Origin of the sequence: Streptomyces gottesmaniae, assembly GCF_031845845.1 — a bacterium.
Taxonomy (GTDB): domain Bacteria; phylum Actinomycetota; class Actinomycetes; order Streptomycetales; family Streptomycetaceae; genus Streptomyces; species Streptomyces akebiae.
Genome location: NZ_JAVRFJ010000007.1, coordinates 1 through 57,363, shown reverse-complemented (window position 1 = coordinate 57,363; position 57,363 = coordinate 1). Strand labels below are relative to the sequence as shown.

Below are 57,363 nucleotides of genomic sequence, written 5' to 3'. Positions count from 1 at the left end.
CGCCGGGCGCCTTCGAGCCCGGGCAGGGCTTCGCCATCCTGCACATTCCGAAGCTGGACGTCGTCGTGCCGATCGCCGAGGGCATCAGCAAGTCGAAGGTCCTGGACCGCGGAATGGTCGGCCACTACGACGAGAACAGCATCAAGACGGCGATGCCCGAGGACAAGGCGGGCAACTTCGGTATCGCGGGCCACCGCAACACCCATGGCGAACCGTTCCGGTACATCAACCGGCTCAAGCCGGGCGACCCGATCGTCGTGGAGACGCAGAACACGTACTACGTCTACGACATGGCCTCGATCCTGCCGGTGACCCCGCCGTCGAACGTCAGCGTGCTCCAACCCGTGCCCCCGGGCTCCGGCTTCACCCAGCCGGGTCGCTACATCACGCTGACCACGTGCACGCCGGAGTTCACGAGCAAGTACCGCATGATCGTGTGGGGCAAGATGGTGGAGGAACGGCCGCGCAGCGAGGGGAAGCCCGACGCGCTCGTCCAGTAGGGGCTCGACCAAGGGCGGAAGAACTGTGGCAGTGACCACCGACGACACCGAAGAGACGACGGACGCGCCCGAGGCCACGCCGCGGCGCCGCGGCATGAGCCGGATCGCCATGGCGGTCAGTGTCTTCGGTGAACTCCTCATCACGGCGGGCCTGGTGCTCGGTCTGTTCGTCGTCTACTCGCTGTGGTGGACGAACGTGCTCGCCGACCGCGAGGCGGACAAGGAAGCGAACAAGGTCCGCGACACCTGGGCCTCGGACGACGGCCCCGGTGCCCTGGACACCAAGGACGGCATCGGCTTCCTGCACGTCCCCGCCATGAACAACGGCGAGGTCCTGGTGAAGAAGGGCACCTCCACCAAGGTCCTCAACGGTGGCGTCGCCGGCTACTACACCGATCCGGTCAAGGCGACCCTCCCCAGCTCCGACAAGGACGGCAACTTCACCCTGGCCGCCCACCGTGACGGACACGGCGCGAAGTTCCACAACATCGACAAGCTCGAGAAGGGCGACTCGATCGTCTTCGAGACGCGCGACAACTGGTACGTCTACAAGGTCTACGACACCCTCACCGAGACCTCGAAGTACAACGTCAAGGTGCTCTCGAACATCCCCAAGGAGTCCGGCAAGAAGAAGGCCGGCAAGTACATCACCCTCACCACCTGCACGCCCGTCTACACGTCCCGGTACCGGTACATCGTGTGGGGCGAGCTGGAGCGGGTGGAGCGGGTGAACGCGGAACGCACGCCGCCGAAGGAACTCCGGTAGCGGCTCGGTTGGTTGCTCCCCTCTAGGGATGTTTCACGTGAAACACCCTGTTTCACGTGAAACATCGAGACGACGAAGGAGCCCCGGCCCCCCTCGGGGGCCGGGGCTCCTTCGTCGTACGGGGCGGAGGGCTAGGTCAGTCCCTCTGCCATGGGTAGGTGGCGCTAGTCGAAGAAGCCTCCGCCGTCGCCGCCGCCATTGTTGTTGTTGCCGTTGTTGCCACCGAAACCGACCGAAGCGAGGGTGATCGTCGTCTGGGCCGGGTCGGCCTTGTTGCCGCCGTCCGGGTCCTGGTCGGTGACGAGCGCGGTGTCGCTCTGGTCGCTGCCGCCCGCGAACTGGATGTTGGTGAAGCCGGCCGCCTGCAGGATCTGCTTGGCCTGGCCCACGGTCCGTCCGACGACGTTCGGGACCTCGGCCTCCTGCTCCTCCTCCTCGGCCGCCTTGCCGATCTGGATGGTGACCGTGTCGCCCTTGTTGAGCTCGGAGCCCGCCTCGGGGCTGGTCGCGACGACCTTGCCGACGAGGTTGGGGTCCTGGGTCTCGACCTCGGTGCACGTGCCGACGAGGTTGTTGGCCGCCATCTGGTTCTTGGCGGCGTCACAGCTCTGCCGGGCCACGTCCGGAACGGTTTCCTTGTCCGGAGCCTTGGCGACCGTCAGCGTGACCGTGGAGCCCTTCTCGATCTTGCCACTGGCCGGGTCCTGGTCGATCACGATGCCGGCCGTGCGATCGGACTCCTCGGTCTTCTTCTCGACCTCGAAGCCCTTGTCCTTGAGCTCGGCCTCGGCCTCGTCGAACTGAATGCCCTGGACGTCGGGGACCGTGACCTTCGGAGCTCCCGTCGAGATGACGAGGGCGATGGTGTCGCCCTTCTTGACCTCGGTGTCCGCCTTCGGGTTCTGGTCGCAGACGTTGCCGGTCTTCTGCTCTTCGCACGCGGCCTTGGTCGTCGTCACCTTCAGATCGACGTTGGTGGCGGCCTGTTTCGCCTCCGCCTCGCTCTGCCCGACGAAGTTCGGTGCCTTGAGGGTGTCGTTGCCGGTGCCGTTGCCCGAGAACATCCATTGGCCGATGAGGACCGCGCCGATCAGCACCAGGACACCCGCGACGACCAGGAGGATCGTCGAGGTGTTGTTCTTCTTCGGCTGCTGGCGGCGACGGCCCTGGCGGTCGTCGTAGCCGTAACCGTCGTCCGGACCGACCGGCGGGAGCATCGTCGTGGCGCCGGCGTCGGCCCGCAGGGCGGTGGTCGGCTGGTCGTCCGGGTAGCCGCCGTAGCCGACGGAGCCCATGGCCGCCGTGGCCGCGACGGGCTGGCCGTCGAGGCAGGCCTCGATGTCGGCACGCATCTCGTCGGCGGACTGGTAGCGGTAGTCCGGGTCCTTGACCAGGGCACGCAGGACGATGGCGTCCATCTCCGGAGTGATCTCCGGGTCGAAGACGCTCGGTGGCTGCGGCTCCTCCCGCACGTGCTGGTAGGCGACCGCCACGGGGGAGTCACCGACGAACGGCGGGCGGACCGTCAGCAGCTCGTAGAGCAGACAGCCCGTCGAGTACAGGTCGGACCGGGCGTCCACCTGCTCACCCTTGGCCTGCTCCGGAGAGAGGTACTGGGCGGTGCCGATGACCGCGGACGTCTGCGTCATGGTCATACCGGAGTCGCCCATGGCGCGGGCAATGCCGAAGTCCATCACCTTGACCTGGCCGTTGCGCGTCAGCATGACGTTGGCCGGCTTGATGTCGCGGTGGACGATCTGGTTGCGGTGGGCGTACTCCAGTCCCTGGAGGATGCCGATGGTCATCTCCATGGCCCGCTCCGGCAGCAGCTTGCGGCCGCTGTGGAGAAGCTCACGGAGGGTGGAGCCCTCGACGTACTCCATGACGATGTACGGGATCGAGACCCCGTCGATGTAGTCCTCGCCCGTGTCGTAGACCGCCACGATCGCGGGGTGGTTGAGCGAGGCGGCCGACTGGGCCTCCCGGCGGAACCGGGCCTGGAAGGTGGGGTCGCGCGCGAGGTCCGCTCGCAGCGTCTTCACCGCCACGGTGCGGCCGAGGCGGGTGTCCATCGCGAGGTAGACCTCCGCCATGCCACCACGGCCGAGCACCTGGCCCAGCTCGTACCGGCCGCCGAGGCGACGCGGCTCTTCCATAGCTTCCTACCAGCCCTCTCCGTCGGTCCCGACCGCACCCATGTGTGGTCCGGCGGCTGTGCTCCGGGCATACGGTACCCGGCTCGCCTTCCATGACCTGGCCAACCGCGTCACCCGATACAGGACCGGTATCGCAACGTGCACCGATGTGAAGGCGACGTGAGCGGCGTCACTTCTTGCTGTTGATCACTGCCTGCATCACACTCTTCGCGATCGGGGCGGCGAGACCGCCACCGGAGATCTCACCCCGGTTCGCCGAACCGTCCTCCACGACCACGGCCACGGCGACCGGCGAGCTGCCGTCGCTGAGCTGGGCGTAGGAGATGAACCAGGCGTACGGCTTCTCCTTGTTGTTCACGCCGTGCTGCGCGGTACCGGTCTTGCCGCCGACGGTGACGCCGTCGATCTGCGCGTTCTGACCGGTGCCCGTCTTGACGACGCTCTCCATCATGTCCTGGAGCTTCTGGGCGTTCTCCGGCGAGACCGCCTGTGACAGCGTCTCGGGGTCGTGCGTCTCGATGACGTCGAGGTTGGAGGCGCGCAGCTGGTCGACCATGTAGGGCTTCATCAGCTCGCCGTCGTTGGCGACGGCGGAGGCGACCATGGCCATCTGGAGCGGGGTGGCCCGGTTGGAGGCCTGCCCGATGCCGGCCATCGCGTTCTGCGGGCGGTTGTCCTCGGGGTAGACGCTCTCTGCGGCGCGGACGGGAGTGTCCAATGTGGCCTCATTGAAGCCGAACTTCTCGGATTGCTCGATCATCTTGTCGTTGCCGACGGTGTCGGAGAGCTTGCCGAAGACCGTGTTGCAGGACTGCTCGAGCGCGTAGCGGAGGGTGGCGTTCTTGCACACGCCGTGCTGGTTGGTGAGGTTGCTGGACGACTCCGGCAGTTTGTACGGGTCAGGAGTGTCCGTCTTGTCGTCGATGTCCGAGACGGCGCCGTTCTCCAGGGCCGCGGCGGCCGTGACCACCTTGAACGTGGAGCCCGGCGGGTAGGTCTCGCGCAGCGCGCGGTTCAGCATCGGCTTGTCGGCGTCCTTCTCCAGCTTCGAGAAGGTCTCGCCGTCCTTGGTGCTGATCCCGGCGAACGTCGACGGGTCGTAGGACGGCGTGGAGGCCAGAGCGAGGATCGCGCCGGTCTTGGGGTCGAGTGCGACGACGGCACCCTTCTTGTTGCCGAGGCCGTTGAAAGCGGCCTTCTGCGCGGCGGCGTTGAGGGTGGTGACGACGCTGCCGCCCTCCTTCTTCTTGCCGGTGAGCATGTCCAGCGTGTTCCGGAAGAAGAGCCGGTCGTCGTTGCCGGTGAGGATGCCGTCCTCGAGGCTCTCCAGCTGGGTGGCGCCGACGATCTGGGAGGAGTAGCCGGTGACCGGCGCCCACATCTCGCCGTTCTTCCAGGTGCGCTTGTACTTGTAGTCGGCGCCTTCGGACGCGACGGAGCCGGTGATGGCCTTGCCGTCGACGATGATGTCCCCGCGCGGCGTGGCATAGCGCTCGATGGAGACGCGCCGGTTCTCCTTGTCGGTGGCGAGGGAATCCGCCTTGACGTACTGGAGCCAGTTGTTGCGGACGAGCAGGGCGAGGACCAGGAGCCCGCAGAAGATCGCGATGCGGCGAAGGGGCTTGTTCATGACGGTCGGACCACCTGGGTCATCTCGGCGTCGGGGTTGGGTGCGGGGGCGGGCGCGGGCCTGCGCGCGGTGTCGCTGATTCTGATCAGGACACCGATGAGTGCCCAGTTGGCGATGACCGACGAACCGCCGTATGCCAGGAACGGCATCGTCATACCGGTCAGGGGGATGAGGCCCATCACACCGCCGGCGACGACGAAGACCTGGAGGGCGAAGGCGCCGGACAGGCCGACGGCGAGCAGCTTGCCGAACGGGTCGCGGGCGGCGAGGGCCGTGCGGATGCCGCGCTCCACGATCAGGCCGTAGATCAGCAGGATCGCCATCACCCCGGTCAGACCCAGCTCCTCACCGAAGGTGGCGAGGATGAAGTCGGAGTTCGCGGCGAAGCGGATGAGCTCGGAATGGCCCTGGCCCCAGCCGGTGCCGAGGGTGCCGCCGGAGCCGAACGCCCACAGGGCCTGCATGGCCTGCTCGGAGTGGATGATGCCGTCGTTGGTCCCCGCACGGCTGAGCTGGTACTCGCGGTACGGGTCGAGCCAGGCCTGCACACGGGTCTGGACGTGCGGTTCGAAGCTGGCCACGCCGACGGCGCCGGCAGCGGACATCAGCAGACCGAAGACGATCCAGCTGGTCCGTTCGGTCGCCACGTACAGCATGATCACGAACATGCCGAAGAACAGCAGCGAGGTACCGAGGTCGGTCTCGAAGACCAGGATGAGGATCGAGATCGCCCAGACGACGATGATCGGGCCGAGGTCGCGACCGCGCGGCAGGTACAGACCCATGAAGCGACGGCTGGCCAGTGCGAGCGCGTCGCGCTTCACCATCAGGTAGCCGGCGAAGAAGATCGCCAGCACGATCTTGGCGAACTCGCCGGGCTGGATGGTGAAGCTGCCGACCTGGATCCAGATCTTGGCGCCGTAGGTGAGTTCCGCGCCCAGGCCCGGCACCAGGGGGAGCAGCAGCAGGACCAGCGCGCCGGCCATGGAGATGTAGGTGTAGCGCTGGAGGGTGCGGTGGTCCTTGAGGAAGATCAGTACGGCGACGAGGAGCGCGATGCCCATCGCTGTGTAGACCAGCTGATTGGTCGCCTTGCCGCCGGCCTGTCCGATCTGCTGGAGCAGTTCCGACTGGTCCAGTCGCCAGATCGCCACCAGCCCCAGCCCGTTCAGCAACGTGGCGAGCGGCAGCATCAGCGGGTCGGCGTACGGCGCGAACTTGCGGATGACGAGGTGGCCGATGCCGGCCAGTACCCCGAGGCCGATGCCGTAGGCGGCGAGTCCGGCGGGCACCTGGTCGTTCAGGGCGAGACCCACGTTGGCGTAGGCGAACACCGGGATGACGACCGCGAACGCCAGCAGCGCCAGTTCGGTGTTGCGTCGGCTCGGTGTGCCGATCGCGCCGATCGTGGACGTGTGCTGCGTCGACGTGTTGGTAGGACTGCTCATGGTGTGCGTGGGCCCCTCGCGGCTTGCCTACTGCTCACCGCACCGTGAGACCAGCTCCTGCTCCTCCTCCGAGAGGGTGGGGCCGGCCGACGGTGTGGGTGCGGTCTGGTTCGGGGTCGGGGACGTCGACGGTGTCGACGTCGGGGACGGTGTGGCCTTGGACGTGAGGGAGGTCTTCGTGGTTCCCGTGACTCCGCCGGCCTCGCCCTCGCCCGTCTTGGCATTGCTGTCCGCCGCCTCGCGGCGCTCGGCGTTCTTCTTGCACGCCGACGCCTGGGTGGACAGCTCCTCGATCTTCTTCCGGGCGTCGCCCAGACCGCCCTCGGCGATCGTGGCCTCGACCAGCTTCTGCTGGTAGGGCGGCAGGTACTTGAGTTCGATCTCGGGGTGGTCCTTCTCGACCTTCGAGAGCGAGATCCAGGCCAGGTCCTGGCTGATGCCGCGGTACAGCGCCACGTGGTCGTCCTTGGAGCCGACGTAGTACTGCGTCTGCGTCCAGCGGTAACCGCCGTACAGGCCCCCGCCGACCACGGCGAGGGCGAGGATGCCGAAGAAGGATCTCTTCAGCCACCTGCGCTTCTTGCGCGGCTTGACGAAGTCGTCGTCGGAGTAGTCGCCGAAGCTGCCCGCCGCGGGCATGTACCCGGTGGTGTCGCCGGAGCCGGGCGGGCCGAACTCGCCGCCGCCCTGTCCGTGCCCCTGACGGCCGAGACCGGAGGCCCGGCCGGCGGGGGTCTGCATGATGCCGTTGTCCTGGAGGTGGAGCTGGTTCTCCGCGACGGCACCGACCACGACCGGGGTGTCGGAGAGCTGCCCGGCGAGGGTGTCTCCGGTGTCGAGGTCGAGGACGTCGGCGACGATGACCGTGATGTTGTCCGGTCCGCCGCCGCGCAGCGCGAGCTGGATCAGCTCCTGCACGGTCTCCTGCGGGCCCTGGTAGCTGGCGAGGGTGTCCTCCATCGTCTGGTGGGACACCACGCCGGACAGGCCGTCGGAGCAGATCAGGTACCGGTCGCCGGCTCGGACCTCGCGAATGGAGAGGTCCGGCTCCACATGGTCACCGCTGCCCAGCGCGCGCATCAGCAGGGAGCGCTGCGGGTGGGTGGTGGCCTCCTCCTCGGTGATGCGGCCCTCGTCGACCAGACGCTGCACCCAGGTGTGGTCCTGGGTGATCTGGGTGAGGACGCCGTCCCTGAGGAGGTAGGCGCGGGAGTCGCCGACATGTACGAGACCGAGCCGCTGGCCGGTCCACAGCAGGGCGGTGAGCGTGGTGCCCATGCCCTCCAGCTGCGGGTCCTCCTCGACCATCGCGCGCAGCTGGTCGTTGGCGCGCTGCACGGCGGTGCCGAGGGAGGTGAGGATGTCGGAGCCGGGGATGTCGTCGTCGAGCGTGACGAGGGTGGAGATCACCTCGGAGGAGGCGACCTCACCGGCCGCCTGACCGCCCATGCCGTCGGCGATCGCGAGCAGCCGCGGACCGGCGTAGCCCGAGTCCTCGTTGCCCTCGCGGATCATGCCTTTGTGCGATCCGGCGGCGAAGCGCAGTGACAGACTCATGCGCACCTCGCCCGTCGGCTCCGGGTACATCCGCACGGTGCCCACCCTCCGGTCGGGAGCGCGCCGGGAGCCCTGGTGGGGGCTGCCCCTGCGTGCTCGCTCCGCTCGCGCCTACTCATGATGTAGCACTACTTCCGCAGCTCGATGACGGTCTTGCCGATGCGGATCGGCGCGCCCAGCGGAATCGGCGTGGGAGTCGTCAGTCGGTTCCGGTCGAGATACGTGCCGTTGGTGGATCCCAGGTCCTCGACGATCCACTGGCCGTCGCGGTCCGGGTAGATCCGGGCATGCCGGCTGGAGGCGTAGTCGTCGTCCAGCACGATCGTGGAGTCGTGTGCGCGGCCCAGGGTGATGGTCTGTCCCTGGAGCGTCACGGTCGTCCCCGTCAGGGTGCCCTCGCTCACGACGAGCTTGGTCGGGGCGTTGCGCCCGCGTCGGCCGCCACCGCCGGCGGGGGGTGCGGGCTGCTGGCCGCGCTGCTGCGGGGGCGCGGCCTGGCGGGCGGCCGCCTGTGGCCGCGCGCTCTCCCGGCGCGACCCCCGCTGGGTGACACGCGTACCGAACAGGTCGCTGCGGATGACCTGCACGGCCACGATCACGAACAGCCACAGTACGGCCAGGAAACCCAGCCGCATGACCGTGAGGGTCAGCTCTGACATTGCCCCCGCTTCACCCTTCGGCTTGCCGGTAAATGATGGTGCTGCTGCCCACGACGATCCGCGAGCCGTCGCGGAGCGTAGCGCGGGTGGTGTGCTGCCCGTCCACCACGATGCCGTTGGTGGATCCGAGATCCTGGATCGTCGAGGGCGTTCCGGTCCGGATCTCGCAGTGCCGGCGGGAGACGCCGGGGTCGTCGATCCGCACGTCGGCTTCGGTGCTGCGCCCCAGCACCAGCGTCGGGCGGGAGATCTGATGGCGGGTGCCGTTGATCTCGATCCAGTAGCGCGTGCGCCCCCCGCCCGCCGGAGCGGCGGTCGGCCGCTGGCCGAGAGGGGCGGGGCGGCCACCGCCGGGCGGCGGCGTGGCCGGCATGGGCGGGGCACCCGCGGGTGCCGCGGTGGGCGGGTAGCCGTAGCCGCCGGGACGGCCCGCGGCGGGGCTCGCCGGGGCCGCGCCCGAAGGGGCCTGCTGATTGGTGGAGGAGGCGAGCGTACGACTGCGCACCCGGTACAGACCGGTGTCGAGGTCGTCGGCCTTCTCCAGGTGGACCTTGATGGGGCCCATGAACGTGTAGCGCTGCTGCTTGGCGTAGTCGCGCACCATGCCGGCGAGCTCGTCGCCGAGCTGGCCGGAGTAGGGGCTGAGGCGCTCGAAGTCGGGCGTGCTCAGCTCCACGATGAAGTCGTTGGGGACGACCGTACGGTCGCGGTTCCAGATGGTCGCGTTGTTGTCGCACTCCCGCTGGAGTGCTCCCGCGATCTCCACGGGTTGGACCTCGGACTTGAAGACCTTGGCGAAGGTGCCGTTGACCAGACCTTCGAGACGTTGCTCGAACTTCTTCAGGACTCCCATGGGGCACCTCCTCCGTCGTCACCGCTCTGCGTACCGCATCGGTACTGCTTACTGATCGTATCCACGCGCCGGGAAATCGGCTGGTTCCCCCTGTCGGCCCGGTCGACCGGTGTCACCCGGCCTCGACGCCCACTGAAGTCCTCTCCCGGATTCCCATCGGAGCTCGTCTTCGAACTACCCCGCCCGAACTCTGCCAAGGATCGTAGAGGCGGCGCGAGACCAGTGTCCCGCACCGGACTGTGCGCCCCGTCCCTCTCCCGTGGAGATGGCCGGGACCGGTACGAGGTTGATACGTGAACCAGCACCCGTTGATACGTGACAGAAGCGGGCGTGTGTTCGGTCCGTACTGGTCGGCCGGTATCGGCGGTGTGGCGTGGGGTCCACCGCGAACAAGGGATGTGAAGCCACCCTCTCCAGCGTGCTAATCTTCTCGATGTCGGAAGGCCCCAGCACCGCAAGGAACGGGGCCTGAGGACACACCCAATGCGCGGGTGGCGGAATAGGCAGACGCGCTGGATTCAGGTTCCAGTGCCCGCAAGGGCGTGGGGGTTCAACTCCCCCCTCGCGCACAGCGAAGCGGTCCCATCGTGATCACGATGGGACCGCTTCTTTTTGTCGTCAGACCTGCGTACTGAGCGGCGGGGCTGCCGGCCGTGCGGGGCCCCTGAAGTGTGAGGAGTCTCTCAGGAGATTCCGTAAGGGCTTTCGGCTTCCGGTGGTGCGGGACGGCGTGGGGGCGTGCCGAGCTCGGTGTGCGCGGTCGGGGTGCCGGCGGAGTCAGCAGGACGTGAATCGTCGTAGATGTGGGCATGAACGATGTTTCACGTGAAACGGTGCCGAGGGCAAGCAACTGGGCTTGCGATATCGGTTGTTGGTCTCGGGAAACCCGTCAGAACCGTTGACGCTCGCTTGCCGCATACCTATCTTCTGGTCGGGAATTCGCACAGCGTTCGCAATTTCGAACATGAGCTCGCTTTGTCCGACACCCCACCCCTGCCAGAGACGAGGCGCACATGGCACCGCCCCTCTCCAGACGTTTCCTCCTCCAGTCCGCGATTCTCGCCGCGGCCGTACCCGGGGTCTCCCTGGGGACGGGCGGTGGCCGGGCGGTCGCCGCCACGGTCCCGACGCCGTCCGCCTGGTCGGTGCGGCCCTTCGAGCTCAAGGACGTGACGCTCGGCCAGGGCCTTTTCGCCGCCAAACGTCAGCTGATGCTCGACCACGGCCGCGGCTACGACGTCGACCGGCTGTTGCAGGTCTTCCGCGCCAACGCGGGACTCTCCACCAAGGGCGCGGTCGCCCCCGGCGGCTGGGAGGGACTGGACGGCGAGGCCAACGGCAATCTCCGCGGCCACTACACCGGGCACTTCCTGACGATGCTCGCCCAGGCCTACGCCGGCACCAAGGACACGGCCTACGCCGACAAGATCCGCTACATGATCGGCGCCCTGACCGAGGTGCGCGCCGCGCTGCGCACCGACCCCCGCATGCTCGCTGTCACCGGGAAGTTCGGCACCGCCCAGGAGAATCCCCGGGGCTCCTACCAGTACGTCGACCTGCCGAACACCGTCCTCGGCGGCGCCTCGGCGATCACGCTGTCGACCTGGGTGAAGCCCACCCACAACGCCAACTGGACCCGCGTCTTCGACTTCGGCGACAACACCACCCGCTACATGTACCTGGCAGCCCGGAACGCCGGCGGCGTCCCGCGCTTCGCCGTCACCACCACCGGGCCCGGCGGCGAGCAGGGGCTCAACGGCACCGCCGCGCTGCCGCTCGACCAGTGGAGCCATCTCGCGGTCACGATCGGCGGCGGCACCGGCACGCTCTACGTCAACGGCACGGCCGTGGCGCGGAACACGTCGATGTCCCTCACCCCGGCCGCTCTCGGCACCCTGACGAACAACTGGCTGGGGCGGTCCAATTTCTCGACCGACCCCGTCTTCGCGGGAGCGTTCGACGAGTTCAACGTCTGGTCGCGGGCGCTGACGGCCACTGAGATCACCTCCCTCCAGAGCACTCGTGCCTCGGCCTCCTCGGCGGGCCGGGGCGATCTGGCCTCGTACGACTTCTTCGAGACGAGCGGCGGCACCTTCGCGGACGGCTCCGGGCGTGGTCTGACCGCCACGCTCCGCCGCACCTGGGGCGCGCCCAGTCATGCCGGATTCCTGGCCGCTTACCCGGAGACGCAGTTCATCGAGCTGGAGTCCATGACCAGCGGCGACTACACGCGCGTGTGGGCGCCGTACTACACGGCCCACAAGATCCTTCGGGGTCTGCTGGACGCGTATCTCCACGTCGACGACGCACGGGCGCTCGACCTGGCCTCCGGCCTGTGCGACTGGATGTACTCCAGGCTGTCGAAGCTGCCGGACGCCACGCTGCAGCGGATGTGGGGCATCTTCTCCAGCGGTGAGTACGGCGGTCTGGTCGAGGCGATCGTCGACCTGTACGCGATCACCGGCAAGGCGGAGCACCTGGCCCTGGCCCGGCTGTTCGACCTGGACAAGCTCATCGACGCCTGTGCCGCGAACTCGGACACGCTCGACGGTCTGCACGCCAACCAGCACATCCCGATCTTCACCGGGCTCACGCGGCTGTACGACGTCACGGGCGAGACGCGCTATCTGACCGCCGCGAAGAACTTCTGGGGCATGGTGATCCCGCAGCGCATGTACGGGATCGGCGGCACCAGTACGGCCGAGTTCTGGAAGGCTCGCGGGGTCATCTCGGGAACGATCAGCGACACCAACGCCGAGACCTGCTGCGCGTACAACCTGCTCAAGCTGAGCCGGAGCCTGTTCTTCCACGAGCAGGACCCGAAGTACATGGACTACTACGAGCGGGCCCTGCTCAATCAGGTCCTCGGCTCCAAGCAGGACAAGGCCGACGCCGAGAAACCGCTGGTCACGTACTTCATCGGGCTGAAGCCTGGTCACGTGCGCGATTACACCCCCAAGCAGGGCACCACCTGCTGCGAGGGCACCGGCATGGAGAGCGCCACCAAGTACCAGGACTCGGTGTACTTCGCCGAGGCCGACGGCAGCGCGCTGTACGTCAACCTGTACAGCGCGGCCACGCTGAACTGGTCCGCGAAGGGTGTGACGATCGCCCAGAGCACCGACTATCCGCGCGAGCAGGGCTCCACGATCACCGTCGGGGGCGGCAGCGCGGCCTTCGCACTGCGGCTTCGGGTGCCCTCGTGGGCCACCGCCGGTTTCCGGGTGACCGTCAACGGCAGTGCGGTGAGCGGTACTCCGGCAGCCGGGAGCTACTTCACGATCCCCTCCCGCACCTGGCGCGCCGGCGACGTCGTACGTGTGACGATCCCGTTCCGGCTGCGGGTGGAGAAGGCGCTCGACGACCCGTCGCTGCAGACGCTGTTCTACGGACCGGTCAACCTGGTCGGCAGGAACAGTGCCACGAGTTATCTGTCGGTCGGGCTGTACCGCAACGCGGGGCTCTCCGGTGACCTGCTGCCCTCCCTCGCGCCGGTGAGCGGAAAGCCGCTGCACTACACGGTGGACGGCACCGAATTCGCTCCCTTCCACGAGGGGAGCGAGGATCCGACCCACGCCTACGTCAGGCGCTCCGAGCCGAAGGTCGTCCTCGGAGGCACCGACTCGGGCGTCGCCAACCCGGCGAAGTCCGACGGGACGACCCTGTTGGACGAGATCTGGGCCGGGGCGCCGTTCGCCGACAAGAGCGCGCTGGTGGCGCGGGTGCGGGCGACCGTCGCCTCCTGGGTGTCGGCCGGGCTGCTGGGCCAGGGCGACGGCCAGAAGGTGGTGACCACGGCCCAGAACGCCACGTACGCGGCCTGAGGGCTCGAGGGGGCGCGTATGCGACAACACGTGGTCACGAAGGCCGACCACAAGGGCGGCCGTTCCCTGGCTGGGCGGCCGCCCCTCGCGTTCCACAGGAACTAGGCGGCGAGGCGGTCGGCCAGGCTCTTGGCCTTGACGACCGCGTCCTCCAGGGCCTTGGCACGGGAGGACTCCGAGAGCGGGATCAGCTCGCTCATCGCGGGATTGTGCCGAGCCATCGTGAGCTCCGGGACGATGAAGTCGACGTCCAGGCCGAGGGTGTCGGAGAGGACCGCCGTCAGGTAGTTCTGCACGTACTCCATCGACTCGCGCGGCGTGCCGGGAGCGTAGGAGCCGCCGCGGCTGGCGACGACCGTGACCGGGGTCCCCTGCGTCTTGGAGTCCGGGTTCATGGCGGTGCGGCCGATGAGGAGCACGTTGTCCAGCCATGCCTTGAGGGTGGACGGGATCGAGAAGTTGTACATGGGCGCGCCGATCAGGATCGCGTCCGCCTGCTCCAGCTCCACGATGAGCTTCTCCCGCTCGGCGAAGGCCGCGGCCTGCTCCGGGGTGTGTGTGGCCGGGTCGGCGAAGCCGGCGGTGTGCGCGTCGGCGCCGAGGTGCGGCACGGGATCGGCGTGCAGGTCGCGATAGATCACCGTGCCGTCCGGATGCTGCTCCTCCCATGCCTTGCGGAAGGTCTCCGTCACCGTGCGCGACGTCGAGGCGGCGGCGGGAAACACGGACGAGTCCAAGTGCAACAAGGTGGCCATGGAGTACTCCAGAGAGGTGACTGCGTTTTCGTACTCGACTAGAGATAACATAGTCACTTACTTTTTTTCACCCCCTATGGACAGGCCAGTACCCTTGCTCCATGGCTGAGCAGCAGCGGGACGTCCACGGCGCCGGGCCGTGCCGACAGGTCGACGACGGCATCACCCGGGTGTTCTCCCTGCTCGGCAAGCGCTGGACGGGGCTGATCGTGGCCGCGCTGCTGCCGCACCCGGCCCACTTCGTCGACCTGCGCAGGGCGATCCCCGGGATCAGCGAGCGCATGCTCTCCGACCGGCTCACCGAACTCGGCTCGGCCGGGCTGGTGGCGCGCGAGGTCGACGAAGGGCCGCCGCTACGTGTCGTCTATCGGCTGACGGCGGCCGGGGCCGCGCTGGAACCAGCGCTCCAGGAGCTCCAGGACTGGGCCATGATCCATCTGCCGAAGAGCTGGCCGTGCGCGGGGACGGCACGGTAGTGGAGCGGCGGTCGGAACTGGTTTTCCACAGGTGTGGACGGGTGTGGCACCGAGTTGTCCACAGGGTCTGACGCGTTTCGGCCACCGGCTGTACCGTCGTCACGAGTTGATGTTCGGGCGTGGACGGGTGCGGGGGAGGCGGTCGCTGTGACCGAGGTCGGTGTGATGACGGCGGGGGCTGGGGCCGGATCGGAGTCGGCGGGATCCGGGCAGGGCGCGGTGGCGGCCGTGGCACCGTCGGCCGCTGCGCGGGTGCCGGCGGTGACGGGGTTCGCCCGGTGGCCCGCGGTGGGGTCGCCCAAGGACGAGGGCAAGGCGCTGCGCACACGGGTGCCTCGCAGTGCGCACGCGGACCTCACGCTCACCACGGACCGTCCGGACGCGGTCTCCGCGGTCGAGGAGTCCAATCGCGGCCGGATCCCCGAGCTCACCCCGATACGGGTCGGCAGGATGGCGGCCAGCCCCTTCGCGTTCCTGCGCGGCTCGGCGGGCCTCATGGCCCATGACCTGGCCCGTACGCCCATCACCGGCATCGGAGCCCAGATCTGCGGCGATGCCCACGCGGCCAACTTCGGCCTGTACGGGGACGCCCGCGGCGAACTCGTCATCGACCTCAACGACTTCGACGAGACCGTGCACGGCCCCTGGGAGTGGGACCTCAAGCGTCTCGCCGCCTCGCTGGTGCTCGCCGGCCGAGAAGGGGGCGCCGACGAAGACGTCTGCCGCAAGGCGGCGTACGACGCGACGGGCGCCTACCGGCGCACCATGAGGCTCCTCGCCAAGCTCTCGGCACTCGACGCGTGGAACGCCATCGCCGACGAGGAACTGGTCTCCTACACCGACGCACACGACCTGCTGGGCACGCTGGAGCGGGTGGCGGAGAAGGCGCGCGCCAACACCAGCGGCCGTTTCGCGGCCAAGGCGACCAGGCAGGTGGAGGGCGGCGGCCGCCACTTCGTGGACGCCCCGCCGGTGCTACGACGCGTGGACGACAAGGAGGCCGCCGTCGTGGCCACCTCCCTGACGCAGTACCTGACCACGCTCTCGGAGGACCGCCACCCGCTGCTCGCCCGGTACGCCGTGCAGGACGTGGCGTTCCGCGTGGTCGGCACGGGCAGTGTGGGCACCCGCTCGTACGTCGTCCTGCTCTTGGACCACCGCGGTGAACCGCTCGTCCTCCAGGTGAAGGAGGCCCGCCCCTCGGCACTCGAACCGCACCTGGCGACTGTCGGCTTCGAGGTGCCGGAGGTGGACCACGAGGGGCGCCGGGTGGTCCTCGGCCAGAAGCGTATGCAGGTCGTCAGCGACATACTGCTGGGCTGGACCACGGTCGACGGACTCCCCTTCCAGGTTCGCCAGTTCCGCAACCGCAAGGGCAGTGTCGACCCCGCCGCCCTGGCCTCCGACCAGCTCGACGACTACGGCCGCATGACGGGCGCCCTCCTCGCCCGCGCCCACGCCCACAGCGCCGACCCCCGCCTTCTCGCCGGCTACTGCGGCAAGAACGACGAACTCGACGAGGCGACGGCCACGTTCGCCGTCACCTACGCGGACCGCACGGAGGCGGATCACGCGGACCTGGTGGCGGCGGTGCGGGCAGGGCGGATCGCGGCGGAGACGGGGGTCTGAGGCAGGGTGGACCGCGGAGGGGCGGGGGTCTGAGGGCAGGGCGGATTGCGAAGGGGATGGTTTGAGGGCAGGGGTGACGGGGGTGGGCCGAGAGGGCGGCCAGGGGTCTCCGGGTGCTCGCATGGATGCGCGAAGGCCGGGTGTCCGGTGGCTTTCGGTTCGGCCGGGGGCCGTGGCCTAGGCTGGGTCGGGTGACGACCCCGGAAGCCGACCAGACACCGTCCGAGCGCTCCACCGAGCCCGTGGAGACCGCGGAGCCCGACGCGAGCACCGAGCCCGGCGAAGCGACGTCGTCCGCCGAGGGCGACACGTCTGCTGAGGCCCCGGTGGCTGACGAGGCGTCGATGGCTGACGAGGCGCAGGTGTCTGTTGAGGCTCCGGCATCCGCCGACCGTGCGGGTGACGCCGGGGGCACGAGTTCCGGGCGGCCCGAGGAGCGGCTGGAGCGGGCCGTGCGGGCGGCCGAGCAGGCGTTGATCGAGTACGAGATCGCCGTGGAGACCTTCCGGGTCGAGGTCGAGAACTTCTCCCGGTTGCATCACCAGAAGCTCGGCCCCATGTACGCGCGGCTGGACGAGCTGGACGCCCAGATCGCCGAGGCGAAGGCGGCGCGCACCGGTGACCCCGAGGACGTGCGCAAGGCGCAGGAAGCGCGAGCTCGGGTCATGCCCATGCCGGGTGTGGAGGAGCTGTTCCACGGCTGGATGGACTCGGAGGGCCTGTTCCCCGAGGCGGCGGCCATGCTCACCGACCAGCCCGTACGGTCCCCGGAGAGGGTGCGTCCGAGTGACGAGGCCCGCAGGCTCTACCGCGAGCTGGTTCGCAAGGCGCACCCCGACCTGGCGCGTGACGACAAGGAGCGGGAACGGCGGGACGAGTTCATAGCCCGCGTGAACGCCGCGTACGGCCGTGGTGACGAGGTGCTGTTGCGTGAGCTGTCCGAGGAGTGGGCGGCCGGGCCGGTGCCGGAGGAGCGCAGGCCGAGTCGTGCCGAGGAGCTCTACGCCCGGCTGGAATGGCTCGCCCAGCGCAAGGAGCTTCTCGCGCTCCTCGCCCGTGAGCTGGAAGAGGGCGCCATCGGCTCGATGCTCCGCCTCGCGCCGGACGACCCGGACCGCCTCCTCGACGAGATCGCCGACCAGTTGCTGGCGGAGGTCGAACAGCGTGAGGCGGAGCTGGCGGGGTTGGTCGGCCAGGACGGGTAGGGAGGGCAGGGACCGTCGGGGCGATCGCGGTAGTTGGGTGGTTGCGGCGGCCGAGGCGTTTGCGGTGCTGAGGCGGGGCGGTCGGCCTGCCCGGGGGCGGCCTTGTTCTGGTCGAACTGATCGGGTTGGTCCGCTTGCTCTGGCTGCTCTGGCTGCTCTGGTTGCCCTGACTGCCCCGTCTCCACCGACGGAGCTGATCGGATTGCTCCGCCTGCTCCGACCGATGGGATCGCTCGGGCTGCCGGTGGCTTCGGACGTCGGCCGTTCGGTCGGGTAGCGTCGGAGGCATGCATTTCGGAGCGGGTGTGCCCACGGTCGAGGTCGGAGACCTCAAGGACGACGACTTCCTGCTGGACGTCCGGGAGGACGACGAGTGGCAGGCGGGTCATGCCGAAGGGGCGCTGCACATCCCCATCAGCGAGTTCGTGGCGCGCTACGGCGAGTTCACCGAGGCGGCGCCGCAGGACGGCAGGGTCCATGTGATCTGCCGCTCGGGCGGGCGTTCGGCGCAGGTCACCAACTATCTCGTCCAGCAGGGCATCGACGCCGTGAACGTCGACGGTGGCATGCAGGTGTGGGCGGCCGTCGGCCGTCCGGTGGTGGACGACAAGGGTGGGACGGGCTTCGTTCTCTAGGGGACGCGGCGGGTCGGGGCGCGCGGAGAGACGTGCGGATCGGACGTGCGCGCCCCGCGTCGAGGCGTGCGTGACGCCTCAGCTCATGGGGTGTGCCGCCAGAAGGTCCCCGAGGGCCTCCTCGTGGGCCGCTGCGGGGCCCAGCGACAGTTCGAGCTGCTTGGCCCAGGCGTGATAGCGGTGCAGGGGATAGTCGACGTCGGCGCCGAAGCCCCCGTGCAGATGCTGTGCGGTCTGTACCACCCGTCGTACTCCCTCCGAGGCCCAGATCTTGGCCACGGCGACATCTCCGGAGGCGGGCAGCGCACCTCCCGCGCCCGAGGTGACGCGCCAGGCGGCCTGCCACAGTGTCGCCTCCATCGCGCGCAGGTCGATGAAGCGGTCGGCGGCCTGTACGGCGACGGCCTGGAACGAGGCGATCGGGAAGCCGAACTGTTCGCGCTTGCCGGCGTACTCGCTGGTCATGCCGAGGACCCTTTCGCCCAGGCCGAGCGCCAGCGCGCATGTGCCGGTGGTCAGCAGCTCCCGCAGCCGTTCCCACACGCCCTCCGCGTCGAGGACATCCCGGTCGGCGATCCGTGTCGCGTCCAGGCGCAGCTCCGCGAGCCGTTCACCGGTGGTGGAGATCTGCTCGGCGAGTGTCACCCCTGCGTGGCGGCGGGGGACGAGGGCGAGCACGGCACGGCCGTCGGCGGCCGCGAGCGTCGCGGGGACGACGATGAAGTCCGCGTTGTGGGCCCAGGGCACCGCCGTCTGCACGCCGTCCAGGACCCAGACGCCGCCTTCGTCCCGGCGGGCGGTCACCGCGAGTTCGGCCGGATCGTGGCCCGTGCGGCCGTGCGCGGCGACGGTCAGGACGACCTCGCCCCTGCCGACGCGCGCGAGCAGCTCCGCCTTCAGCTCCTCGCTCCCATGGGCCTGCACGGCCACGGCCGCCGCGCTGTTCTCCAGCAGTGGGCCCCTGGCCAGCACCTTCGCCGACTCGCGCAGGACCAGGCACAGCGCGATCGGGTCGAGTCCCGACCCTCCGTACGCGGGGTCGAGCAACAGGCTGAGCAGGTCCGCGTCGGCGAGCTTCGCCCACAGGGCCCGGTCGAAGTCGTCGGCCACCGCCCCCGGCACGAGCGACGGGCTGGGCACACCGTCCGGCGCGACCCCGGCGAACACCGCCCTCGCCGCCTCGGCCGCCGCATGTTGCTCCTCGGTGAACGTGAAGTCCACGGTCCCGCCCCTTCCGTTTCGCCGATGACGGGGCGTCAAGATAGAACAGGTTCTAGAAGAAGGGAATGGCGTGAGGGGGCCGAGGCGGTGGCCGGGCGACGAACGCCAGGTCGGACAGGCGGGGGCGTGGTCGGCGCGGCTGTCGGAAGAGAAGCGGACCACACCGCGCCGTAAGGTGTCCCCCGCTGTGGATAACCTCATGGGTGCCGTGTGAGCGGTGTGACGATGTGACTGCTGTGGCCATTCGGGGCTGTGCCGGAGGTGTGCGGCTGAGTAAGTTCCGGTGGGGAAGTCGACCGGGTAGTGGGAATCGGGGAGCTGGGCGCAATGGACGCGAACGACGAGGTCTCGAACGCCCGGCGAGGGCCGGACGAGCCCGAGGGCGACGCGGCCTCCGCGAGCGATACACCGCAGAGGGGGCGCCCGTCCGGTGAGAACCGGGCCCCGAGCGTCCTGCCTCCGCCCCTGCCGCTGCCTCGGTCACCATCGGATTCGTCACCGGGGTCACCGGGATCACAAGGATCACCGGTTTCGCCGTCAGCGTCGGATGCGTCGTCGGGACCACCGGACGATTCGCCGACGGAGTCGTCCCCGCACTCGCGACCGGAGCGGATAGCCGGGCCGGCGCAGCCGGCCTCCGGTATCGCCGCGCTGACCCTGCCGTACCAGATCGCCGTGGCACTGGTGCTCGCGATCGTGGCCGTGGCGGCCTGTGCGCATCTCGGGCTGGTGTTTCTGCACATAGCCCCCTCGAACACGTTGACGAAACAGCACGGCCGGGCGGTGGACGCATGGGTCTACCCGGAGTTCGAGCAGAACTGGAAGCTGTTCGCGCCGAACCCGCTGCAGCAGAACATCGCGGTGCAGGCGCGCGCCGAGGTCCGTACCGCTGACGGAGAGGTGCGCACGACCGGCTGGTACGACCTGTCGGCGCTGGACGGCGCCGCGATCGACCACAATCCGGCGCCCAGCCACACCCAGCAGAACGAACTGCGTCGGGCCTGGGACTTCTACACCGCCACGCACGACGGCGAGCACCGCGCCACCTCGTCGCGCGGCGATCTGTCCGAGCGCTATGTGCGCCGCATCGTCGTGATGCGCCTCGACCGTGAGCAGGCCGACGGCCCCGGCGGTGAGATCGAGCGGATCCAGCTCCGATCCCGTACCACCAATGTGCCGCCGCCCGAGTGGAGCGAGGAAAAGGTGTCCGACAAGCCCGTCGTCCGTGAGCTGCCCTGGTGGTCGGTGACCGACGACGACCGGACGGACGCTGCCGCCGACGCGGCCGACGCCGACCGGGCCGCCACCGGCCGGACGGAGGCCAGCGCCGGATGAGTTCCATGACCCCGCCCCACCCGGTGCCGCCGGTGAGCCCCATGGGCCGCCTCGTCGCGGCGACGGGCAACGGCATCACCCGTGTCACCGACCGGGCGCTGGGCCCGTACCAGAGCGCGATCATCCGTATCGGCTTCTCCGCGACCTGGCTGCTGTTCCTGTTGCGTGAATTCCCGCACCGGCGCGAGCTGTACGGCCCGGACGGGCCCTGGAGCTGGGAGCTGGCCCAGCGGCTGATCGCGGACAACGACGCCTTCACGGTGCTGATGTGGTCCGACAGCATGGTGTGGTTCGAGATCGTCTACGCCGTCGCCATCCTGTCGACCTTCCTGCTGCTGCTCGGCTGGCGCACCCGAGCCATGAGCGTCCTCTTCATGGTGGGCGTCCTCTCGCTGCAGAACCGCAGCGTCTTCATGGGGGACGGCGGCGACAACGTCATCCATCTCATGGCGATCTATCTCGTCTTCGTCCGCTGCGCCCAGGTCTGGTCGCTGGACGCACGGCGTGCGCGGCGCGTGCGCGAGCGCCTGGAACGGGACGGCGGAGCGCGGGAGGATCTGGTCGGCCCTCTCCTGTGGGGTGTGCTCGGCTTCGTGCTGCTGGTGTCGACGTTCGGCGGTCTCGTCCCCGGGGGCCTGCTGGGCGGCTGGCTCACGTTCTTCTGGGGGCTGTGGGCGGTGCACGGCCTGTGGTGGGCCGCCGGACGCATCGAGTCGGACACCAAGCCGCGTGCGCTGCTCGACATCGTCGGCAATCTCGCGCACAACGCCGCCCTGGTCGTGATCATGGCCGAGGCGTGTCTGATCTACGCTGCGGCCGGCTGGTACAAGATCCAGGGCTCGCGCTGGCAGGACGGCACGGCCGCCTACTACCCGTTCCACCTGGACTACTTCTCGCCCTGGGCCGCGCTCTCCGACCTGATGTCGTCCAGCGGCACGATGGTGATGCTGGTGACCTACGGGACGGTGATCGTGCAGGTCGCCTTCCCGTTCACGCTCTTCAACCGGCGGGTCAAGAACGTCCTGCTGGCGGTCATGATCACCGAGCACGCCGTGATCGCCGTCGTGCTGGGGCTGCCGTTCTTCTCGCTCGCGATGATCGCCGCCGACGCCGTCTTCCTGCCGACGCCCTTCCTGAAGCGCCTGGGTGGCCTGGTGGCACGCGCGCGTGACCGCGTCATGCGTCGTGTGCCGCCGAGGAGCGGCCGTACGATCCCGGGCCCGCGCGGCCCGGGACAGCCTCCGCTCACCCAGGAGAAGCGGGAGAAGCAGGAGGAAGGAGAGGCCGAGCAGCCCCACGTAGGCTTCACCGCATGAACGATCCGGTGAGCGCACCCGCGCACCGACCGGCGGTCGACGCGGTGAGTGGACCGCGAGCCCGGCCGGTCGGCGACCCCGTGCGAGCCTGGCGCCGCCTCGTCGACACCGCCGTCCTGTTGGACGGTTTCCACACGCTCAAGCACGCCGTGCGCTTCGGCGCCGAGGTGCCGGTGGCCGTCACCGTGGACAGGGCGGCGGCGCTCGCCCTCGCCGACGACCTGGCCCCGGACGTCCGGGACCGGCTCGCGGACCTCCTCCACGAGGTCCCGGAGGAGACGTACCGGACCCTTGTGGCACGCCCGCACCCCACTGCCGTCGCCGCCCTCGCCGTACGTCCCTCGCGCGCGGCCCATCTGGCGACGCTCGCCCGTACGCCGCGCACCACCCCGATCGTCGTGCTCGACAACCCGCGCAACCTGGGCAACGCGGGGGCCGTGATCCGGCTGGCGGCCGGGTTCGGCGCGACCGGCGTGGTCACCACGGGCACCCTGGATCCCTGGCACCCCACAGTCGTGCGCGGTGGGGCGGGCCTGCACTTCGCGACCGCCGTCGAGCGCCTGGGTGTGGCCGATCTGCCGCCGGGCCCCCTCTTCGCGCTCGATCCCGAGGGCGACGACATCCGGGGGCTGAAGCTCCCGGACGACGCCGTCCTGGCCTTCGGCTCCGAACGCAGCGGTCTCTCCACAGAACTGCGCTCCCGTGCCGACCACTTGCTGTCGCTCCCCATGCGTCCCCAGGTGTCCAGCTACAACCTGGCGACGAGCGTGGCGATGACGCTGTACCACTGGAGCGCGGGCTCGTTCTGAGACAGCGACGCCGAGGCGGCGCCCTCCAGGGGCGCGGGCCGCTACGCCTCGCGCCGGACCTCCACCACCCGGAAACGGTTGGCCACGAACGCCCCGTCGCACAGCGCCGCGTTCGCCGCCGGATTCCCGCCGGAGCCGTGGAAGTCCGAGAAGGCCGCGGTCTGGTTCACGTAGACCCCGCCCGTGAGGTTCAGCGACAGCTGCGCGCACTCCTCCAGGCAGACCTCCTCGACGGCCTCGGCCACCTCGTCGGAGGTCGTGTAGGCGCCGACGGTCATCGCGCCCTTCTCGGCGATGGTCCGGCGCAGCAGGTCCAACCCGTCCGCCACCGAGTCGACCGCGACGGCGAACGACACCGGGCCGAAGCACTCGCTCAGGTACGCGGCCTCGTCGTCGGTCCGCTCCCAGTACTTCCGAGCGCCGTCGAGCTTCACGATCACCGGCGTCCGGACGACCGCGTCAGGGAACTCGGGGTGGGTGATCTCCCGTGTGGGGAGCGCGACTTCGCCGAGTGAGGCGGCCGCTTCGAGACGGGCCTTGACGTCGGGGTTCACGATCGCGCCGAGCAGCGCGTTCGCGCGCGCGTCGTCGCCGAGCAGGCCGGCGACCGACTTGGCGAGATCGGTGACGACCTCCTCGTAGGACTTGGCGCCCTCGTCGGTGGTGATGCCGGCGCGGGGGACGAGCACGTTCTGCGGGGTCGTGCACATCTGGCCGCTGTACAGGGACAGGGAGAAGGCCAGATTGGAGAGCATGCCCTTGTAGTCGTCGGTGGAGTCGACGAGCACCGTGTTGACGCCGGCCTTCTCCGTGTAGACCTCCGCCTGGCGGGCGTTGGCCTCCAGCCAGTCGCCGAAGGACGTGGAGCCGGTGTAGTCGATGATGCGGATCTCGGGACGAGTGGCCAGGTCCTTGGCGATGCCCTCGCCGGGGCGTTCGGCGGCCAGCGCGATCAGGTTCGGGTCGAACCCGGTCTCGGCGAGGACCTCGCGGGCGACCTGGACCGTGAGGGCGAGCGGCAGCACCGCGCGCGGGTGGGGCTTCACCAGGACCGCGTTGCCGGTGGCGAGGGAGGCGAACAGGCCCGGGTAGCCGTTCCACGTCGGGAAGGTGTTGCAGCCGATGACGAGGGCGATGCCGCGCGGGACGGGCTTGAACTTCTTGGTGAGCGCGAGCGGGTCGCGCTTGCCCTGGGGCTTGCTCCACGCCGCCTCGTCCGGGGTGCGGACCTGCTCCGCGTACGCGTAGGCCACCGCCTCCAGGCCCCGGTCCTGGGCGTGCGGACCGCCGGCCTGGAACGCCATCATGAAGGCCTGGCCGCTGGTGTGCATGACGGCGTGGGCGAACTCGTGGGTGCGGTCGCTGATGCGCTTGAGGATCTCCAGACACACCGCCGCGCGCGCTTCGGCGCCCGCGTCGCGCCACGCGCGCTGCCCGGCCTTCATGGCCGGCAGCAGCGTGTCCACGTCCGCGTGCGGGTAGGTGACGCCCAGCTCGATGCCGTACGGGGAGATCTCGCCGCCCACCCAGTCGTCGGTGCCGGGCTGGGCGAGGTCGAGGCGGGTGCCGAGCAGCGCGTCGAAGGCGGCCTTGCCCTCGGCCATGCCCAGGCTGCCGTTCTCGCCGTATGCCTTGGGGTGCTCGGGGTGGGGCGACCAGTACGCGCGGGTGCGGATCGCTTCCAGGGCCTGGTCGAGGGTGGGCCGGTGCTTGGCGATCAGGGCGTGCGCGGACGGTTCGGCGGCCATGCTTGACCAACTCCTCACGTCAGGAGCTCTTCATCGAGTCCTGACCTGGGCAGGAACAGGCGGACAGAGTTAGAGTAACCGAACGATCGGTCGGGACAAGGGGGTCCGCCGCATCTGTGGACAACCCCGTGCGGGAGGATCGCGCACATGACAGCACTCGACCTCAGCAGCCCCGTGGCCGTCGTCGGCGCCGGCACCATGGGCCAGGGCATCGCCCAGGTCGCGTTGGCCGCCGGTCATCCCGTACGACTCTTCGACGCCGTCCCCGGTCGCGCCCGGGAGGCCGCCGAGGCGATCGGTGCCCGGCTCGACCGACTCGTGGCGAAGGACCGCATGACCGGGGCGGACCGGGACTCCGCGCTCGCCCGGCTGCACGCCGCCGAGAGCCTCCCCGACCTCGCGGACTGCGGCCTCGTCGTCGAGGCGGTCCTGGAGCGGCTGGAGGTCAAACAGGAGCTGTTCCGCGCGCTGGAGGGCATCGTCGGCGAGGACTGCCTGCTCGCCACCAACACCTCCTCCCTGTCCGTCACGGCCATCGGCGGTGCCCTGCGCAACCCGGGCCGTTTCGTGGGCCTGCACTTCTTCAACCCCGCGCCGCTGTTGCCCCTCGTCGAGGTCGTCTCCGGCTTCGCCACCGACGTCACGTCGGCCACGCGCGCGTACGAGCTGGCGCGTGTCTGGGGCAAGACGCCGGTCGCCTGCGCGGACACCCCCGGTTTCATCGTCAACCGCATCGCACGGCCGTTCTACGCGGAGGCATTCGCGGTCTACGAGTCGCAGGCGGCCGAGCCCGTCACCATCGACGCGATCCTGCGGGAGTGCGGCGGCTTCAGGATGGGCGCCTTCGAACTGACCGACCTCATCGGGCAGGACGTCAACGAGTCCGTCACCCACTCCGTCTGGCAGGCCTTCTTCCAGGACGTGCGGTTCACGCCCTCGCTGGCCCAGCGACGGCTCGTCGAGTCCGGCCGGCTCGGCCGCAAGACGGGGCGCGGCTGGTACGACCACGCCGAGGACGCCGAGCGGCCCGAGCCGCACACCGCCGAACCGGTGCCCGCGCCCGCGTACGTCGTCGTCGAGGGCGATCTGGGCCCCGCCTCCGACCTGCTCACTCTCATCCGGGAGGCGGGCATCCCGGTCCGCGAGGACGAGGAGGACCACGGCACCCGGCTCGTCCTGCCGAGCGGCGGCCAACTGGCCCTCGCCGACGGACAGACCTCCGTGGAGTTCCGGGACGTCGTCTACTTCGACCTGGCGCTCGACTACCGCAGGGCCACCCGGATCGCGCTCTCCGCCTCCCAGGACACCTCGCCGCAGACCCTCACCGAGGCCATCGGCCTCTTCCAGGCGCTCGGCAAGGACGTCAGCGTCATCGGCGACGCCCCCGGCATGATCGTGGCCCGCACGGTGGCACGGATCATCGACCTCGCGCACGACGCCGTCGCCAAGGGCGTGGCCACCAAGGAGGACATCGACACGGCGATGCGGCTGGGCGTCAACTACCCGCTGGGGCCCTTCGAATGGAGTCGCAAGTTGGGCCGGAACTGGGCGTACGCCCTCCTGGACGATCTGCACCTGCGCGACCCGTCCGGGCGCTACGCGCCGTCCCTGGCGCTCTACCGCCACGCCTACGCCTCCGACAAGCGGGAGGGCACCTCCTCATGACCACCGCCAAGCGCGACACGTACACCCCGGAGACGCTGCTGTCCGTCGCTGTCCGGGTCTTCAACGAGCGCGGCTACGACGGCACTTCCATGGAGCACCTGTCCAAGGCGGCGGGTATCTCCAAGTCGTCGATATACCACCACGTCACCGGGAAGGAGGAGCTGCTGCGCCGGGCCGTCAGCCGGGCGCTGGACGGTCTCTTCGGGATCCTCGACGAGGAGCCCGCGCGCGTGGGGCGGTCGGTGGAGCGCCTGGAGCACGTCGTCCGGCGCATGGTGGAGGTGCTCATGAACGAGCTCCCCTACGTGACGCTGCTGCTGAGGGTGCGCGGCAACACGGACACCGAGCGCTGGGCGCTGGAGCGGCGCCGCGACTTCGACCACCGGGTCGCCGAACTGCTGAAGGCCGCGGCGGCCGACGGGGACGTCCGGGGCGACGTGGAGGTGCGCCTCGCGACGCGGCTGGTCTTCGGGATGATCAACTCGATCGTGGAGTGGTACCGGCCGGACGGGCGGGGCATGGGCGAGCGGGAAGTGTCCGCGGCCGTGGCTCATCTGGTCTTCACGGGGCTGCGCGGCCAGGGCTGAGCGCCCCCTGCGCACGACGCGGGCGCCGCTCGGGGCCGCTCAGCCCTCCGGTTCCACGTCCTCCTCCTCGAACACCAGCAGTGTCCGGGTGCTGAGCACCTCCGGGATGGCCTGGAGCTTGGTGAGGACGACCTCGCGCAGGGCTCTGTTGTCCGAGGTGTGCACCAGGAGCAGGACGTCGTAGTCACCGCCCACCAGGGCGATGTGCGCGGCGCCGGAGAGCTGGCGCAGCTGGTCGCGCACCGTGCGCCAGGAGTTCTGGACGATCTTGAGCGTGATGTAGGCCGAGGTGCCCTTTCCGGCGCGCTCGTGGTTCACGCGCGCCCCGAAGCCGCGGATCACGCCGTCCTCGATGAGGCGGTTGATGCGCGCGTAGGCGTTGGCACGGGAGACGTGGACCCGTTCGGCGACGGACCGTATCGAGGCGCGGCCGTCGGACTGGAGCATGCGCAGGATGTCCTGATCTATGGCGTCCAGCGGTCGAGGGGGCGGCAGGGCCGGGCCGTGCTCCGGCGGCTCGGCCATTTGTTCAGGTGCCATGTGCCCCCGCCTCTCTACCATGGACGTACTGCGTTTATTTGAGGCTGTGCAGAACCGTTTGTCCACAGCCTCGGGTGCCCTGTAGCCAAAATGCGTCAGCGACCGAACAATCGGTAGGTGAGACGCGTCACAACCGTGCCGCGTCCCTGAGCCACTCCCACCGAGGAGGTGCCGTATGACGGTCATGGAGCAGCGGGGCGCGTACCGCCCGACACCGCCGCCCGCCTGGCAGCCCCGCACGGACCCCGCGCCGCTGCTGCCCGACGCCCTGCCGTACCGCGTGCTCGGCACGGACGCGGCCGCCGACGCCGACCCCGCGCTGCTGCGCCGGCTCTACGCCGAGCTGGTGCGCGGCCGTCGCTACAACACGCAGGCCACGGCCCTGACCAAGCAGGGCAGGCTCGCCGTCTACCCCTCCAGCACCGGCCAGGAGGCCTGCGAGGTCGCCGCCGCGCTCGTCCTCGAAGAGCGGGACTGGCTCTTCCCGAGCTACCGCGACACGCTCGCCGCCGTCGCCCGCGGCCTCGACCCCGTGCAGGCGCTCACCCTGCTGCGCGGCGACTGGCACACGGGCTACGACCCGCACGAGCACCGTGTCGCGCCCCTGTGCACCCCCCTCGCCACCCAGCTCCCGCATGCCGTGGGCCTCGCGCACGCCGCCCGCCTCAAGGGCGACGACGTGGTCGCGCTCGCCCTGGTCGGCGACGGCGGCACCAGCGAGGGCGACTTCCACGAGGCCCTCAACTTCGCCGCCGTCTGGCAGGCCCCGGTCGTCTTCCTCGTGCAGAACAACGGCTTCGCGATCTCCGTCCCGCTCGCCAAGCAGACCGCCGCCCCGTCGCTGGCCCACAAGGCCGTCGGCTACGGGATGCCGGGCCGCCTGGTCGACGGCAACGACGCGGCGGCCGTGCACCAGGTGCTCACGGAGGCCGTGGCCCACGCGCGCGCGGGCGGCGGGCCCACCCTGGTCGAGGCGGTGACGTACCGCATCGACGCCCACACCAACGCCGACGACGCCACCCGCTACCGGGGCGAGGGCGAGGTCGAGACCTGGCGCGCGCACGACCCGATCGCACTCCTGGAGCACGAGCTGACCGAGCGCGGGCTCCTCGACGAGGAGGGCATCCGGGCCGCCCGGGACGCCGCCGAGGCGATGGCCGCCGACCTGCGCGCGCGCATGAACCAGGACCCGGTGCTCGACCCCATGGACCTCTTCGCCCATGTGTACGCCGAACCGACCCCTCAACTGCGCGAGCAGCAAGCCCTGTTGAAGGCCGAGCTGGCGGCGGAGGAAGAAGGGGCACACCGATGACCACCGTCGCGCTCAAGCCCGCCACCATGGCGCAGGCGCTCACCCGCGCCCTGCGCGACGCCATGACCGCCGACCCCACCGTGCACGTCATGGGAGAGGACGTCGGCACCCTCGGCGGAGTCTTCCGGGTCACCGACGGCCTCGCGAAGGAGTTCGGCGAGGACCGCGTCACCGACACCCCGCTCGCCGAGGCGGGCATCCTCGGCACGGCCGTCGGCATGGCCATGTACGGGCTGCGGCCCGTCGTGGAGATGCAGTTCGACGCCTTCGCCTACCCGGCGTTCGAGCAGCTCATCAGCCACGTCGCCCGCATGCGCAACCGTACGCGCGGCACGATGCCGCTCCCGATCACCATCCGCGTCCCCTACGGCGGGGGCATCGGCGGCGTCGAGCACCACAGCGACTCCTCCGAGGCGTACTACATGGCGACCCCCGGCCTCCATGTCGTCACGCCCGCCACCGTCGCCGACGCCTACGGGCTGCTGCGCGCCGCCATCGCGTCCGACGACCCGGTCGTCTTCCTGGAACCCAAGCGCCTGTACTGGTCGAAGGACACCTGGAACCCCGAGGAACCGCAGGGCGTCGAGCCGATCGGCCGTGCGGTCGTGCGCCGTACCGGCCGCAGCGCCACGCTCATCACCTACGGCCCGTCCGTGCCCGTCTGCCTGGAGGCCGCCGAGGCGGCCACGGCCGAGGGCTGGGACCTCGAAGTCGTGGACCTGCGCTCCCTGGTGCCCTTCGACGACGAGACGGTCGCCGCGTCGGTACGGCGGACCGGCCGCGCGGTGGTCGTGCACGAGTCCGGCTCCTACGGCGGCCCTGGCGGCGAGATCGCGGCCCGCGTGACCGAGCGCTGCTTCCACCACCTGGAGGCGCCCGTGCTGCGCGTCGCGGGGTTCGACATCCCCTACCCGCCGCCGATGCTGGAACGGCACCATCTGCCCGGCGTCGACCGGATCCTGGACGCCGTGGGACGCCTGCAGTGGGAGGCGGAGAACTGATGGCACAGGTGCTGGAGTTCAAGCTGCCCGACCTCGGTGAGGGGCTGACCGAGGCCGAGATCGTCCGTTGGCTCGTCCAGGTCGGGGACGTCGTCGCGATCGACCAGCCCGTCGTCGAGGTCGAGACGGCCAAGGCCATGGTCGAGGTTCCCTGCCCCTACGGCGGCGTCGTCACCGCCCGCTACGGCGAGGAGGGCACGGAACTTCCCGTCGGGGCACCGCTGTTGACGGTGGCGGTGGGAGCGCCGGTCGCCGACGGCTCCGCAGGGTCGACGGGCGCGGGCACCGCCGACGGGCACGAGGGCTCCGGCAACGTGCTGGTCGGCTACGGCACCGGGGCGCCCCCGGCACGCCGCAGGAGGGTGCGGCCGGGGGAGCCGGTCCGGCCCGTGGCCCCAGCGGCGCCGGCGGTGGCGCTCGGCTCCGTGGAGACGGCCGCCGCCCCGGTCACCGCTCCTGAGCAGCCGCACGGGCCCGGGTCGGCCACCGCCCCCGAGCGCCCGGACGGGCCCGTGCCGGTCATCTCGCCGCTCGTCCGCCGTCTCGCCCGGGAGAACGGGCTCGACCTGCGGAAGCTGCGGGGCTCGGGGCCCGAGGGCCTGATCCTGCGGGCCGACGTCGAGCACGCGCTGCGGGCCGCCACGGCTCCGGTCGCGGCGCCCCGGGCCGCGACCGCACCGCCCGTCGCCGCTCCGGTCGCGCAGTCCGCGCCCGCCGCCGGCACCTCGTCCGGCACCCGTGTCCCCCTCCGAGGCGTCCGCGGCGCCGTCGCCGACAAGCTCTCCCGCAGCCGACGTGAGATCCCGGACGCGACCTGCTGGGTGGACGCCGATGCGACAGAGCTGATGAACGCCCGCACGGCCATGAACGCCGCCGGAGGCCCGAAGATCTCCCTCCTGGCGATGCTCGCCCGTATCTGCACCGCCGCGCTGGCCCGCTTCCCGGAACTCAACTCCACCGTCGACATGGAAGCCCGCGAGGTCGTCCGGCTGGAGCAGGTGCACCTCGGGTTCGCCGCGCAGACCGAACGAGGACTGGTCGTCCCCGTCGTGCGGGACGCGCACACCAGGAACGCGGAGTCGCTCGGCGCGGAGTTCGCCCGGCTGACCGAGGCGGCGCGCACCGGCACACTGACACCCGCCCAGCTGACGGGCGGCACCTTCACGCTGAACAACTACGGAGTGTTCGGCGTCGACGGCTCGACGCCGATCATCAACCATCCCGAGGCCGCCATGCTCGGCGTCGGCCGCATCGTCCCCAAACCCTGGGTGCACGAGGGCGAGCTGGCGGTACGGCAGGTCGTGCAGCTCTCGCTCACCTTCGACCACCGGGTGTGCGACGGCGGCACGGCGGGCGGCTTCCTGCGGTACGTGGCGGACTGCGTCGAACAGCCGGCGGTGCTGTTGCGGACGCTCTGATCACCGGCTTCGCCCGTCGGGTCCGACCGCCGCGCGCGGTCGGACCCGAGCGGGACGGGAACACGCGGCCCCGTCGAACCCGACCGGGCCGGCAACGCGCGGTCTCCCCCGCGTTCCCCGTGATCGTGAAGGCACGCATACTCGGAGGGTGACCGCGTACGAGCCTCCGGGCGGCCCCGGTACCGAGGTGTTCGACGCCGTCGTGCTCGCCGGCGGCGCCGCCCGGCGGCTCGGCGGCACGGACAAGCCCGCCGTACGCGTCGGCGGACGGGCCCTGCTCGACCGCGTGCTGAGCGCCTGCGCCGGGGCCGCGAGGACCGTGGTCGTCGCCGGTCCCCGGCCCACCGCGCGACCCGTGCTGTGGGCACGCGAGGAACCCCCCGGCGGCGGCCCCCTCGCCGCGCTGGGCGCCGGACTCCGGCGCACCACCGCGCCGTACGTCGTCGTCCTCTCCGCCGATCTGCCGTTCCTGGACGAGGAGACGGTACGGCGGCTGCTCGACGCCCTCCTGGCCGACCAGGGGCCCGCCGACGGCGTCCTGGTCACCGACCCCGACGGCCGTGACCAGCCGCTCGTGGCCGCCTACCGGGCCGGGAGCCTCCGCCGAGAGCTCGCGCGGCTCGCCGTCGAGCACGACGGCCTGACGGGCCTCCCCCTGCGGCGGTTGACCGCCGCACTGCGCCTCACCCGTATCACCGACCCTCTCGCGTCCTTCGACTGCGACACCTGGGACGACATCGCCGCCGCCCGCGCACGGATCAGGGAGCATGGCCACGTGTTGGATGAATGGATTTCCGCAGTCAAGGACGAGCTGGGGATCGACCTCGACGTCGACATCACCGAGCTGCTCGATCTCGCCCGTGACGCCGCCCACAGCGTGGCCCGGCCCGCCGCCCCGCTGACCACGTTCCTGATCGGCTACGCCGCCGCCCAGGCCGGGGGAGGCCCCGAGGCGGTCACCGAGGCCGCCCGCAAGGCCTCCGCCCTGGCCCTGCGCTGGGCCGACGAGGCCACCTCCGAGGCCGCCTCGGAGGCCAAGGCCGAAGCCGCCCCGGACGCCACGCCCCATTCCGGGCCCGGCGTCGGCCAGGACACCGGCCCGGCAGCCGGATGACCGCCCAGGACGCCGAGGAACTCGACGTGGAGGAGGCGCTGGCCGTGGCCAACGACAGGCCCGTCCGGGGGCCGGCCGAGCCCCGCTCCACCGGCGAGACCCCTACGACCGGTCACGCCGGCACACACCGGGCCAAGGACGACTCCCACCACCGGGCCACCTCCTGGCCCGAGGCCCGGGCCGTCGCCGAACGCGCCGCCCGCTCGGCCGGACGCCGGGCGCCCGTGTCGGTCACCGTCGACCAGGCCCTCGGCCTCGTGCTGGCCGCCCCTCTCACGGCCCTCACCGACCTCCCCTCCTTCGACACCTCCGCGATGGACGGCTGGGCTGTCGCGGGCCCCGGCCCTTGGGCGGTACGGGAGGACGGGGTGCTGGCGGGGCACGCCGAGCCCGTACGGCTCACGGACGGGGAGGCGGTCCGGATCGCCACCGGCGCCCGTATCCCGCCCGACACGACCGCCGTCCTGCGCAGCGAGCACGGCCGCACCGACGACAAGGGGCGGCTGCACCCGACCCGCGACCTCGCACACGGGCAGGACATCCGCCCACGAGGCCAGGAGTGCCGCAACGGTGACCAACTGCTGCCGCTCGGTACGCAGATCACCCCGGCCGCGCTCGGGCTCGCGTCGGCCGCCGGGTACGACACGTTGAGTGTGCTCCCCCGTCCGCGCGTCGAACTGCTCGTCCTGGGCGACGAACTGCTCACCGAGGGCCTCCCGCGCGAGGGCTCGATCCGGGACGCCCTCGGCCCGATGCTGCCCTCCTGGCTCCGGGCGCTCGGTGCCGAGATCACCGCCGTACGCCGCCTCGGCGACAACGCCGATGCCCTGTACCGGGCGGTGAAGAAGTCCTCCGCCGAGCTGATCGTCACCACGGGCGGCACGGCGTCCGGACCCGTCGACCATGTCCACCCCACCCTGCGTCGCGTCGGGGCCGAACTCCTCGTCGACGGGGTGAAGGTGCGCCCGGGGCACCCCATGTTGCTGGCCCGGGTCAAGCCGGATCAGCACCTCGTCGGGCTGCCCGGCAACCCGCTGGCCGCCGTCTCCGGGCTGTTCACGCTCGCCGAGCCGCTGCTGCGGACCCTCGCCGGCCGCGTCGCACCGGAGCCGTACACGATGCCGCTGCGGGAGGCGGTGCACGGGCACCCGCACGACACGCGGCTCGTCCCCGTCGCTCTGCGGGGTGACGACGCCCTGCCGCTGCACTACAACGGTCCCGCTATGCTCCGCGGCATCGCCACCGCCGATGCCCTTGCCGTCGTACCACCGGGCGGCGCTCGTTCCGGCCAGGAGCTGGAGCTGCTCGATCTGCCCTGGGCGACGGGGGGCATCCAGGTGTGTTTCACGTGAAACGTCGATATGGCCCACCGGCCGTGCGACCAGCGGTGTTTCACGTGAAACAGAGAGCCGGCGGGGGCGGAGCGCAGCCAGGGGATGTACGCCGAAACGGGGAGTGTTTCACGTGAAACTTCCGGGCCAGGACGCGATCGCCCGCAACGCGGACGAGCGTCACGTGACCCACCAGGTGAGACTGCCGAAGAGAGAGATCGAGCGGCCTATCCGCCAGGTCGGCAAGCGACTGGCGATGGCCATGTTCGTGCTCGTCGCCACCGCCTTCATCGTCTATGCCGACAACGAGGGGTACAACGACAACTCCGACGGTTCCGTGGATCTGCTCGACGCGTTCTACTACGCCACCGTCACCCTCTCCACCACCGGATACGGCGACATCACCCCGGTCAGCGATGCTGCCCGCTTCACCAACATCTTCGTGATCACGCCGTTGCGTGTGCTGTTCCTGATCATCCTGGTCGGCACCACACTGGAAGTTCTCACGGAGCGCACGCGCGAGGAATGGCGACTGAACCGCTGGAGGGCGGCCTTGAGGGAGCACACCGTTGTCGTCGGCTGGGGGACCAAGGGGCGGTCGGCGGTCCAGACCGTCTGCGCGACGGGCCTGAGGAAGGAGCAGGTCGTCGTCGTGGACCCCAGCTCGAAGGCCATCGAGGCGGCGACCTCCGAGGGATACACGGGAGTCATAGGGGACGCGACCCGCAGTGATGTGCTGCTGCGGGCGGAACTCCAGAAGGCGCGGCAGATCATCATCTCCACGGCGCGGGACGACACCGCCGTACTGGTCGCGCTGACCGCCCGCCAGCTCAACCGCGGCGCGAAGATCGTGGCCGCCGTCCGGGAAGAGGAGAACGCGCCGCTGCTGAAGCAGTCCGGGGCCGATGTAGTCATCACCAGCGCCAGTGCGGCCGGACGGCTCCTCGGGCTCTCCGTGCTCAGCCCCGCCGCCGGCATGGTGATGGAGGACCTCATCCAGCAGGGCAGCGGGCTCGACATCGCCGAACGTCCGGTCATAAAGGCCGAGGTGGGGCGAGGCGTGCGGGAGACGGAGGACCTGGTGGTCAGCGTGCTGCGCGGACATCGGGTGCTCGGCTACGACGATCCGTCCATCGGCCGGCTCCAGTTGACGGACCGGCTGATCACCATCGTCCGGGCCACCCCGAGCACGAAGATCACCCCCGAGACCAAGCATCTGCCGTAGCGGGAGCGATAGCCGATAAGCGAAAAAGGGGTGGCCCCGGGGTTCCGCGCCCCGGGCCCCCCTTTCCGGGCGATCGCTTACTTGCGGTTGTACAGCCGCATCGTGATCGGTCCGAAGACCAGCACGAACAGGGCGGACCAGCCCAGCGTCCAGGCGATCTCCGCCGTCGGCCACTCGCCCGCCATCAACTCGCGGACCGCCGAGGCCAGATGCGTGACCGGGCTGTTGTTGACGAAGGCCTGGAGCCAGCCCGGCATGGTGCTCGGATCGACGAAGACGTTGGACAGGAAGGTCAGCGGGAAGATCACCATCATGCTGACGCCCATCACGGACTTCTCGGTGCGCAGCATGAGGCCGAACATCGTCCAGATCCACGAGAACGCGAACGAGAAGACGATGAGCAGCGCGACCCCGGCGACCACACCGACCACTCCGCCGTCCGGTCGGTAGCCGAGGATCATTCCGACGGTGAGCATCACCACGGACGCGATCGCGTAGCGCAGGGCGTCGCCGAGCAGATAGCCGACCATCGTCGACGGCCGCCAGATCGGCAGCGAACGGAACCGGTCGAAGACACCCTTCTCGATGTCCGTGTTGACCGAGACCCCGGTGTACATCGTGATCATCACGACCGACATCACCAGGATGCCCGGCAGCAGGAACTGGATGTACTGCTCCGGGGAGCCGGCCAGCGCCCCGCCGAAGAGGTAGGTGTACATCAGCACCATCATGATCGGGAAGGCGGTGACGTCGAAGAGCTGCTCCGGCACATGTTTGATCTTGAGCATCGCCCGCCAGCCGAAGGTCAGCGACGCCGACAGGGCGCTGGGCCGCGGCGGGCGTTCCTTGGCGATGAGCAGCGCGGTGAGCGACTCGGTGCTGACGGGGGCGAGTTCCTTGTTCTCGGTGGTGGTCGCCGTGCTCATGCCGCTGCCTCGTCCTTCGTCTCGGGGGCGTCGACGGCCTGCGTGGCCGTCGCCTTGGTGTCGTGTCCGGTGAGGGCGAGGAACACCTCGTCCAGGCTGGGCTGACCCAGCGAGAAGTTGTCGACGGTGATACCGGTGCGGGCCAGCTCGGCGAGCGCTCGGGCGGCGGCCTCGGCAGCCCCCTGTCCGCCTGCGGATCCCGCGCCGACGCGCGCCGTGAGCGCCACCGGGTCCGGCTCGCGCTGCACGTCGGCGTCGAGGGCGAGACGCAGCACCTCCTCGGCCTGCGGACGCTGGGCCGCGTCGCGCAGCCGCAGATGGACGGAACCGGCACCCACGGACGCCTTCAGCTCGCCCTTCGTGCCCTCCGCGATCACCTTGCCCTTGTCGATGACCGCGATCCGGGACGCCAGCTGGTCCGCCTCGTCCAGGTACTGCGTGGTCAGCAGCACGGTCGTGCCCTGGGCGACCACCGCGCGCACGATGTCCCACACCTGGTTGCGGCTGCGCGGGTCGAGGCCGGTCGTCGGCTCGTCCAGGAACAGCAGGTCGGGGGTGTTGAGGATGGAAGCGGCGATGTCGATACGGCGCCGCATGCCGCCCGAGTAGTGCTTGACCTGCTTTCCGGCCGCCTCGCTCAGCCCGAAGGCCTCCAACAGCTGCCCGGCGCGCTGCCGGGCCGTCCGTTTGTCGTGGCCGAGGAGCCGGGCGAGCAGTACCAGGTTCTCGGTGCCGGTGAGGTCCTCGTCCACGGAGGCGTACTGCCCGGTCAGACTGACCCGGCCGCGTACCTCGTCGGCCTCCCGGACGACGTCGTGTCCGAAGACGTGCGCCTGGCCGCCGTCGGGCCGCAGCAGGGTGGCGAGCATCTTCACCGTGGTGGTCTTGCCGGCGCCGTTCGGGCCGAGGACGCCGTAGACCGTGCCGGCGGGCACGGCCAGGTCGACGCCGTCGACGGCCCGGGTCTCGCCGAACGTCTTCACCAGACCGGCGGTCTCGATCGCGAGGCCGGACGTCTGTGCGCTCATGTTGAGATCCTTCCGCGTACGGGGCCCGTGTCCGGGGCTACGCAAGGGGAGACCGTCGGGACCGCCGGAACTCATCGGTCGCCGCACGGGAAAACATGACTGCGTCGGCTGCTTCTGCGTCGGGCGAAGCGCGTCGGCGAGAACCCGTGCGGCCGTGCGGACTCCACGGTCTCTCCGATGCGGGTCGATCGCACCCCGATTTCACCCGCCCAGGAGGGAGGGAGCGCCAGCCCGGGATCGGCGAAACCGGGGGGACCGGGCCGGGACAGGACGGAGAGGGTGAGGGGTAGCGTCCCTCTCATGCATGCGATCACGATTCCCGAACCCGGTGGACCCGAGGCCCTGGTGTGGGACGAGGTCCCCGACCCGGTGCCCGGCGAGGGCGAAGTGCTCATCGACGTGGCGGCGAGCGCCGTGAACCGCGCCGACCTGCTGCAGCGGCAGGGCTTCTACGACCCACCGCCCGGCGCCTCCCCCTACCCCGGCCTGGAGTGTTCCGGCCGCGTCGCGGAGATCGGGCCCGGTGTGGCCGGGTGGAGCGTCGGCGACGAGGTGTGCGCGCTGCTCTCGGGCGGCGGCTACGCGGAGAAGGTCGTCGTCCCGGCCGGCCAGCTGCTGCCGGTCCCCAGCGGCCTCGACCTCCGCCAGGCCGCCGCGTTGCCCGAGGTGACCTGCACGGTCTGGTCCAACGTCTTCATGATTGCCCACCTGCGTCCCGGTGAGACGCTCCTCGTGCACGGCGGTTCCAGCGGCATCGGCACGATGGCCATCCAGCTCGCCAAGGCAGTCGGCGCGAAGGTCGCCGTCACGGCGGGCACCCAGGAGAAGCTGGAGCAGTGCGCCGCCCTGGGCGCGGACACCCTGATCAACTACCGCGACCAGGACTTCGTCGAGGAGGTCCGGGCGGCCACGGGCGGCAAGGGCGCGGACGTCGTCCTCGACAACATGGGCGCCAAGTACCTGGACCGCAACGTCCGGATCCTGGCCGCCAACGGCCGCCTCGCGATCATCGGTATGCAGGGCGGTATCAAGGGCGAGCTGAACATCGGAGCCCTCCTCGCCAAGCGGGCCGCGATCAGCGCCACCTCGCTGCGGGCCCGGCCCCAGGAGGAGAAGACGGCCATCGTCGCCGCCGTACGCGAACATGTCTGGCCCCTGATCGCCGGTGGCCATGTGCGCCCGGTCGTCGACCGCGAGATCCCCATGGACGACGCGGCCACGGCGCACCGGGTGCTGGAGGAGAGCGGCCACGTGGGCAAGGTGCTCCTGGTGGTGCCGTAGACGAGGCGGGGGCCGCGCGGGGCCACGGCTCGGCTCAGTGAGACGTCTCCGGTTCAGTCCCGCCGTATGCGTAACCCCACGAAGGCCAGTCCGAGGCCCATGCCCAGCAGGATGAGGCCGCTGCCGAGGGTGAATACCCGCAGTACGGGCTCCTCGACGGTCGCGGTGCCGTGACCGGGTGAGACGCCGGGGACGGGCAGGGCGGCGTTCTGGGACGGATCGGGGACGACGGTGGGGTCCGGGCGGTCCGGTCGTGGAGAGTGTCCTCCCGGGGGCGTGGAGACGTCGTCCTCCGGTTCCACGGGGCCGGCGTCCGCCCTGCCCGGCCTTTCCCGGCCCTCGCCCGCGCGGCTGCCGGCCCAGGAGTTCGCGGGGTCGGGCTCGGCCGCGTATACGGCCGGCACGGCCCCCGTCACCAGAACGACGAGCAGCCCCGCGACGAGAACCGGTCCCGTCACGCGCATCGAACGAAGCCAGGAAGCCACGCCCTCAGCGTCACACGCCCTGGGCAAGCCGGCATCCCGGCCCCGACGCGCCGCGAACGTGGGCACGTAAACGGTGGATCACCCTGCGTGGGGGGCACCAGGATGGTGAGGTGTAGGCGTGCGAGAGAATGGCGGCATGGAGATGCCGAGGAACGAACGGTCGCCCGAACAGCCCCAGATCCTGGTCGTGGGCCAGGACGGCATGGCCGTGGGCGGCGGCGGAGGCGACGAGGACTCCCGCGAGGTCCCGGTGACGGAGATGGTGGAACAACCGGCCAAGGTCATGCGCATCGGCAGCATGATCAAGCAGCTGCTCGAAGAGGTACGGGTCGCCCCCCTCGACGAGGCCAGCCGGGCCCGGTTGAAGGAGATCCACGCCAGCTCGGTCAAGGAACTGGAGGACGGCTTGGCGCCGGAGCTGGTGGAGGAGTTGGAGCGGCTCTCCCTGCCCTTCACCGACGAGGTGATCCCGAGCGACGCGGAACTGCGGGTCGCCCAGGCCCAGTTGGTCGGCTGGCTCGAAGGCCTCTTCCACGGGATCCAGACGACGCTGTTCGCCCAGCAGATGGCCGCCCGGGCCCAGTTGGAGCAGATGCGCCGCGCACTGCCGCCGGGCGTCGGTGGTCACGAGGGCGACGACGACCCGCGCACGGTCGGCCGCTCTGGCGGCCCGTACCTCTAGCCTCCGGGCAGTCCTCCGGCGAAACCCCCCACCACGTACGCAAAGGGCCCGGCACACCGAGTGCCGGGCCCTTCCTACGTCTGCGGCGGCGTCAGGTCGGGTTGCCCGTCGAGACCTTGAGGATGATCGAGGGCATGTCCTTGGGGTCGACGTCGTCGGAGGCCGCCGGGTACTGCTCCATGACCGTGCCCTCGCCGTACGTGTTCTCGTCGACCTTCTGGACGTCGTACTGCCAGCCGGCCGCCTGGAAGCACTTCTTCACCGAGTCGATGTTCTTGAAGGTGAAGTCCGGGAGCTCGATCTTGTCGGGGTCGTTGTACGACTCCACGGGCTCCGTGCACTCGGTCGACTCGATGACCTTCGACGTGTCCGGCCCCTTGTGGCCCTCGACCACGGTCGGCGAGGAGGACGCGGGCGCGCCGTCGTCGCCGCCCTCGGCCTCGGTGCCCGAGCCCAGGGTGAGCGCCGTGATCAGACCGCCGATCGCGAGGACCGACACGGCGACCGCGCCCACGATGACGCCCTTGTTGCTCTTCCCGCCCCCCGAACGCCCCGCCGACATGGAGGACTGCTGGGGTGCCAGGTTGTACGGCGGCGGGGTGGCCGAGCCCTGCTGTGGCGAGTACGCGGCGGTCTGCGGCGGCGTCTGGTAGCCGCCCTGCTGCGGGTAGCCGTAGGACGGGGCGGGCGTCGGCGGACCGTAACCGCCCGTCGAGGGCGGCTGGTACGGCGTCTGGACGCTGCCCGACTGCGGTGCGCCCGTGTGGTCGATCGGCGGGAAGACCGCTGAGGAGACCCCCGCGCCGCTGGCCGTCTGCACGCCCGGCACGATGCTCGGCGCGACGGGCTGGAGGGAGGCCGCGACCCGCAGGCACTCGTCCCGCATCGCCTCCGCGCTCGGGAACCGCTCGTTCGGGTTCTTCTTCAGCGCGCGGGCGATGATGGCGTCGACGGCCGGCGGCAGGGAGCGGTTGATCGAGGAGGGAGCGACCGGCTCCTCCTGGACGTGCGCGTACGCGATGGCCAGCGGTGAGTCCGCCTCGAACGGCAGCCGTCCGGTGGTCAGCTGGAAGAGCATGATGCCGACCGAGTACAGGTCGGAGCGGGCGTCCACGCCCCGGCCGAGGGCCTGCTCGGGCGAGAGGTACTGCGGGGTGCCGACGACCATGCCGGTCTGCGTCATCGACGTGACACCGGACTGCATGGCGCGGGCGATGCCGAAGTCCATGACCTTCACGACGTTGCGCTTGGTCATCATCACGTTGCCCGGCTTGATGTCCCGGTGGACCAGGCCCATCTCGTGGCTGATCTCCAGCGCCGCCAGAACGTCCGCGGTGATCTTCAGTGCCTTGTCGGAGGGCATGGCGCCCAGCTGGGCGACGTCCGCGTCGAGCACCGATCCGAGCGGCTTGCCCTCGATGTACTCCATGACGATGTACGGCATCGTCACGCCGTCGAGATCGTCCTCGCCGGTGTCGAAGACCGACACGATGTTCGTGTGGGTGAGCTTCGCCACGGCCTGCGCCTCACGGCGGAAACGCTCACGGAAGGCCTGTTCGCGGCCGAGGTCGGTGTGGAGTGTCTTGATAGCGACCTGTCGGTCGAGCACCGAGTCGTACGCGAGGTGGACGGAGGCCATGCCGCCCTCGCCGAGCAGGTCACGCAGTTGATAGCGGCCACCGGCTAGCGACCGCCCCGCGTACCGGCCCTGTGCGGCGTCCTGGCTCATCTTCCTGCGTCCCCCATCGGCGCGCGCGAAAGCAGCTGGCGTGGCTCCCGCGATCGGTGATCCCCGATGATTCCGGTGATCCTTTGTGCTATTCCCGGCCAAGTCTGCCGCAGGGCACTGACACGTCAAGCGCGGTGCCCGATCCGTGACCGTACGCGAAAGAAGCGTCGCGGAAGCGTTACAGGGGGCGTACGCCCGGTACACAGAACTTGCACGAGTGCGCGCGCTGCGGGTTTCATGGCCGATCGACCTTTGAATCCACCTTGAATCCGTCGTGAACCCGTCGCGCATCCAACCCGGACCGGCCACTTGCGTGAAGGCTGTAGCGTGGCCGACGGAGACCGTAACAAGTACCGCGCGGACCGCGGGCAGAAACGACGGCGAGGACTGATGGCACAGCAGCAGCGCTCTCAGGGCCCGTCCGACCCCGAGGCGACTGGCGGCGGCATGTCGGACGCGCCGGAGTTGTGGGGCAACGGCGGGCTCGTAGGCGACGGCCGGTACCGGATGACCCACAGACTCGGCCGGGGCGGTATGGCCGAGGTGTTCGCGGCCGAGGACGTACGTCTCGGCCGGACGGTCGCGGTCAAACTGCTCCGTTCCGACCTCGCCGAGGACCCCGTGTCCAAGGCCCGCTTCACGCGTGAGGCCCAGGCCGTGGCCGGCCTCAACCACCACTCGATCGTGGCGGTCTACGACTCCGGCGAGGACGTCGTGAACGGCACCCCCGTGCCGTACATCGTCATGGAGCTGGTCGAGGGCCGCACCATTCGGGACCTGCTGATCAACGCCGAGGCCCCGGGCCCCGAGCAGGCGCTGATCATCGTCTCCGGTGTGCTGGAGGCGCTCGCGTACTCGCACCAGCACGGCATCGTGCACCGTGACATCAAGCCGGCGAACGTCATCATCACCACCAACGGCGCGGTGAAGGTGATGGACTTCGGCATCGCCCGCGCCCTGCACGGCGCGTCGACGACGATGACGCAGACCGGCATGGTCATGGGCACGCCCCAGTACCTCTCCCCGGAGCAGGCGCTCGGCAAGGCCGTCGACCACCGCTCCGACCTGTACGCCACGGGCTGTCTGCTCTACGAACTCCTGGCGCTCAGGCCGCCGTTCATCGGCGAGACCCCGCTGTCGGTGGTCTACCAGCACGTCCAGGACATCCCGGTGCCGCCCTCCGAGACCTCGGAGGGGGCGGCGCCGCCGGAGCTCGACGGCCTGGTCATGCGCTCCCTCGCCAAGGACCCGGACGACCGGTTCCAGACGGCCGAGGAGATGCGCGGCCTCGTCCAGTACGGCCTGCAGATGCTGTACGACCAGGGCGGCCACACCGGCACCTGGAACACCGGGCCCGTCACCATGCACGAGGGCCGGCACACGCCGCCGGGCGGCATGTCCGGTACGGCCGTCATGTCGCATCCGGGGGAATCGGGCACCTCGCAGATCCCGCAGCCGATCCTGCCGGGGTACGGCGGCGGTGGCCGGGACGACGGCGGCTTCGAGGGGAACGGCAACCGGGGCAGCGGCCGCGGCAAGCTGTGGATCCTCGCCGTCCTCGCGGTGATCGCCATCGCGGCGGGTGTCGCACTGGCGCTGAACAACAAAGGCGGCACCGGTGGCGGAGACACCGACACCACGAAGTCTCCGTCGGCCTCGACGTCCAGCAAGGACAAGGACGCCAGCGAGTCGCCCAGCGAGGAGGCGACCGAGGAGCCCACGGACGACAGCACCGACTCGGACAACGGCGGCGGTTACACGCCGTCGTACCCACAGACGCCGAGCTTCAGCCAGTCGCCGACGCAGACCCAGCCGTCGGAGGAGCCGACGACCGAGGAGCCGACGACCGAGGAGCCGACACCTACGGACGACGGGGAGGAATCGCCCCCGCCGGAAGAGTCGCCCGATGACAGCAGTGGCGGCGGAGACGCGGGCGGCCTGCCGGGCGGCATCGGCGGCGAAGAGGGGTGACCCCGGTGCAGGGGGCGACCGGGGCGGACCTCGCCCGGGTCGCCCCCTTCGCTGTGCAGCGCGCTCCGCGTGGGCTCACTCCACGAACGCCTCACACACCGCGTCGTACTCCCGTGTCCACCACACCACCAGCGCCGAGGCCGCGGGGAACTGCGGGTCGGCGCGGGTGTCGCCGCGTTCGTAGCGCCAGCGCAGCATCCAGAAGTCGTTGAGCCGCTCCCACCACACGCGGTGCACGGCCGCCGCGAGCTCGGCCGGGGCGGCGCCCGCGGAACGCCGGTACGCGCGCGCGTACGAGCGCACTTTCGCCAGGTCCAGGGCGCCGACGGGACGTACGAAGAAGATCACCGCCGCCCGGACCGCCTCCTCCGCGCGCGGCTGCACACCGAGCCGGTCCCAGTCGAGGATCGCCGCCGGTACGTCCGGGACCTCGTCCCGATAGAGCACGTTGAAGGGGTGGAAGTCGCCGTGCACCCACCCCACCGAGCCACCCCTCGGCGGCCGCCGGTCCGCGTGGCGTTCCAGCAGTCGCCGCCGCTCCAGCAGTCGATGCCGGGCCAGCGCGTCGAACGGGTCGGCCGGGTGGTGACGGCGCACCCGGTCGAGCAGCTCGTCCATGAGGGCGAAGGTGCGGGCGGGATCGGCGCTCTCGGCGCCGACAGGCCCGGAGGCCCCGGACGCCCCAGAGGCCCCGACAGGCCCTCGCGTCTCCGGGGCCCGTCGTTGCGCCGGGATCAGCCGCTTCCGTACGGGCGAGCCCGTCTCCTGCGTCGGCATCACCCGCTCCAGGCAGGCGTGCACGACGCCCAGCAGCGCCCCCAGACGGGCGCACTGCCCGGGAGTGAGCTGGCCGCCGTGCCGGTGGCGCCCCTCGACCCACGGGTGCAGGGCGTAGGCGTGGCCGGCGACGACCGCCACCGTGCCGCCGTCCCGTCCGGTCAGCGGCGGGGCGACGGGAACCCCCAGATCGGCGAGGCGCTGGGTGGCCCGGTGCTGGCGCACGATCGCGGCCGGGTCGGCGGTCTCGGGGTCGAAGTGGTGCTTGAGGAAGTACCGGCCCCGGGTGGTGCGAAGTCGGTAGCCGCGATTGAGGAGCCCCTCGTCGACGGGTTCACAGGCCAGTACGGACCCGGCGGCGTACTGCTCCACAAGGGGGCCCAGAGGGGGCGTGTGGAGCACGGGGGGTGGTACAGATGAGCGCGGCACGCGCCAGATGTTAGGGCACGCGCCGCGCCGCTGACCTCATGCTTGTCACACACAGTCGTTACCGATCACAGAGTGCATAGATCCGAACTGTGGCTCGACGGGCAGACATGCGGGCCGGCCGATCGACGTGCCGGAGGCGGAACGGGGTGATCCCGTCGGCTGCACGGATGGAGCAACTTGCGCCACCGATCTCGCGGCCCGCCCCCGGCGGACTCTTCCCGTGGCCGGGGTGGCCGGGATAACGTGCCGGTGTTCCGGCCCCCTTGCCAGGCTGTAGCCAGTGCTGTGACCAGCAGCTGTTCCCGACGGACGCGAAACTACTTGGACCCCCTAGTACCGAATTAGTTGGAAATCCAAGGAAAATCGCAGGTCAGTAGGGGTTTCACAGGAATGTGGCGCACTGGGTAACGTGCCTTGTGCAGGGCGCTTGCCGGGGCACCTGTCACGTCTGTTCCCGGCCAAGGGCACCCACCCCGTGCACGGGCACCGGGATCAGGCGAGCCGCACTGGCCACCCGGCAACCCCGGGGGCCGGACCGACGGAGGAGCACACGTGACCGTGGAGAGCACTGCCGCGCGCAAGCCGCGACGCAGCGCCGCAGGCAAGACCGGCACCACCGGCAGCAAGGCGGCCGGCACCACCGGCACCAGGCGCGCCGCTGCCAAGAAGCCGACCGACGCCCAGCCCGAACTCGTTCAGCTGCTGACGCCCGAGGGCAAACGCGTCAAGAACGCCGAGTACGACCCGTTCGTCGCGGACATCACCGCCGACGAACTGCGCGGCCTGTACCGCGACATGGTGCTGACCCGTCGCTTCGACGCCGAGGCCACGTCCCTGCAGCGCCAGGGCGAGCTGGGCCTGTGGGCCTCGCTGCTCGGCCAGGAGGCCGCCCAGATCGGCTCCGGGCGGGCCACGCGCGAGGACGACTACGTCTTCCCGACCTACCGCGAGCACGGCGTCGCCTGGTGCCGCGGTGTCGACCCGACCAATCTGCTCGGCATGTTCCGCGGCGTGAACAACGGCGGCTGGGACCCGAACAGCAACAACTTCCACCTCTACACGATCGTCATCGGCTCCCAGACGCTGCACGCCACCGGCTACGCCATGGGCATCGCCAAGGACGGCGCCGACTCGGCGGTCATCGCCTATTTCGGTGACGGCGCCTCCAGCCAGGGCGACGTCGCCGAGGCCTTCACCTTCTCCGCGGTCTACAACGCGCCGGTCGTGTTCTTCTGCCAGAACAACCAGTGGGCCATCTCGGAACCCACGGAGAAGCAGACCCGCGTCCCGCTGTACCAGCGCGCCCAGGGCTTCGGCTTCCCGGGCGTCCGCGTCGACGGCAACGACGTCCTCGGCTGTCTCGCGGTCACCAAGTGGGCACTGGAGCGCGCCCGCCGGGGCGAGGGCCCCACCCTGGTCGAGGCGTACACCTACCGCATGGGCGCCCACACCACCTCCGACGACCCCACCCGCTACCGCCACGACGACGAGCGGGTGGCCTGGGAGGCCAAGGACCCGATCGCGCGTCTGCGCAGCCACCTCGAGTCCGAGACCGACACGAACGAGGAATTCTTCGCGGAACTCGAAGCGGAGAGCGAGGCGTTGGGAAGGCGAGTGCGCGAAGTGGTGCGTGCCATGCCCGACCCGGACCACTTCGCCATCTTCGAGAACGCGTACGCGGACGGACACGCGCTCGTGGACGAGGAGCGCGCCCAGTTCGCGGCGTACCAGGCGTCGTTCGCCGATGTGGACGAAGAGGAGGGCAAGTAGCGATGACCACGCAGACAGCCGCGCAGACGGCAGGACAGAGCGCCGGGCGCTCCGCTGTGAAGAACATGGCGATCGCCAAGGCGATCAACGAATCGCTGCGCACGGCCCTCGAAGCCGACCCCAAGGTCCTCGTCATGGGCGAGGACGTCGGCAAGCTCGGCGGTGTGTTCCGGGTGACGGACGGCCTCCAGAAGGACTTCGGTGAGGACCGGGTGATCGACACCCCGCTCGCCGAGTCCGGCATCGTGGGCACCGCCATCGGCATGGCCCTCCGGGGCTACCGCCCGGTGGTGGAGATCCAGTTCGACGGCTTCGTCTTTCCCGCGTACGACCAGATCGTCACCCAGCTCGCCAAGATGCACGCGCGCTCGCTGGGCAAGGTCAAGCTCCCCGTCGTCGTCCGCATCCCCTACGGCGGGGGCATCGGCGCGGTCGAGCACCACTCCGAGTCCCCGGAGGCGCTGTTCGCGCACGTGGCGGGCCTGAAGGTGGTCTCGCCGTCGAACGCGTCGGACGCCTACTGGATGATGCAGCAGGCCATCCAGAGCGACGACCCGGTGATCTTCTTCGAGCCCAAGCGGCGCTACTGGGACAAGGCCGAGGTCAACCCCGAGGCGATCCCCGGCCCGCTGCACAAGGCCCGCGTCGTCCGCGAGGGCACCGACCTCACGCTCGCCGCGTACGGCCCGATGGTGAAGCTCTGCCAGGAGGTCGCCGACGCGGCGGCCGAGGAGGGCAGGGCCCTGGAGGTCCTGGACCTGCGGTCGGTCTCCCCGCTGGACTTCGACTCCATCCAGGCGTCGGTGGAGCGGACGCGCCGCCTGATCGTGGTCCACGAGGCCCCGGTCTTCTTCGGCTCGGGCGCGGAGATCGCCGCCCGCGTCACCGAGCGGTGCTTCTACCACCTGGAGGCCCCCGTCCTCCGCGTCGGCGGATACCACGCCCCCTATCCGCCGGCCCGGCTGGAGGAGGAGTACCTGCCCAATCTGGACCGGGTGCTCGACGCCGTCGACCGCGCGCTGGCGTACTGAGGGAGAGGTCCGTGACGACGATGACAGACACGTCTCCGCGCGAGTTCAAGATGCCCGACGTGGGCGAGGGACTCACCGAGGCCGAGATCCTCAAGTGGTACGTCCAGCCCGGTGACACCGTCACCGACGGCCAGGTCGTCTGCGAGGTCGAGACGGCCAAGGCCGCCGTCGAACTGCCCATCCCGTACGACGGTGTCGTACGCGCACTGCACTTCCCCGAGGGCACCACGGTCGACGTCGGCACGTCGATCATCGCGGTGGACGTGGCGGGCGGAGCGGCCCCGGCCGCCGCCGACGAAGCCGCGCCCGCCCGGCAGGCGGCCGAGCCGGAGCCCGCGGCGAAGCCGGTGGCGGAGCGGGCGCCGAAGAAGCCCGAGGGCCGCAAGCCGGTCCTCGTGGGCTACGGCGTCGCCGAGTCCTCCACGAAGCGTCGCCCCCGCAGGGGCGTACCGGCCGCCGCCGCGCCGGCCGAGGACACGCTGTACGGCGCCTCGGCCCTCCAGTCCGTCCAGGGCGAGCTGAACGGACACGGACAGCGCGGGGCCACCGTCGCGCGTCCACTGGCGAAGCCGCCGGTCCGCAAGCTGGCCAAGGACCTCGGGGTGGACCTGGCGACGATCACCCCGTCCGGCCCGGACGGCATCATCACCCGCGAGGACGTCCACGCGGCGGCGGCCCCCGAGCCCGCGGCGGAGGCCCCCACGGCGCCGACGGCCCCCGTCGCACCCGCCGCGTCCACCACGGCCCTGGCGCCGGTGGCCTCGTACGGCGCGCGCGAGACCCGTGTGCCGGTCAAGGGTGTCCGGAAAGCGACGGCCGCGGCCATGGTCGGCTCGGCCTTCACCGCGCCGCACGTCACGGAGTTCGTGACCGTCGACGTGACCCGCACGATGAAGCTGGTCGAGGAGCTGAAGCAGGACAAGGAGCTGGCGGGCCTGCGGGTGAATCCGCTGCTCCTGATCGCCAAGGCCCTGCTGGTCGCGATCCGTCGCAACCCGGACATCAACGCCACCTGGGACGAGGCCGCCCAGGAGATCGTGGTCAAGCACTACGTGAACCTGGGCATCGCCGCGGCCACCCCGCGCGGTCTGATCGTCCCGAACATCAAGGACGCCCACGCGAAGACGCTGCCGGAGCTGGCTCAGTCGCTGGGCGAGTTGGTGTCGACGGCCAAGGAGGGCCGGACCTCCCCGGCCGCCATGCAGGGCGGCACGGTCACCATCACCAACGTCGGCGTCTTCGGCATCGACACCGGTACGCCCATCCTCAACCCCGGGGAGTCCGCGATCCTCGCGGTCGGCTCGATCAAGCTCCAGCCGTGGGTCCACAAGGGGAAGGTGAAGCCCCGCCAGGTGACGACCCTTGCCCTGAGCTTCGACCACCGGCTGGTGGACGGGGAGCTGGGGTCGAAGGTGCTGGCGGACGTGGCGGCGATCCTGGAACAGCCGAAAAGGTTGATCACTTGGGCGTGAGACTCCCGGCTGGGTAGGCTCGGCACACAGGGGCGCCGCAACTTCGGATTGCGACGCCCCTGTCCCATGCCCGCGCTCAGCGCTGGTGCAGCACGTACACCGGCGCCCCGTCCTCCGCCGCACCCACGGGCTGGATGCAGGCGTGCTTGCGCAGCAGCCGGAGGCATTCGTTCACGCGGTGCACCGACAGTCCCGTACGGGCCGCGATCGCTTCCAGCGGCTGCCGCAGCTCACCCTCCTCGACGAGCACCGGCGCGATCACCACGGCCACCGTCCATACGTCCGCCGTCACGGACAACCGTTCGCGCCAGTCGGCCAGCACGGACTCGGTGGTGGGGTGCGTCTCGAAGGCGGTGGCGGCGGGCGCCGGGTGCATGACGGCGAGGGCGTCGAGCCGGTTGGCGATGCGCTCCATCGCCTGGGCCATGGCCTGCTGGGCGGCGAGTCCGGCCCGCTGCATCTCGACCATGTGCTGCTGGGTTTGCAGCATGTGCTGCTGGGTTTGCAGCATGTGCTGTTGAGTTTGCAGCATGTGCTGTTGCGCGTCCCGCAGCTGCTCCTGCAGAGCGAGTGATTTCTGCTGCGCGACTGCCAGTTGCTCGTCCGCCTGGAGGTTGCGCTCCTCGAGCCGGACAATGGCTTCGGCGATCTGCTCGGGCATGGCGTACGCGATGGGTGTGCCGGGGCCGACGGGCTGGACCTCCGCCTCGTCCAGGGCGTAGGAGCCCTCTCGCTGAATGGTCTCGATCACCTCGGCGACCCACTGTTTGAAGGGTGCGCACTCTGCCTTGGTGCAGGCGCTGACGAGCAGGATCAGACCCTGGAGATCGATCAGATTCAGGTCTCGACGCCACTCTCTACCTGCGGGAACGCTGAGACCGTAAGCTCCAGTTACGGTCTCAAGAATGTCTCGGTGCCTCTCGGGGACATGATCCGCAAGAGCCTGTCGCGAGTTGGTGTGCCCCAACTGCTTGCAGACGTCCACCGCCGGGAACCAGTGCGTCCCGTCCGGCATGGTGAGTCGGCGTACGCGGGCTCCGGTGGCCGCGTACACGAAGTCGCCGGCGTCGATGGCGTCGTGCTGCGTCCGGGGGTCGGGTTGGTGCTTGCTGGGTTCGATCATGTGAACCACCTCCGCTGCGGAACGTACGGTGGCGGAAATCGAATATGCCAGCTGGGTTAGCCACATTCACTGGTGCGAGGTAAAGAATCCTGATCGGCTTGCGTCCAGAAACGCGAAGGGGGCCACCGCGGTGAGCGGTGGCCCCCTTCACATTCCTCCGAGAGGCCAGTGGCCGGTGGCCAGTGGCCCGTTGCCTAGAGGGTGGCGAAGCCGTAGTCCATCAGCTTCTTCACGTCCGCCATGCGCTTGGTCTCGTCGGTCGACGTGAGGACGGTGCCCACGATGGTCTTGCCGTTACGGGTCGCGGCGAAGACGAGGCAGTACTTGGACTGGGTACCGGAGCCGGTCTTGATGCCGATGGTGCCCTTCCAGCCGAGAAGCTTGTTGGTGTTCGACCACGTCGTGTTGCGAGTGCCACCGGTCTTGGTGATGGTCTTCGCGGTGTACGACTTCGTCGCCACGATCTTCTTGAACGTCGTGTTCTTCATGACGTTGCGCGCGAGCTTGGTGAGGTCACGCGGAGTCGAGGCGTTCGCGCCCTTGCTGATGCCGTCGAACGAGTCGAACTTCGTGTTCGTCATGCCGAGGCTCTTGGCCGTCGAGTTCATCTTGGCGATGAAGTTCTTGGTGCGGGCCGAGGTCGTCGAGCCGGAGCCGAACTTGTCGGCGAGTGCCATGGCGGCCTCGCAACCCGACTTCAGCATCATCCCGTGCAGCAGCTGACGGACGGTCACCTTGTCGCCGACGATCAGCCCCGCGGACGAGGCCTGGTTGTTGACGATGTAGTCGCTGTACTCCTTCTTGATCGTCACCTTGGCGTCGAGGTTCAGGTTCGCCTGCGACAGCACGACCTTGGCGGTCATGACCTTCGTGGTGGAGGCGGTGAGCCTCTTGGTGTCGGCGGCCTTGGTGAAGAGCGTCTTGCCGTTGGCGGCGTTCATCACGAACCCGCCCTTGGCGGTGATCGTGGGCTTCGCGGGAGCGGCCTGCGCGGGAGCGGAGGTGACCGCTCCGGTCGCGATCATCGCACCGGTGGTCACGGCGACTGCAGCGGCTCTGCGGACACGTACGCCCTTTATGGCGGTAATCAAGTCAAGTACCCCGATTGCGTCAAATGTCTGTGGAGCGCGGCCACTTGGGCTCCGGTTGCGGGCAAGCAGGGCCGCTTCTCGTGTGACAAGTGAGTAGCACAAAAGGTTGTGCTCCGGGTGAGGCGGGGATCAATTCGAGTCCATCTCACAGTCTTTTGACGGGTTCACAGTGGGTTCAGGGCGGGTTCGGGGCCGGGTTTCCGCGCGGGCGCGCCGTCCCGGATCGTGGACGAGGGCGGCAATGCGTACGTGTTGTATCTATGCTGTGGTCATGTCCTCCGCCCCGGCTCCCGCCTCCGCCGTGAAGCAGCCCCCCGCCGCCGACCGTGTCTACGCCCACGTCAAACAGGGTGTTCTGGAACGCCGTTACGAGGGCGGCACGCTGCTCACCGAGGGGGAGCTGGCCGAGGCGGTCGGTGTGTCCCGGACGCCGGTGCGGGAGGCCCTGCTGCGGCTGGAGGTCGAAGGGCTGATCAAGCTCTACCCGAAGAAGGGCGCCCTGGTGCTGCCCGTCTCCGCCCAGGAGATCGCGGATGTCGTGGAGACCCGGCAGCTCGTGGAGGAGCACGCGGTCCGCAAGACGGCCCCGGCCTCCCCGCAGCTGATCGAGCGGTTGGAGAGCCTGCTGGAGCGGCAGAAGGCGCAGGCGGCCGCCGGGGACCTGGCGGGCGCCGCGGTGACCGACCGCTGTTTCCACGCCGAGATCGTCCGCAGCGGGGGGAACGAGATCCTCTCCCGCCTCTACGACCAACTCCGGGACCGGCAGCTGCGGATGGGCGTAGCCGTGATGCACGCCCACCCCGACCGCATCACCAAGACGCTCACCGAGCACGAGGAGATCCTCCGGGCGCTGCGCGCGGGCGACGCGGAGGCGGCCGTGGCGCTCGTGCACCGGCACGTCAGCTGGTTCTCCATGCTGGCGAGGGGGGAGGTCCGTTGAGCCGGCCCGCCATATCGTCGTCCGCCGGGGCCCTGCCCGGGGATCCGCCCGGCGGCCGTCGCGCCCTCGCCGTCTGGGGTGTGGGTGTCTCCGTCTACTTCGTCGCCGTCATCTTCCGTACGTCGCTGGGCGTGGCCGGACTCGACGCCGCCGACCGCTTCCACGTGGGCGCCTCCGCCCTGTCGACCTTCTCGATCCTCCAGCTGCTGGTCTACGCGGGCATGCAGATACCCGTCGGCCTGCTGGTCGACCGGCTCGGCACCAAGAAGGTGCTGACCCTGGGCATCGTGCTGTTCACGGCCGGCCAGATCGGCTTCGCGCTGTCGCCGTCGTACGGCATGGCGCTGGCGTCGCGGGCGTTGCTGGGCTGCGGCGACGCGATGACGTTCATCAGTGTGCTGCGGCTGGGCAGCCGGTGGTTCCCGGCCCGGCGCGGACCGCTCGTCGCGCAGATGGCGGGCCTGGTCGGCATGGCGGGCAACCTGGTCTCGACGCTGCTGCTGGCGCGGCTGCTGCACGGGGTGGGCTGGACGGCGGCGTTCGCGGGAAGCTCGGTCGCCGGTCTGGTCGTGCTGGTCCTCACCCTGCTGTTCCTGAAGGACCACCCGGACGGGCACGAGCCGGAGCCGTTCCCGCACCACGGCGCCGCGTATGTGCGGCGGCAGATCGCGGCGTCCTGGCGGGAGCCCGGCACCCGGCTCGGCATGTGGGTGCACTTCACCACCCAGTTCCCGGCGATGGTGTTCCTGCTGCTGTGGGGGCTGCCGTTCCTGGTCCAGGCGCAGGGGCTCAGCAGGGGCACCGCCGGTGAACTGCTCACCCTCGTCGTCCTGTCCAACATGGTGGTCGGACTGGTGTACGGCCAGATCGTCGCCCGGCACCACGCCGCGCGGCTGCCGCTGGCCCTCGGGACGGTCCTCACGACGGCGGCGGTGTGGGCGACCACGATCCTCTACCCCGGCGAGCACGCCCCGATGTGGCTGCTGATCGTGCTCTGCGCGGTCCTCGGTGCCTGCGGTCCGGCTTCGATGCTCGGTTTCGACTTCGCCCGCCCGGCGAACCCGCCGGAGCGTCAGGGCACCGCCTCCGGAATCACCAACATGGGTGGTTTCGTCGCCTCCATGACGACCCTCTTCGCGGTCGGTGTCCTCCTGGACCTGACCGACGACGACTACGGCATCGCCTTCTCCGCCGTCTTCGTCCTCCAGGCGCTGGGCCTGAGTCAGATCCTCCGCCTGCGTGGCCGCGCGGCCCGCCGGGAGCGGGAACGGCTGGTGGCGAGCCGGGTGGAGACGGTGCACGTACCGGCGTAGGGCCCTGAGGTGATGGCCGGGGCGTCGGGGGCCCCGTGGCCCGGCGGCTAGTGCCGCGGCGGGCGACGTTCGCCCGTCGCGCAAACGTCGCCTGCCGCGGCGCTAGACGGTCACCGCGAACGCGCGCAGGATCGCCGCGATCAGGTGGGGGTCGCCCTCGGCCTTGATGCGGTCGGCGACGAGGTCGGCGGTGACGCGGCCGCAGGCGAGGCGGACGTAGGTCTCCCAGTCGAGCGTGAGGGTGGCGGCGGGGCCGAGGGCGGGAGCGGTCTCCAGCGTGCCGCGTCCCTGGATGTCCACGCGGACGGTGCGGATGAACTCCACCGGGCCGTGCACGTCGAAGACGACGGCCGAACTGCGCGGCGCCTGCGCGTCCTCCGCGACGACCTTCGGCAGCACGGACAGCAGCTCGTCACGGACGACGTGCGCGCCCGGCGAGTCCAGGTTCCCCGGCTGCCCCAGCGCGGCGCGCAGGTCCTGCTCGTGGACCCAGACGTCGAACGCGCGGTTCCGCATGGCCTGTTCGAGGGTCAGCTCCGTGCCGAGCGGGCCCCGCACCTTGTGGCTCGGATCCCTCGACTCGTTCCGCAGCTGGCGGTTGCGCCGGATGATCGTGTACTCCAGCTCGGAGGTCATCTCCGGCGCGGTGTGGTGACGGCGGGCGTCGACCTGCATCTCCATGTAGCGCTGGTGTTCGGTCCGTACGTGGTACAGGTCGCGCGGCAGGGTGTGGATCGGCCGAGGGTCGCCGAGCATCTCGCAGTCCAGGCCGATGACATGGGAGACCACATCGCGCACCGACCACCCCGGGCAGGGTGTCCGGCGGTTCCACTCGCCCTCCACGAGCGGCGACACCAGCTCGGATATCGCGTCCACGGAGTGGGTCCAGGCGTCGGCGTAGGGCTGAAGAGTGGGATGCAGACTCACGGAACGGGACCCCTCGGGCGGTCGGTACGTGTCAGTACGGTCGGTACGTGTCGGCTACGTGGGTGGTGGTCTTCAGTTGGGGGCGTCGGCGTTGACGGCGTTGAGTAGGTCGTCGGCGGCTGTCAGTGGGTGCTGTGAAACGTTAAGTTACGCTGCTGTGAGGCACCCCGGCAGTGCTTTCGTGTGACGATCGTAGGCCGGTGTGGACGGCTCGAATGCCAGGACGGTGGTACTGTGCGCGCCTCGCTCATCCAGATCGGCGTAGACGAGGACGAATCGATCGATTCGCGCAGGCGGCGGGTGGCCGCGCTGGTACGGGGCCAGGACGACGCCGATCTCGTCGTCCTCCCGGAGCTCTGGACCACCGGCGCCTTCGCGTTCGAATCCTTCGCCGAGGCGGCCGAACCCCTGGAAGGGCCGACGTACGAGGCGATGGCCAAGGCCGCGAGCGACACGGGCGTCTGGCTGCACGCGGGCTCGATCCCGGAGCGGGACCCTGACGGAACCCTCTACAACACCTCCCTCGTCTTCTCACCCTCCGGCGACCTCGCCGCCGCCTACCGCAAGATCCACCGCTTCGGCTTCGACAAGGGCGAGGCCGTGCTGATGGGCGCCGGCGCGGAGCTGGTGACGCTTCGCCTCCCGGACACGACCATCGGCATCGCCACCTGCTACGACCTGCGGTTCCCGGAGCTGTTCCGGGGCCTGGTCGACGCGGGCGCCGAGGTGTTCGTGCTGTCGGCGGGCTGGCCGGAGCGCCGACGCTCCCACTGGACGCTGCTGGCGCGGGCCCGTGCCGTGGAGAACCAGGCCTACGTCCTCGCCTGCGGAACGGCCGGTACGCACGCGGGGGTCCCCCAGGCCGGCCACTCGATCGTGGTCGACCCGTGGGGCGAGGTCCTGGCGGAGGCGGGCCCGGGCGAGGAGGTCCTCACGGTCGACCTCGACCCGACGAAGGTCGCGACCACGCGCGAGCAGTTCCCGGCGCTGAAGGACCGGCTGCTGGGGCTGGAGACACCGCGCCGCTGAGCCCGCGCGGCGTGCGCTCCGTCAGTCGTCGCCCCGCTCCCGCTCGGCCAGGTTGATCACGCACACCGTCACGGCGATCAGCAGGGCCGGGTCCGCGTCGTCCCGTACGACGTCGAGGCCGTAGGTCTCGCGGACCCGCAGCCACCTGCGGGAGATGTGCGCGAGGAGTTCGCCGTCGTACTCGATGACGAACTCACGGTCGAGGATCTTGCCGCTGACGTCGAGTTCGGTGCCGTCGGCCAGGGAGACCCGGAAGTGGTTGCGCAGCAGGGAGAGGCGTTTGCGGCGGACGGTGGCGAGGGGCTCGCCGCCGCGTTCGACGACCATCGTGTCGCGCACCGCGAACATCTTGCGGCGGATGTCGATCAGCACCTCCCCCCGGGTGTCCTTCAGCTCGAAGGTGTCCCGCAGCCGCATGGCCTTGCCGTCGACGAGGAAGGCCTTCCGGCCGTGCTCGTCCTCGATCCAGTAGTCGTCACCGATGCCGAGGAGCCGGTCGCGCACGAGGTATCTCATGCCTTCAGGCGTTCCCCGGCGCCCGTTCCGAAACGTCGTCCGTAGGCCGAAGAGCGCAGTGCGGCCTCCTGGCGACGCCGACCGGCGCGACGGATCGCGGCGGTCCCGAGTCCGCGCCGGAGGCCGGCGCCTGCTGTCGCGCGGTAGCTGACCAGGCTGCGGTCGGACCTGGACTTCCGGGCCCCGGGGGGCGTGGACCAGCAGGACCGGGGCGTGCCGGTCCGGCTCACGGAGTGTGGGACGGACCGACTGCCGCCGGCCCCGGTGGGATGGACCAGGGCGACAGGGCCGGGCCCGGGTCGGGGTCCGGCCTAGTAGCCCTGGTAGCCGCCGCGCTGGTGCCGGTCCTCGTCGATGACCGGGGCCGTGGGGGGCACCACGACCCGCTTCCGCTTGGCGATGCTGCTGAACGTCGCGACTCCGATGAGCCCGACGATCATGAAGATGATGCCGACCAGGTCGAGGTTGACCCCTTGCATGTCCCAGTCGGTGGCGAACGTGAGGATGGCCCCCACCGCGATCAGAATGATGCACCCGCCCAGGCCCATGAGTGTTCCTCCCTGTGTCCGGTTGGGTCGGCCGGTCGTTCCGGTCGTTCGGTCCTACCGGTTGACATCGGGTACCCGGACAGGCCGGTCCGTAACAGCAGTTGGGGGCGGGACGGGGCGGAGGCGGCCCGGGATCAGCCTTCCAGGAAGGCCGAGAGGGCGTTCGCCAGGAGGTAGGGGTCCTTCGCTCCGCACAGCTCGCGGACGCTGTGCATCGAGAGGATGGCAACGCCGATGTCGACGGTGCGGATGCCGTGCCGGGCGGCGGTGATGGGGCCGATGGTGGTGCCGCAGGGCATGGAGTTGTTGGAGACGAACGTCTGGTACGGCACCCCGGCCTTCTCACAGGCGGCGGCGAAGACGGCGCGCCCCGAACCGTCGGTGGCATAGCGGTTGTTGACGTTGACCTTCAGGAGCGGGCCGGCGTCCGCGCGCGGGTGGTGCGTCGGGTCGTGGCGCTCCGCGTAGTTGGGGTGGACGGCGTGGCCGGTGTCGGAGGACAGACAGACCGTCCCGGCGAAGGCCCGTGCCCGGTCCTCGTAGGAGCCGCCGCGCGCGAACACCGAGCGCTCCAGCACGCCGCCGAGCAGCGGGCCGTCCGCGCCGGTGTCGGACTGGGAGCCGTTCTCCTCGTGGTCGAAGGCGGCGAGGACGGGGATGTGGGGGAGGTCGTCACCCGAGCCGGCGACGGCGGCGAGTGCGGCCGTACCGGCGTGCACGGAGAGGAGGTTGTCCATGCGGGGACCGGCGAGCAGTTCGTTGTCGCGGCCCAGGTACGCGGGCGGTTCGACGGAGTGGGTCATCAGGTCCCAGCCGGTGACCTCGCCCGCGGGCAGACCCGCCTCCTCCTCCAGGAAGGCGATCAGATCGCCGTCGCGGACGTCGTCGCCGAGGCCCCAGACGGGCTGGAGGTGACGCTGCTTGTCGAGCTTGAGGCCCTCGGAGGAGACCGTCCGGTCGAGGTGGATGGCGAGTTGGGGGACGCGCAGGAGGGGTCTGTCGACGTTGACGAGGCGGCTGGTGCCGTCGCGCAGGGAGAGCCGGCCGGCGATGCCGAGGTCGCGGTCGAGCCAGGAGTTCATCAGCGGGCCGCCGTAGATCTCGACGGCGATCTGGCGCCAGCCGTGGGCGCCGCTGTCGGGGCGGGGCTTCACGCGCAGGTTGGGGGAGTCGGTGTGGGCACCGATGATGCGGAAGGGGGTGTGGGGGTGGGCGCCCTTCGGGACGTACCAGGCGATGATCGCGCCCCCGCGCAGCACGTACCGGCCGCCGAGCGAGCCGTCCCACGCGTCGGTCTCCGAGACCTGCCGGAAGCCTGCCTTCTCCAGCCGTTCCGCGGCGCTCGCCACCGCGTGGTACGGGGTCGGGCTGCTCGCCAGAAACGTCATGAGGTCGTCGGTGTGGCCGCGATCGAAGCGTGGGGGTGTGCGCATGGGGTTCACCTTAACGACGTACGAGGGCCCGCTCCCTGGGGACGGGAGCGGGCCCTCGTGGTGAGCGTGTGGAGGAGGGGCGGCCGGACGACCGGCAGGGGGCCTCCCGCCCCCCCGACCGGGTGCGGCCCGGGTGCGGCCCGGGGG

Annotated in this window: 48 protein-coding genes and 1 tRNA gene (1 of these 49 only partly in view); 28 read left to right on the top strand and 21 right to left on the bottom strand. The window is 70.3% G+C overall.

Annotated elements, in window-relative coordinates; all coding sequences use genetic code 11:
- Both RM704_RS10260 and RM704_RS10255 read left to right on the top strand, forming a co-directional pair.
- Positions 1-500 carry the 3' end of a class E sortase gene (locus RM704_RS10260; protein ID WP_033530581.1) on the top strand. The gene continues 790 nt to the left of window position 1, outside the view, so the window shows 500 of its 1,290 coding nt (coding positions 791-1,290); its start codon lies off the left edge, out of view; the stop codon is at positions 498-500.
- A 31-nt stretch (positions 501-531) separates the two neighbouring features.
- Positions 532-1,266 (top strand): class E sortase, encoded by a 735-nt coding sequence (locus RM704_RS10255; protein ID WP_438828906.1) that lies wholly within the window; start codon positions 532-534, stop codon positions 1,264-1,266.
- 164 nt (positions 1,267-1,430) lie between these two features.
- Here RM704_RS10255 and pknB read toward each other — a convergent pair whose 3' ends face one another.
- The 6 genes from pknB to RM704_RS10225 form a co-directional block, all read right to left on the bottom strand.
- Positions 1,431-3,422 (bottom strand): Stk1 family PASTA domain-containing Ser/Thr kinase, encoded by a 1,992-nt coding sequence (pknB, locus tag RM704_RS10250; RefSeq protein ID WP_033530579.1) that lies wholly within the window; start codon positions 3,420-3,422, stop codon positions 1,431-1,433.
- A 169-nt stretch (positions 3,423-3,591) separates the two neighbouring features.
- On the bottom strand, positions 3,592-5,052 hold the full coding sequence (locus tag RM704_RS10245) for a peptidoglycan D,D-transpeptidase FtsI family protein (protein WP_033530578.1): 1,461 nt from the start codon (positions 5,050-5,052) through the stop codon (positions 3,592-3,594).
- Positions 5,049-6,500: an FtsW/RodA/SpoVE family cell cycle protein gene (locus tag RM704_RS10240; protein WP_033530577.1), complete on the bottom strand. Its 1,452-nt coding sequence runs from the start codon at positions 6,498-6,500 to the stop codon at positions 5,049-5,051. Before RM704_RS10240 ends, RM704_RS10245 begins: the two co-directional genes overlap by 4 nt.
- 27 nt (positions 6,501-6,527) lie before the next feature.
- A complete protein-coding gene (locus RM704_RS10235) occupies positions 6,528-8,057 on the bottom strand; it encodes a Stp1/IreP family PP2C-type Ser/Thr phosphatase (protein WP_311590490.1) in 1,530 nt (509 codons plus the stop codon).
- A gap of 128 nt (positions 8,058-8,185) precedes the next feature.
- On the bottom strand, positions 8,186-8,716 hold the full coding sequence (locus tag RM704_RS10230; RefSeq protein WP_033530575.1) for an FHA domain-containing protein FhaB/FipA: 531 nt from the start codon (positions 8,714-8,716) through the stop codon (positions 8,186-8,188).
- Positions 8,717-8,726: 10 nt separating this feature from the next.
- Entirely contained in the window at positions 8,727-9,569 is an 843-nt protein-coding gene (locus RM704_RS10225; RefSeq protein WP_033530574.1) for an FHA domain-containing protein, read from the bottom strand.
- 485 nt (positions 9,570-10,054) lie between these two features.
- On the opposite strand from RM704_RS10225, the gene RM704_RS10220 reads away from it, so the two are divergent.
- Both RM704_RS10220 and RM704_RS10215 read left to right on the top strand, forming a co-directional pair.
- Positions 10,055-10,138, top strand: a tRNA-Leu gene (locus tag RM704_RS10220).
- Between the two features lie 444 nt (positions 10,139-10,582).
- Positions 10,583-13,393, top strand: a complete 2,811-nt coding sequence (locus RM704_RS10215; RefSeq protein ID WP_033530573.1) for a beta-L-arabinofuranosidase domain-containing protein — start codon at positions 10,583-10,585, stop codon at positions 13,391-13,393.
- 101 nt (positions 13,394-13,494) lie between these two features.
- On the opposite strand, the gene RM704_RS10210 is transcribed toward RM704_RS10215, so the two are convergent.
- The gene (locus RM704_RS10210; protein ID WP_033530572.1) at positions 13,495-14,148 is read right to left on the bottom strand and encodes an FMN-dependent NADH-azoreductase; all 654 of its coding nucleotides are present in this window, start codon (positions 14,146-14,148) and stop codon (positions 13,495-13,497) included.
- A gap of 101 nt (positions 14,149-14,249) precedes the next feature.
- Between RM704_RS10210 and RM704_RS10205 the strand changes: the two genes are divergently transcribed.
- The 4 genes from RM704_RS10205 (at position 14,250) to RM704_RS10190 (ending at position 18,093) form a co-directional block, all read left to right on the top strand.
- The gene (locus RM704_RS10205; RefSeq protein WP_033530571.1) at positions 14,250-14,624 is read left to right on the top strand and encodes a winged helix-turn-helix transcriptional regulator; all 375 of its coding nucleotides are present in this window, start codon (positions 14,250-14,252) and stop codon (positions 14,622-14,624) included.
- A gap of 165 nt (positions 14,625-14,789) precedes the next feature.
- Positions 14,790-16,253, top strand: coding sequence for a DUF2252 domain-containing protein (locus RM704_RS10200; RefSeq protein WP_033530810.1), 1,464 nt, complete (start codon positions 14,790-14,792; stop codon positions 16,251-16,253).
- A gap of 191 nt (positions 16,254-16,444) precedes the next feature.
- On the top strand, positions 16,445-17,458 hold the full coding sequence (locus tag RM704_RS10195; protein ID WP_033530570.1) for a hypothetical protein: 1,014 nt from the start codon (positions 16,445-16,447) through the stop codon (positions 17,456-17,458).
- Positions 17,459-17,763: 305 nt separating this feature from the next.
- Complete coding sequence (locus RM704_RS10190; RefSeq protein ID WP_033530569.1) at positions 17,764-18,093, top strand: rhodanese-like domain-containing protein; 330 nt, start codon at positions 17,764-17,766, stop codon at positions 18,091-18,093.
- A gap of 78 nt (positions 18,094-18,171) precedes the next feature.
- On the opposite strand, the gene RM704_RS10185 is transcribed toward RM704_RS10190, so the two are convergent.
- Entirely contained in the window at positions 18,172-19,314 is a 1,143-nt protein-coding gene (locus tag RM704_RS10185) for an acyl-CoA dehydrogenase family protein (RefSeq protein ID WP_033530568.1), read from the bottom strand.
- 327 nt (positions 19,315-19,641) lie between these two features.
- Here RM704_RS10185 and RM704_RS10180 point away from each other — a divergent pair, with 327 nt between their 5' ends.
- The 3 genes from RM704_RS10180 to RM704_RS10170 are packed head-to-tail and all read left to right on the top strand — an operon-like array spanning position 19,642 to position 22,774.
- Positions 19,642-20,649, top strand: coding sequence for a DUF5819 family protein (locus tag RM704_RS10180; protein ID WP_033530567.1), 1,008 nt, complete (start codon positions 19,642-19,644; stop codon positions 20,647-20,649).
- 41 nt (positions 20,650-20,690) lie between these two features.
- Entirely contained in the window at positions 20,691-21,965 is a 1,275-nt protein-coding gene (locus RM704_RS10175) for an HTTM domain-containing protein (protein WP_033530809.1), read from the top strand.
- Positions 21,962-22,774, top strand: a complete 813-nt coding sequence (locus tag RM704_RS10170; RefSeq protein WP_311590489.1) for a TrmH family RNA methyltransferase — start codon at positions 21,962-21,964, stop codon at positions 22,772-22,774. The genes RM704_RS10175 and RM704_RS10170 overlap by 4 nt, the downstream gene beginning before the upstream one ends.
- Positions 22,775-22,815: 41 nt before the next feature.
- Here RM704_RS10170 and paaN read toward each other — a convergent pair whose 3' ends face one another.
- Positions 22,816-24,522 (bottom strand): phenylacetic acid degradation protein PaaN, encoded by a 1,707-nt coding sequence (paaN, locus tag RM704_RS10165; RefSeq protein WP_033530566.1) that lies wholly within the window; start codon positions 24,520-24,522, stop codon positions 22,816-22,818.
- Between the two features lie 147 nt (positions 24,523-24,669).
- Between paaN and RM704_RS10160 the strand changes: the two genes are divergently transcribed.
- Positions 24,670-26,187 carry a 3-hydroxyacyl-CoA dehydrogenase gene (locus tag RM704_RS10160; RefSeq protein WP_033530565.1) on the top strand — a complete coding sequence of 506 codons (1,518 nt, stop codon included), beginning with the start codon at positions 24,670-24,672 and terminating at the stop codon, positions 26,185-26,187.
- Positions 26,184-26,774 carry a TetR/AcrR family transcriptional regulator gene (locus tag RM704_RS10155; RefSeq protein WP_033530564.1) on the top strand — a complete coding sequence of 197 codons (591 nt, stop codon included), beginning with the start codon at positions 26,184-26,186 and terminating at the stop codon, positions 26,772-26,774. Before RM704_RS10160 ends, RM704_RS10155 begins: the two co-directional genes overlap by 4 nt.
- A 39-nt stretch (positions 26,775-26,813) precedes the next feature.
- Here RM704_RS10155 and RM704_RS10150 read toward each other — a convergent pair whose 3' ends face one another.
- Positions 26,814-27,299 (bottom strand): Lrp/AsnC family transcriptional regulator, encoded by a 486-nt coding sequence (locus RM704_RS10150; RefSeq protein WP_033530563.1) that lies wholly within the window; start codon positions 27,297-27,299, stop codon positions 26,814-26,816.
- A 190-nt stretch (positions 27,300-27,489) separates the two neighbouring features.
- Here RM704_RS10150 and pdhA (RM704_RS10145) point away from each other — a divergent pair, with 190 nt between their 5' ends.
- The 6 genes from pdhA (RM704_RS10145) (at position 27,490) to RM704_RS10120 (ending at position 34,715) form a co-directional block, all read left to right on the top strand.
- Positions 27,490-28,626, top strand: a complete 1,137-nt coding sequence (pdhA, locus tag RM704_RS10145) for a pyruvate dehydrogenase (acetyl-transferring) E1 component subunit alpha (protein WP_033530562.1) — start codon at positions 27,490-27,492, stop codon at positions 28,624-28,626.
- Complete coding sequence (locus tag RM704_RS10140; RefSeq protein ID WP_033530561.1) at positions 28,623-29,627, top strand: alpha-ketoacid dehydrogenase subunit beta; 1,005 nt, start codon at positions 28,623-28,625, stop codon at positions 29,625-29,627. The genes pdhA (RM704_RS10145) and RM704_RS10140 overlap by 4 nt, the downstream gene beginning before the upstream one ends.
- Positions 29,627-31,045 (top strand): dihydrolipoamide acetyltransferase family protein, encoded by a 1,419-nt coding sequence (locus tag RM704_RS10135; RefSeq protein ID WP_033530560.1) that lies wholly within the window; start codon positions 29,627-29,629, stop codon positions 31,043-31,045. The genes RM704_RS10140 and RM704_RS10135 overlap by 1 nt, the downstream gene beginning before the upstream one ends.
- A gap of 148 nt (positions 31,046-31,193) precedes the next feature.
- Entirely contained in the window at positions 31,194-32,159 is a 966-nt protein-coding gene (locus RM704_RS10130; protein ID WP_033530559.1) for an NTP transferase domain-containing protein, read from the top strand.
- Positions 32,156-33,511, top strand: coding sequence for a molybdopterin molybdotransferase MoeA (locus tag RM704_RS10125; protein WP_033530558.1), 1,356 nt, complete (start codon positions 32,156-32,158; stop codon positions 33,509-33,511). Before RM704_RS10130 ends, RM704_RS10125 begins: the two co-directional genes overlap by 4 nt.
- A 112-nt stretch (positions 33,512-33,623) precedes the next feature.
- Entirely contained in the window at positions 33,624-34,715 is a 1,092-nt protein-coding gene (locus RM704_RS10120) for a potassium channel family protein (RefSeq protein WP_033530557.1), read from the top strand.
- A 77-nt stretch (positions 34,716-34,792) separates the two neighbouring features.
- On the opposite strand, the gene RM704_RS10115 is transcribed toward RM704_RS10120, so the two are convergent.
- Positions 34,793-35,641, bottom strand: coding sequence for an ABC transporter permease (locus RM704_RS10115; protein WP_033530556.1), 849 nt, complete (start codon positions 35,639-35,641; stop codon positions 34,793-34,795).
- On the bottom strand, positions 35,638-36,669 hold the full coding sequence (locus RM704_RS10110) for an ATP-binding cassette domain-containing protein (protein WP_033530555.1): 1,032 nt from the start codon (positions 36,667-36,669) through the stop codon (positions 35,638-35,640). The genes RM704_RS10115 and RM704_RS10110 overlap by 4 nt, the downstream gene beginning before the upstream one ends.
- A 300-nt stretch (positions 36,670-36,969) precedes the next feature.
- Here RM704_RS10110 and RM704_RS10105 point away from each other — a divergent pair, with 300 nt between their 5' ends.
- Entirely contained in the window at positions 36,970-37,950 is a 981-nt protein-coding gene (locus RM704_RS10105; protein ID WP_033530554.1) for an NAD(P)H-quinone oxidoreductase, read from the top strand.
- Between the two features lie 53 nt (positions 37,951-38,003).
- Here the strand turns inward: RM704_RS10105 and RM704_RS10100 are convergent, their stop codons facing one another.
- A complete protein-coding gene (locus tag RM704_RS10100; RefSeq protein WP_033530553.1) occupies positions 38,004-38,435 on the bottom strand; it encodes a hypothetical protein in 432 nt (143 codons plus the stop codon).
- A 136-nt stretch (positions 38,436-38,571) separates the two neighbouring features.
- Here RM704_RS10100 and RM704_RS10095 point away from each other — a divergent pair, with 136 nt between their 5' ends.
- Positions 38,572-39,117: a bacterial proteasome activator family protein gene (locus RM704_RS10095; protein ID WP_033530552.1), complete on the top strand. Its 546-nt coding sequence runs from the start codon at positions 38,572-38,574 to the stop codon at positions 39,115-39,117.
- 91 nt (positions 39,118-39,208) lie between these two features.
- Here the strand turns inward: RM704_RS10095 and RM704_RS10090 are convergent, their stop codons facing one another.
- Positions 39,209-40,846: a protein kinase domain-containing protein gene (locus tag RM704_RS10090; protein WP_033530551.1), complete on the bottom strand. Its 1,638-nt coding sequence runs from the start codon at positions 40,844-40,846 to the stop codon at positions 39,209-39,211.
- 390 nt (positions 40,847-41,236) lie between these two features.
- Between RM704_RS10090 and RM704_RS10085 the strand changes: the two genes are divergently transcribed.
- Complete coding sequence (locus RM704_RS10085) at positions 41,237-42,817, top strand: protein kinase domain-containing protein (protein ID WP_033530550.1); 1,581 nt, start codon at positions 41,237-41,239, stop codon at positions 42,815-42,817.
- A 75-nt stretch (positions 42,818-42,892) separates the two neighbouring features.
- Here RM704_RS10085 and RM704_RS10080 read toward each other — a convergent pair whose 3' ends face one another.
- Entirely contained in the window at positions 42,893-43,996 is a 1,104-nt protein-coding gene (locus tag RM704_RS10080) for a phosphotransferase (protein WP_192829804.1), read from the bottom strand.
- Positions 43,997-44,575: 579 nt separating this feature from the next.
- On the opposite strand from RM704_RS10080, the gene pdhA (RM704_RS10075) reads away from it, so the two are divergent.
- The 3 genes from pdhA (RM704_RS10075) to RM704_RS10065 are packed head-to-tail and all read left to right on the top strand — an operon-like array spanning position 44,576 to position 48,296.
- Positions 44,576-45,793: a pyruvate dehydrogenase (acetyl-transferring) E1 component subunit alpha gene (pdhA, locus tag RM704_RS10075; RefSeq protein ID WP_033530548.1), complete on the top strand. Its 1,218-nt coding sequence runs from the start codon at positions 44,576-44,578 to the stop codon at positions 45,791-45,793.
- 2 nt (positions 45,794-45,795) lie between these two features.
- Positions 45,796-46,824, top strand: a complete 1,029-nt coding sequence (locus RM704_RS10070; protein WP_052146353.1) for an alpha-ketoacid dehydrogenase subunit beta — start codon at positions 45,796-45,798, stop codon at positions 46,822-46,824.
- Positions 46,825-46,835: 11 nt separating this feature from the next.
- A complete protein-coding gene (locus RM704_RS10065) occupies positions 46,836-48,296 on the top strand; it encodes a dihydrolipoamide acetyltransferase family protein (protein WP_033530547.1) in 1,461 nt (486 codons plus the stop codon).
- 76 nt (positions 48,297-48,372) lie between these two features.
- On the opposite strand, the gene RM704_RS10060 is transcribed toward RM704_RS10065, so the two are convergent.
- Complete coding sequence (locus RM704_RS10060) at positions 48,373-49,419, bottom strand: BRO-N domain-containing protein (RefSeq protein ID WP_033530546.1); 1,047 nt, start codon at positions 49,417-49,419, stop codon at positions 48,373-48,375.
- A gap of 194 nt (positions 49,420-49,613) precedes the next feature.
- Positions 49,614-50,459: a D-alanyl-D-alanine carboxypeptidase family protein gene (locus RM704_RS10055; RefSeq protein WP_033530545.1), complete on the bottom strand. Its 846-nt coding sequence runs from the start codon at positions 50,457-50,459 to the stop codon at positions 49,614-49,616.
- A 322-nt stretch (positions 50,460-50,781) separates the two neighbouring features.
- Between RM704_RS10055 and RM704_RS10050 the strand changes: the two genes are divergently transcribed.
- Both RM704_RS10050 and RM704_RS10045 read left to right on the top strand, forming a co-directional pair.
- A complete protein-coding gene (locus RM704_RS10050; protein ID WP_033530806.1) occupies positions 50,782-51,450 on the top strand; it encodes a GntR family transcriptional regulator in 669 nt (222 codons plus the stop codon).
- Positions 51,447-52,763 (top strand): MFS transporter, encoded by a 1,317-nt coding sequence (locus RM704_RS10045; protein WP_052146352.1) that lies wholly within the window; start codon positions 51,447-51,449, stop codon positions 52,761-52,763. Before RM704_RS10050 ends, RM704_RS10045 begins: the two co-directional genes overlap by 4 nt.
- Positions 52,764-52,865: 102 nt before the next feature.
- Here the strand turns inward: RM704_RS10045 and RM704_RS10040 are convergent, their stop codons facing one another.
- Positions 52,866-53,690: a maleylpyruvate isomerase family mycothiol-dependent enzyme gene (locus tag RM704_RS10040; RefSeq protein ID WP_033530544.1), complete on the bottom strand. Its 825-nt coding sequence runs from the start codon at positions 53,688-53,690 to the stop codon at positions 52,866-52,868.
- 234 nt (positions 53,691-53,924) lie between these two features.
- Between RM704_RS10040 and RM704_RS10035 the strand changes: the two genes are divergently transcribed.
- On the top strand, positions 53,925-54,719 hold the full coding sequence (locus tag RM704_RS10035; RefSeq protein WP_033530543.1) for a carbon-nitrogen family hydrolase: 795 nt from the start codon (positions 53,925-53,927) through the stop codon (positions 54,717-54,719).
- Positions 54,720-54,740: 21 nt separating this feature from the next.
- On the opposite strand, the gene RM704_RS10030 is transcribed toward RM704_RS10035, so the two are convergent.
- From RM704_RS10030 to RM704_RS10020, 3 genes are all read right to left on the bottom strand, one after another.
- Positions 54,741-55,235, bottom strand: coding sequence for an LURP-one-related/scramblase family protein (locus tag RM704_RS10030; protein ID WP_033530542.1), 495 nt, complete (start codon positions 55,233-55,235; stop codon positions 54,741-54,743).
- Between the two features lie 311 nt (positions 55,236-55,546).
- Positions 55,547-55,783 (bottom strand): DUF6458 family protein, encoded by a 237-nt coding sequence (locus RM704_RS10025; protein WP_033530541.1) that lies wholly within the window; start codon positions 55,781-55,783, stop codon positions 55,547-55,549.
- Positions 55,784-55,917: 134 nt separating this feature from the next.
- Entirely contained in the window at positions 55,918-57,216 is a 1,299-nt protein-coding gene (locus RM704_RS10020; RefSeq protein ID WP_033530540.1) for a M18 family aminopeptidase, read from the bottom strand.
- Between the last annotated feature and the right edge of the window lie 147 nt (positions 57,217-57,363).

Coding starts and splice junctions, on each gene's coding strand:
- pknB (WP_033530579.1), bottom strand. CDS start 3,422: ATGGAAGAGCCGCGTCGCCTCGGCGGCCGGTACGAGCTGGGCCAGGTG.
- RM704_RS10245 (WP_033530578.1), bottom strand. CDS start 5,052: ATGAACAAGCCCCTTCGCCGCATCGCGATCTTCTGCGGGCTCCTGGTC.
- RM704_RS10240 (WP_033530577.1), bottom strand. CDS start 6,500: ATGAGCAGTCCTACCAACACGTCGACGCAGCACACGTCCACGATCGGC.
- RM704_RS10235 (WP_311590490.1), bottom strand. CDS start 8,057: ATGAGTCTGTCACTGCGCTTCGCCGCCGGATCGCACAAAGGCATGATC.
- RM704_RS10230 (WP_033530575.1), bottom strand. CDS start 8,716: ATGTCAGAGCTGACCCTCACGGTCATGCGGCTGGGTTTCCTGGCCGTA.
- RM704_RS10225 (WP_033530574.1), bottom strand. CDS start 9,569: ATGGGAGTCCTGAAGAAGTTCGAGCAACGTCTCGAAGGTCTGGTCAAC.
- RM704_RS10215 (WP_033530573.1), top strand. CDS start 10,583: ATGGCACCGCCCCTCTCCAGACGTTTCCTCCTCCAGTCCGCGATTCTC.
- RM704_RS10210 (WP_033530572.1), bottom strand. CDS start 14,148: ATGGCCACCTTGTTGCACTTGGACTCGTCCGTGTTTCCCGCCGCCGCC.
- RM704_RS10205 (WP_033530571.1), top strand. CDS start 14,250: ATGGCTGAGCAGCAGCGGGACGTCCACGGCGCCGGGCCGTGCCGACAG.
- RM704_RS10200 (WP_033530810.1), top strand. CDS start 14,790: ATGACGGCGGGGGCTGGGGCCGGATCGGAGTCGGCGGGATCCGGGCAG.
- RM704_RS10180 (WP_033530567.1), top strand. CDS start 19,642: ATGGACGCGAACGACGAGGTCTCGAACGCCCGGCGAGGGCCGGACGAG.
- RM704_RS10175 (WP_033530809.1), top strand. CDS start 20,691: ATGGGCCGCCTCGTCGCGGCGACGGGCAACGGCATCACCCGTGTCACC.
- RM704_RS10170 (WP_311590489.1), top strand. CDS start 21,962: ATGAACGATCCGGTGAGCGCACCCGCGCACCGACCGGCGGTCGACGCG.
- paaN (WP_033530566.1), bottom strand. CDS start 24,522: ATGGCCGCCGAACCGTCCGCGCACGCCCTGATCGCCAAGCACCGGCCC.
- RM704_RS10160 (WP_033530565.1), top strand. CDS start 24,670: ATGACAGCACTCGACCTCAGCAGCCCCGTGGCCGTCGTCGGCGCCGGC.
- RM704_RS10155 (WP_033530564.1), top strand. CDS start 26,184: ATGACCACCGCCAAGCGCGACACGTACACCCCGGAGACGCTGCTGTCC.
- RM704_RS10150 (WP_033530563.1), bottom strand. CDS start 27,299: ATGGCCGAGCCGCCGGAGCACGGCCCGGCCCTGCCGCCCCCTCGACCG.
- pdhA (WP_033530562.1), top strand. CDS start 27,490: ATGACGGTCATGGAGCAGCGGGGCGCGTACCGCCCGACACCGCCGCCC.
- RM704_RS10140 (WP_033530561.1), top strand. CDS start 28,623: ATGACCACCGTCGCGCTCAAGCCCGCCACCATGGCGCAGGCGCTCACC.
- RM704_RS10135 (WP_033530560.1), top strand. CDS start 29,627: ATGGCACAGGTGCTGGAGTTCAAGCTGCCCGACCTCGGTGAGGGGCTG.
- RM704_RS10125 (WP_033530558.1), top strand. CDS start 32,156: ATGACCGCCCAGGACGCCGAGGAACTCGACGTGGAGGAGGCGCTGGCC.
- RM704_RS10115 (WP_033530556.1), bottom strand. CDS start 35,641: ATGAGCACGGCGACCACCACCGAGAACAAGGAACTCGCCCCCGTCAGC.
- RM704_RS10110 (WP_033530555.1), bottom strand. CDS start 36,669: ATGAGCGCACAGACGTCCGGCCTCGCGATCGAGACCGCCGGTCTGGTG.
- RM704_RS10105 (WP_033530554.1), top strand. CDS start 36,970: ATGCATGCGATCACGATTCCCGAACCCGGTGGACCCGAGGCCCTGGTG.
- RM704_RS10095 (WP_033530552.1), top strand. CDS start 38,572: ATGGAGATGCCGAGGAACGAACGGTCGCCCGAACAGCCCCAGATCCTG.
- RM704_RS10090 (WP_033530551.1), bottom strand. CDS start 40,846: ATGAGCCAGGACGCCGCACAGGGCCGGTACGCGGGGCGGTCGCTAGCC.
- RM704_RS10085 (WP_033530550.1), top strand. CDS start 41,237: ATGGCACAGCAGCAGCGCTCTCAGGGCCCGTCCGACCCCGAGGCGACT.
- RM704_RS10070 (WP_052146353.1), top strand. CDS start 45,796: ATGACCACGCAGACAGCCGCGCAGACGGCAGGACAGAGCGCCGGGCGC.
- RM704_RS10060 (WP_033530546.1), bottom strand. CDS start 49,419: ATGATCGAACCCAGCAAGCACCAACCCGACCCCCGGACGCAGCACGAC.
- RM704_RS10050 (WP_033530806.1), top strand. CDS start 50,782: ATGTCCTCCGCCCCGGCTCCCGCCTCCGCCGTGAAGCAGCCCCCCGCC.
- RM704_RS10030 (WP_033530542.1), bottom strand. CDS start 55,235: ATGAGATACCTCGTGCGCGACCGGCTCCTCGGCATCGGTGACGACTAC.
- RM704_RS10025 (WP_033530541.1), bottom strand. CDS start 55,783: ATGGGCCTGGGCGGGTGCATCATTCTGATCGCGGTGGGGGCCATCCTC.
- RM704_RS10020 (WP_033530540.1), bottom strand. CDS start 57,216: ATGCGCACACCCCCACGCTTCGATCGCGGCCACACCGACGACCTCATG.